Genomic DNA, 57,671 nt, shown 5'->3' with positions numbered 1-57,671 from the left:
CTCCAAGGATCACTCTCCAATTTTGCAGGCGGCATGTTGATTATTCTCTTTAAACCCTTTAAGGTTGGCCATACAATTGAAGCCCAAGGGGTCATTGGAACTGTTAACGAGATACAAATATTTGTAACCAAATTAATCACCGCTAACAATCAAACTATTTTTATACCCAATGGATCTTTATCAAATGGAAATATCATAAATTATTCTTTACAAAGGATCAGAAGAGCTGATTTGACAATTGCTATTTCTTATGATACGGATATTAAAAAAGCACGCGAAATGATCACGGCAGTTCTAAAGAACAATCCAAAAGTGCTTGAAACACCTGCTGCTGAAGTATCCGTAAAAAACCTCACCGACAGCGCCATCCAAATAGCGGTAAGACCTTGGGCTACAAATGAAGATTTTTGGGGTGTTTATGCCGATACATTGGAAAACTGCAAACAAGCGTTTGATACTGCTGGAATTATTATTCAGCCTTATGTTAAGGAGTCGTCAAAAAAGAATAACACGGAGAGTAATGAAATATAATAATAAAGGCAGAAGTTACGACACTATTATTTTAAAACCCAGATTCCACAAAAGCAATAACTATTTTTTTGAAGTCGTAATCAAAAAATCTTTCAAATAATAAGGCTCAAAGTACGCAACATCAACGGTGTCACTTACTTTGAATTTCTCATAACTCAAAGCGCTCATTTCTTTGGCAGAAGGATATTTAATCTCCTCTAAAAATATATGGTTTTTTTTAGTTAAAACTAACTTGCATTTCTCGGCACAATCTCCAACAAAATAGATGGATTCCTGCAAATCTTCAAATGAATTCTCCGTAATTATTTCGGCAAGAACTTCTCGTTTTTTTACTAAATTCGGGTTAAAAACAGCACTATATACTTCCATTCTTCGCGCATCAATCATGGGAATAATCAATCCGCTGGAAACTGTAACCTGCGATGCCAACGCTTGCAAAGTATCAATAGCAATCAATGGGATGTTCAGTGCATAGCAAAGCCCTTTTGCTGCCGAAACCCCAATTCGCAATCCAGTATAAGAACCCGGTCCTTGACTTACGGCAACAGCGGATAAATCCTGAAGCGTAATTCCGGCTTCTTTGATAATTTCCTCAATAAAAACATGCAATCGTTCCGCGTGGGAATATCCTTCTTCTGCTATTTCTTTGCAGAGAATCGTTTTTCCTCCTTTTGCAAGAGCTACCGAGCAATTTTTAGTGGCGGTTTCAATATTTAATAAGTAAGACAAGCCGTTTAAAGTTTAAAGTTTAAAGTTCCTCTCGAAACCTTTAATTTGTTTTATTTTTGAATTACAAAATTCGCATTATTTATCCTGTTTTTCGCTTTTATTTTTTCATAATTTCCTTATCTTTTTTCAGCATCACTTTATCTCCTGAATTCAGTTCCTTAGCGACTGTAGAGTATGGCCCGGTAATGACCACATCGCCTTTTTTAAGACCTGTCAAAACTTCAATATTAGTATCATCCTGAATTCCGGTTTTAATAACTCTAATTTTTGCTTTATCCCCTACTTTTACGAACACACATTCGTATTTTTTATCACTTTTAGGCGATGCTTCTTTTTGTTCTTCAGCTGGATCTGCCACTTTAATCTCTTTGACTGAAGCCGTATCTGACTTTATAACAACAGCACTTATAGGCACTGTCAGTATATTTGTTTTTGTATCGGTAATAATATCAACCGTTGCGGTCATTCCAGGTCTAAAAGGGGAATATGTTTCTGGTCTTCCTTTAAGTAAATCTTGATAAGATTCCTTCAAAATTCTAACTTTTACTTTAAAATTAGTGACCTGATCAGCTGTCAAGGCGGAACTGGCTGAATTAGAAATACTAGTTACCGTCCCTTTAAATTGTTTTTTTAAATAGGCATCTACCTCCACATTTGCTTCATCTCCTACTTTAATTTTTACAATATCATTTTCATTGACATCCACTTCCACTTCCATATTATTTAAATTGGCCACTCTTAAAATCTCCGTTCCGGTCATTTGTTGCGTACCCAAAACGCGCTCGCCCAGCTCTACATTCAGTACTGAAATGGTTCCGTCAGCGGGTGCATAAATGGTGGTACGCCCTAGATTATCTTTAGCCTCATTTACGGTTGCCGCAGCACTTTGAACATTAAAGTAAGCCGTTTGTTTTGATGCTTTAGCAACTTCATAAGAAGCAACTGCTTTATCCCAATCTGATTTTGAGATAATGCCTTTTTCAAATAATATTTTGTTTCTCTCGTAATTTGATTTGGATTCTTTAAAAGAGGCCTCCGCCTGACTCAAAGCAGCTCGTGTGCCTGATAAATTAGAAACGGAACGATTGTATCCTGAAGTATACAAATCCGGATTTATCTTGACCAATAAATCGCCTTTTTTAACGGCTTGTCCTTCTTTTACATTCAAAGAAATAATTTCGCCTGAAACCTCCGATGAAATTTTAACTTCAATTTCTGGTTGAATTTTCCCGGTAGCCGATACGGTTTCAATAATAGTTGAGGGATTGACCTGGGCGATTTCAATTTCTGTTCCCTCATCTTTATTTCCTATAACACCTGCTTTTGAAAGCGTTACTAACAATACAATAGCTGCTACTGAAACACCTAATACAATATAAATTGTTTTTTTTGACATGATAAATTAGTATTTGATAATTGGAATTCCAAAATAGAATTCTAGTATTTTGATTTTAAAAATATAATCGTATTTGGTTCTAATAATTTCTGATTGTGCATTCGTCAGTAAGGTTTGTGATTGATTAAAATCAAATGAATTCATCAAACCTACATCATATTTTTCTTTGGCATAATCGTAAGCGCCTTGTCTCGCCTCAAGTGCCACAACTGAGGATTCATAGGTATTTAGTGCGCCTTTAGCATCTGTAAAGGCAGTAAAAACATTACGCTGCAAATCTAAATCCTGCTGTTCCACTGCAATTTTTGACCGTTCTAAACTTACTTTTGAACGTTCTACATTGTTCCTCACCGAAAACCCATTGAATATCGGAATCGACAATTGTGCTCCAAAAGACTGTCCTTTATTACTATTAAACTGTTCGAAAAACGGAGCTGAATTTTTAGTGCCAATTAGATTCCTCATACTATCAAAGAAAGGGACATCAGCATAAGAAACTCTGCTATTAAAGCTGTAAAAACCTTGTAAAGTAGGTTGAAAAGCTCCTTTGGCAATCTCCAGATCTTTCTGTGCAATCTCCAGATTTGTTCTGGCAATTTTCAGTTCAGTTCTGTTTTCCAATGCTTTGTCATAAATAGCAGCTGGAGTTTGTACCATTATATTATTTTTATCTCTAATGTCAGTATCATCTACTACATCAAAATCTTCAAACTCTTTTAATTGCAACAACTGCGCTAAACTTAATTTAGAAATTAATAAAGCATTATCTGCAGCAATAACATTTTGATTGTTCAATGCTACTGTAGCTTTGATATCTAATAAATCCCCACGAGGAATTGAACCTGCTTTAACTAATTCTTCAGAGCGTACATATTGTTTTTCATTAATTTCCAACTGTTCTTTTTGTACTTTTAGATTTTCTTTATTAAAAAGAATCTGTAAGAAAGCGTTGGCAACATTCAGGGCAATATCCTCCTGCATTTTGAGTAATTGGTATTTAGCCGCCACAATTGAAAGATTAGCTCTTCGAAGTGTATTTTGATTTTGCAGTCCTTTATAAATATCCACTCCAACATTGGCTCCAGCCGAAGTAAACTGCGTCGTTTGGTTCTGCAAAAGCCCTGTTGTAATATCCTGATTCAAACCAATGTTCCAGGAATGTGATGCATTTGCATTTAAAGACGGCAGAAAATTTCCGATGGCTCCTTTTTTATCAATAAGAGCTGTTTTACTATCTAATTCAGATTGCTTGATGGAAATATTGTTTTGAATGGCATATTTCACGCATTCCTCGAGGGTCCATTTTTTGGATTGCGCCTGAATAGACAAACTGAACAGCGTGATAAAAACGAAACTGATATAACTATTTTTTTTCATATATTTTAGATGAAAGTGTAACAAAGGTACTACACATATTTAACATTTTTTAAAAAACTGAATTTCTTTTTTAAGTACAGATTTAGGGTTTCACTTCTTCGCTTTTTAAGCCTTGATTCCAAACTTTAATCGTATCGGAAGCTTTAATTCCACTTTTGATTTCGACATAAATACCATCGCTGATACCCAAGATTAACTCCTTTCTTATAAATTCCTGCGTCCCCGTTTGAATCTCTACGTATGGTTTTTGTGTCTTCTTATCAAATTGAATCAGCGCCACTTTCAGCGCCAATACCTTATCCACTTTTTCAAGTATAATTGACACATTTACTCTCAAACCAGCGCGAATAAAAGTGTTCTCACTATTGGCTAATGATGCTTTGATTTCAAATTGGATGGCACCATTTTCAGTTTTACCTTTTGGAGCAATGTATTGCAATACGGCGCCAAATTTTTTGTTCTCGATAGCGCCAATGGTAATTTCGATGGGTAATTTTTCTTTTATTTCGCCCACTTCTGACTCATCAATTTTTCCCACAAATATCATTCGGCCTACATCTGCAACACTTGCAATTGTTGTCCCTTCATTGAAGTTATTACTTTCAACAACCTGATTCCCTACTTTTACAGGAACAGTATCTAAATTGTAATTCCCGGAATCTGCCTCATCCAGAATTCCAAGTATGTTTAATAGTGTTAATTTCCCTGAACCAGGGGAACCCATAATGGCCACTAGCTCGCCTTCCTTGATATTGAAATTAATCCCTTTTAAAACATGTAGATCAGAACTTCATATTTTATACGATTTGTACAGGTCTTTAATTTCAATCATAATCTGGCAATTTTAAAACACTATTTAATTAGTTTCAACAGTAAATTATACGGAAATAAAAAGAATGACTTCAAGGATTTTAACCATAAGACTTCGTTGCAGATAAAATGTTACACTTTAATCTTAAAAAAGAATAGTTTTATTAATTTTACCGCTTTAAACCCGAATTAAATGCCAAAAACGCTATCAACCCTGCTTACACTCTGTTCTATAATTTTATTTTTTAGCTGTTCGTCAACAAATCAAATTGAAGCTTTGAAACCTGAGCCTGACGACGCAACACCATTAGTCTATGAAAATACTCCGTCCTTTATCAACTTGCCCATCAGTATCAAACTGAAAGAAATTCAAAACCAAACCAACACTCTAATGAACGGCTTGATTTACGAAGACAACAACATTAACGATGATGGCATTGAAATGAAAGTTTGGAAATTGGCACCAATAAGTATCGTGAATGACCCGGAGAACTCAGGAGAAAAAATAAAAACTATTTTACCCTTAAAAGCGGTTGTGAAATACCGAATTGGCACTAAAAAAATGGGTATTGAATTGTATGATACGCGGGAATTCAACCTGAATGGCGTGATCACTTTAGTAAGCGAAATTAGCTTAACCAATTGGAAACTGAATACCACAACACAACTGCAATCATTAGACTGGAATGAAAGCCCAACGATGCGTGTTTTTGGAAAAAATGTTCCAGTTACCTATTTAATCAATCCTGCCATCCAATTATTTAAATCGAAAATCGAAAATAAAATTGATGCCGCTATTGCGAAATCAATGGATTTCAAGCCGAATGTCTTGGCCGCTTTAGAAAAAATTTGCACCCCTTTTCAAATGAGTACTACTTATAACAGTTGGCTTCGTATTGTTCCTATTGAAATTTATTCTACAAATGCCCAACTAAAAAAAGACACTTTTGTGTTGCAAATGGGGATGAAATGCAACATGGAAACCATAATAGGACAAGAACCTGATTCTAAATTTGATGCCTCAAAGATCATTTTAAAACCAGTTACTAAAATTCCAGAAGCCATCACTGCAAATATCATTGCTGTTTCGACCTATCAGGAGGCTTCAAAAATAATGACCAAGAATTTTGCAGGCCAGGAATTTAGCTCAGGATCAAAGAAAGTAAAAGTGCAAAATGTAGCAATTTGGCACAAAACCGGAAAAATGATTATTGCGCTAGAAATAACAGGATCTGTAAACGGAACACTCTATTTGTCCGGATTACCCAAATATAATGAACAAACAAAAGAGATCTATTTTGATCAATTGACCTATGCTTTGGATACCAAAAATAAATTGATGCGCACTGCTAGTTGGCTTGCACAAGGATTTGTATTGCGAAAAATGGAACAATCTTGCCGATATTCCTTGATACCAAATCTTGAAGAGGGTCAAAAAAATATACTGCCTTATCTAAAAAATTATTCTCCAATGCAAGGCGTGTTCATCAATGGAAAAATGGAAAACATTCAATTTCAAAGAATCCAATTGACAAATCAAGCCATCTTAGCCTTTATAAAAGTAAAAGGAACCATCAATGTCGCTATAAACAGCCTGAAATAATTTTTCCATTTTAAAAAAAATAAAAAGTGCTGTTTAACTGGATTTGTTTTTTTTCATTCGATAAATAGCGTAACCAATCCCTGCAACCAGAAGATAAGGAATTACCATTAAATATACAATTCCGTCATTAACCGCCGCTGCTGTAGTGGTATTTCCTTCACTCGTCAATGCTGCGCGACACATCGCACATTGGGCCTTTACAGAGGACGAAAAAAGAAAACAAATTAGTACAAATATAGATACGGACCACTTTCTGATGATACTCTTGGTTTTTGAAATCTGGCTTTTACTTTTAATATACATAATAAGGGGAAATCATTAAATAAACAATTACTCCGGTAACGGCGACATACAACCAGATTGGGAAAGTAATTTTGGAGATCTTTTTATGACTTTCAAAATTTTGTGCTAATGCTCTAACGTACGTAATTAAAACCATTGGAATAATCGCAATCGATAAAATAATATGCGTGATTAAAATCAATAAATAAACGATTCGTAATGATCCTATAGTTACTCTTTCAGAATCCTCTAATATAAGATTATGGTTAGAATCTCCAAAAATAGCAGAAACGGACGTCATGTGATAGGCAACATACATTACCAAGAAGGCAATAGACAATGCAATAGCGCCTGTCATCAACCTTTCGTGTAATTTTCTTTTTCCGTTTTTAATTGCTACTACGGCTGCTACTAACAAAATCGCAGTAACCCCATTAGTGGCAGCATAAATGGGTGGCAAAAAAGAAAGAGGCGCTACATTATATCCCAAATCTTTTAATTTGACCCCAAAGAGTATAGCCACAACCACTGGTATTAGTACCGATACCGCTATAATTAGCGTATTGTATTTTTTTTCTAAAGAACTGTTTTCCATTTACTCTTTTAATAAAATATTAATATCCTGTTGGATGTTCCTTACTCCTTTTTTATCTAAACCATCGTAATATAAAATTGGATTCCCAAAATCATCTTTTCTACAACGAATATTTCCATTCTTATCAATCAAGGCAAACAATCCTGAATGCTCGAATCCACCTGCTGCTTTATTATTTTCCCCAGCATAAAGATTAAATCCCTTATTGGCCAAATTAAAAATATAGGCTTTATCCCCGGTCAAAAAATTCCAATTCGTAGATTTTACTCCTAAAAAGTCTGCATGCTCTTTTAATACTTCTGCAGTATCGTGCTCTGGATCTATAGTAATAGAAACGATCCCAAAATTAGGATTTCCGAAAAAACTTTTTTCAATAAGAAGCATACTTTCATTCATCTTTGGACAAATAGTAGGACAAGTTGAAAAGAAAAACTCTAAAACATAGACCTTTCCTTTGTAGGTTTCATTCGTTATTTTTTTATTGTCTTGATTTGTCAATTCGAATTGTGGGGCTGGACCAATTTTAGTTAGCTTCTCACCTTCTATAACTGCAGGCCTCACACTGTCAAGACGGTCGCCCTGAACCACTTTGTCATTTTTAATTCTATCTACAATTTTTGGAATCGCATAGATGCCAAAAATCAAAATAATAAACGAAATACCGATATATGATTTATTCTTAAACATAAACTATAAATTTAAATTTTTCTACTGGCATTCTTATTTTTCTTCAGAGCAGCGCGATATTCATACAAAATGACTTTAAAATCATCCAGCATTTCATTGCTTAACTCAGCGGGGTGAAACGTATTATACCCCTCTTTGGTATCTTTTACTAATTTCCTCCCTCGAAGATTGCGTTCTTTATCGATGATATACACTTTGGGAGTCCCTAACTTTTGGTCAAGGTTCTCGATCAGTTTTAATTGCTTGTGATACGCTTGAATTTCTTCAGCTGAGGCAAACACAAAACGCCATTGTGCCATATCTGTAAAAGCAGACAAGGCATCAACTACTTTCTTCGCATCTTTCTCAGTCCCTATAGGGCAAATTACTACGAACTGGACATCTTTAAACTTATGATACGTTTGATAAATTTTCTGATTTAGGTTAAAAAGGTTGCCTCGGTTTATCAAAAGATCTGTCCCTGAAAACCCCAGAACGGTAACCTTATCATTTAAACTGATTTTTCCTCCGTCTAAAGTAGACCAATCTCCAAAATCAGCTGTTTTAGGGGTTACAATAGGAAGTTTTGTAAAACTGTTTACACCAGAAGCAAAAAAGAGGTACGCAACGATGGGTAAAATAAAAAGAACAAAAAGAACACTATTTTTTTTCATTGTGACAATGCTATTTATTAAAGTACAAAAATAAAAAAAGGCACGCAATGCGCACCCTTTTTTGAATTAATATCGTGTTAAAAATTCCATTTAATCGTGGAATTTTTAAAAACCTCATGAATATAATCTCCTTCTGTCAAAAGAATGAAAAGCAGGTAAATGATCAAGAAAATTAAAGGCAAAACAACTGCACTTCTTAAACTACTTTTTTCACCCTCCATGTGCATGAAGGCCCAAACTATATAGTACGCCTTATAAATTGTAAGGCCATAAAATATCCAGTTAAGCAAATTCATACCCATAAAATTATTCATGTGAAGAACTTCAGGTTTCAAAATCCCAAGAATAACTTCTATTATGGTAACGGCAGATAATATTCCGAAAACTTTCCAGATTCTGCCTATGTTAGATACGTGTACGTGTGACATGATAATTACTTTTTTTGAAAATTAAACAAGATAGAAAACGGTGAATACAAACACCCAAACTAAATCGACAAAATGCCAATAGAGCCCCACTTTTTCTACCATTTCGTAGCTACCTCTTTTTTCATAGGTTCCAATTAATACATTAAAAAATATAATAATATTAATTATTATTCCTGAAATAACGTGAAAACCGTGAAAACCGGTAATAAAGAAAAAGAAATCAGCAAATAATTTACTTCCATATTCATTTCTGACCAGATTTGCGCCTTCCACAACATAATGTGCCTGACCCAATCTAGATACGGATTCTTCTCTAGAAAGAATTGTTTTCTGTTTGGTTGCGGTCATCACTTCTGTTCGAATCAAAAGTTCAGGATGTGCTTTGAAACCGGCTTGAACCTCGACTACAGAATAGGAAGGTAATGATGGCTCACTCATAAACCATTTGGCTTTATTTGGAGTCAATTGCTCTCTTTCTTCGTGCAGATTGGCAGCAAAATCAGCCAAAGCTACACGATTTCCGTCTTTATCAACAAACTGAAGCAAACTACCTCCTTTTGTTTCAATAGCGCCGTATTCGCCTTTGATGAAATTTTTCCATTCCCAAGCTTGAGACCCTACGAAAATCAAACCTCCAATAATAGTCAAAAACATATAAAGGATTACTTTATTTTTTTTCATTTGATGCCCTGCGTCAACGGCCAAAACCATAGTCACAGATGAAAAGATCAAAATAAAAGTCATTAATGCTACATAATACATCGGAGCAGATACCCCGTGCATAAATGGAAAGTGTGTAAACACTTCATCAGCCAACGGCCATGTCTCAATAAATTTAAATCTAGAAAAACCATACGCGGCTAAAAATCCAGAGAACGTTAAAGCATCCGATACGATAAAAAACCACATCATCAATTTGCCATAACTTGCCCTCATTGGCTCATTGCCGCCTCCCCAAGTTTTCTCTTCACTATTTGCAGTAGTAACTGTCGCTTCCATAAAAATTATTCGTTAAAAAGTTCCCAAATTTACGTTTTTTTCTTATTTAAAGAAATATAAAAACAAAAACAAATAAACCCATAATAGATCCAAAAAGTGCCAGTACATTGCACCTAGTTCTATACCAAGGGTTTGAGATGAATTGTATTTTTGTTTAAAATGATTATAAATTATAATTAGTAGTGAAATCACACCACCAGCAAGGTGAATCAGGTGCACAACCGTTACAACATATAAAAAAGTAGTCGTTATTGAGCTTCCACTTCCCGTGAAATAATACCCGCTTTCGACTATTTCTCCAAAACCTGCAAACTGCAAAAAAACAAACAATATTCCTAATGCTAAAGTAGCTAAAAGAAACATTGTAGTTTGTGTTTGATTGTCTTTTTGAATCGCTTTTTTGGCTAGGTAAAAAGTCACACTACACCCTATAATTGCCGCAGTGCTATAGTAAAAAGCAATTGGCAATTGAAAATTCTTCAACCAGTCGGCTCTTGATTTACTCACTACAAAAGCACTCGTTAGTCCTGCAAACATCATAGTCATACTCACCATAGCAAACAACAAAATCAATTTATAGGATCTTGCCGTTCTTGATTTTTGCTCGGCTGCTGTCATTATCATTTCCATAATTTATCTTAAAAATTTATCAAATATATAGACTAATTGTAACAAAGTAATATAGGCTACACTAACTAACATCAAAGTTTTAGCCGCTTTTGCGGTTCGTAATTTATACAATCGAACGGCATAAAAAAGCATCCAAATACCCAGTAAAAATACAACAATTGCTGCAATTGGCGTGATAAAAAAACGTCCCGTATACCCTAAAACCGGCAATAAGGAAGCCAAAATAAGCCACACTGTATACAGAATAACCTGCAAAGCGGTTCCTTTGTCTTTCTTTCCCGTTGGTAACATAAAGAACCCTGCTTTTTCATAATCTTCGTATAGAAACCAACCAATAGCCCAAAAATGTGGAAATTGCCAAAAAAACTGAATCAAAAACAAGGTTCCTGCCTCTATTCCAAATTCTCCCGTTGCCGCTACCCACCCCAACATAAAAGGAATTGCACCCGGAAATGCCCCCACAAAAACGGACAATGAAGTCATTGTTTTTAATGGCGTATAAACACTTGTGTATAAAAATATGGAAATAGCACCAAACATGGCCGTCTTCGGGTTGATCGTATAAAGCATCGCAATTCCTATAACGGTAAGCAAACTTGCTACCAGCAATGCAGTGCGTTGAGACATTCTTCCCGTTGGAACCGGGCGATTTTTGGTCCTGTCCATCAAAGCATCTAAATCTTTTTCAATTACCTGATTAAAGACATTCGAAGCGCCCACCATACAATACCCGCCTACAGCTAATTTGAACAACACCGCCCAATCTAAAGAGTGCAAATCATAAATCCCAAGCATAAATCCTGCAATAGATGAAAATACGACACTAACGGCTAAACGAGCCTTAGTGATTTCGCGGAAATCGATATAAATAGATTTTAATGAAAGGGTACTTTGTGTTGTGCTCAATGCTAAAGATGATTTGCTTTGTAAAAACTTTTGCAAAAGTAGGGTATCAAAAGGGATTTGACAAAAAACAATTCATAAAAAACTTTTTTAAAATGAAAATGAAAACTAATAGTCAAAATACCAGTTAAAAATATCAGCTCTTAATCCTAAAGTTAGCCAATTAGTGCTCTGATTGAAAGTTGTTTCCGTATTTTTTGAAGGGTCGAAACTCCTGTAAATATAGCTTCCAAAAAACTTTAGGTTGGTTGCCGGATTGACTAAATATCCCCCTTGAAAGTCCGCAATAAAAACAGCTGTTTTATTTCCTTGACCCACTTTTACACCACTGTCAAACGGCCTGTTTTCATCATAATCCTTGTAAATATTTCCTCCATAATTAAAAACATCTTCTGTTGTACCAAAATCTAGGCCTCGAGTTCCCATAGTAACTTTTGCGTCAGCAAAATACCTTCCTTTGTGGTATCGGGCAATTGCAATAAATTCCTTAAAATTTCCGCCCCACTGATGTCCTATACTTTGATTATTATGTCCATAATTTGTGATTGGAGCACTATGAGAATATACATACGGACGAACATGATTGTACTCTAACTTCAATAGTAAATTATCTACTTTGAAAGCATCAAAATATTTAATTCCAAGTTGGTATCCGTATTTATTTTTCCAGCTGTTATCCCGTTTTTTTACATCACCAAGCGAAAATTCATCGAGAACAAACTGTCCGTATAAGTTAATCTGGTTGCTCCATTTGTATTTATAAGTCAATCCTAAAAGCGCATTTCCGGTTCTTGCTGACGAAGCAAATTCGACCGCACGATAAAAAATTATGGGATTCACAAAACTCATGTCAAATCCTCTCTCATTGGTATTTGTCCAAATCACAGATTCGAAGAAACCTAGATTCAGCCTGTTCGAAACATTCCAACTCAAATAATGGTTGGCCATAAACTTCGTAGCGTAGGTTCTTTCCAGCGTAGCGTCCGGGCGAACGTCTTTAAGCCACATATAAGTATTGGTATATTTTATTTTCCAAAAATTAGTATTCAATTTAAAATAAGGATAGGGACTGGCGCCATCACTTTCTAACAAAGAGCGATAACCATCCCCAATAAAATTTCTTCCGTAACCCAATTGCATATCAATATGTTTGCTGGGCGCAAAAGTCAAATTGGCTTCGGCCAAAGGAAAATCATACGAATCCGTTTTGAAATCTTTTGCAATTCCGATTCCCGGAATAATCGCAGGATTGCCTCCATCCGGTTTGATTGACTCAGCATACCGATTGTAATAATCCGCAAAACGACCCTGACTTTCAAAAATGGTTGTGGTAAAATTGAGTTGTTTTCCTATACCACCACGAAAATTTATCCCCCGTGTATTTACATAAGTATAAGAAGCCTCCGTTTGGGTAGCCTTCCCAAGCTGCAGGTCAAAAATAGGGTTAACTGTAAACCAATAGTCTTCCCCTTGAATTGCAACTGTACTCTCATTCCATAGTTTTCTGGCCCACCAGCCGGAAACATTCTTTTTCAGCTTTTCATTGGCTCCTTTTAAGTCATAATATTTTGACACCTCCGTGTATGTATATGGTTTTGATGCCGTATGATTATTGCTCCCCACTTGATTTAACGAAGCATCAAATTGCGCATAATAACTGTGTGAAAAGGGCACATTCAAATGGCTATCAAATTCAGGGTTATTAAATTTTTTATACACGATGCTATCCAGTTCTGTTACCTTTTTATTGCTACTAGGCAGGAATTCGGCTTTCGCCAAAGCTTCAGCAACAACTTCTTCCCTGTTTTTTAAAGGAATTGCAATCGTCATTGTAAACTTATTATAGGTGGGGTTGCCGTTGTAGGTTGAGGGTTGAATTTTAGGCAATTTTGCAAAAACTCTTTTGGTTTCCTTTATCAGGTCTTGCGCTATGGCATCTACATAAATCACTTTAAATACCCCCGTATTATCTACTTCAAAGAGCACTTTTACCGCTCCTTGAAAATCATTTTGGACTAGGTGCTCTGGAATTTCAAAGTTTTGAAAAACAAAATCCTGAACCTGATTATAGAAACACGTTTCTAATGTTTTGGATTGCAAGTTTACACAATCTGGAAAAACAGGAAATCGTTCGGCTGAATTTCCTGACTCTTGCAGTAAACTATTAATCTGCTGAGCGTTTGTATAGAAAGAAGACAGGAACAAAAGCATTACAAACACTGTTTTTTTTACCTCAATTTCCTTTATAAATCTAATATTCATTGTGTGAATTTTGACCGTTAGCAATCATTTTAGCTCCCGAAGTTCCTATTCGTCTTACGCCTAATCGGATCATTTCAACAGCTTCCTCATACGTCCGCACTCCTCCGGCAGCTTTTACCGGTAAAGGCGACGCATTTTCGAGCATCATTTTTATAGCAGGAATCGTAGCGCCATTGGGCAGATTATTTTCCGTTTTATAAAATCCGGTTGAAGACTTCACAAAAATCGTAGCGAACAACTCTTGCTGAAAATTAGAAACAATAACATTTTTAATCAAACTTGATAATTGGATGATTTCTTTATCATTGAGCGCTGCAACTTCAATAATCCACTTTACAACTTTCTTTTTGGCCAATCCCAATTGCGTGCACTTTAGAATTTCATCTTTGACCAAGTCAATTTCACCATTTTTGAAGGCTTCATAATTACAAACAAAATCCAGATCATCAGCCCCATTATCTATAGCCTGTCCGGCCTCAATCAACTTCTGTTCAATTGAAGATTTGCCCTGCGGAAAATCAATTACAGTTCCTATTTCCAGATTTGAATGTGCCGAAAGAATCATTTTTCTAGCTAAAGGAACCATCTCGGGACGTATCATAATGAGTTTAAAGCGTTCCTCAATGGCTTCCTGAATAAATCCCTGAGCCACAAGCGTATTTTCTTCATGACTGAGACCCGCTTGTACCGCAGTTTTCAAATAGGTTGAGTCTAAATATTGCTTGATATCCATAGCGATTTTGATTTCATAATTATAGTGAACTCTGACTGACAAAAATACATTTTATATGCACATGAGCTTAGTGCTAGATCGTACAATTTAATTATTTTTGATACTACAACTGATACTTTCACTACATTAAAAATAGTATAAATCCTGTTCCGTAAAACCGCAACTCTTCTAGTGCCTAAAACATAAAATCCCACAAGAAGTGGGACTTTATCTTTGTGTTTTTATTTCTTAAACAGCACCGCGATTGCTACTGCCAGCACCGCTCCGGATGTATTTGCTGAAACATCATATATGTCTGCATGTCTGGAAAGGGTAAACAACTCTTGTGAAATCTCGATTACTATTCCAAAAAAAAAGGAAAACAAAAAAGAAAACACTAACGGTTTTAAACTATTCGAACTGCTTATCTGTTTTTTTAAAAACAAATAACAAAATGACGTTAGTACAAAATGAAAAAAAGCATGGACATATTTATCTATATTGGACACATTCCCAAGAGGGACATTGTTCAATTGTATTAAACAAAAAAAGGCAATAATTCCAGCCCATACAATAGCTGCCCACAAAAATAGTTGCTTATGCACCAATAATTTCTTTATACGAATCACTCGAAAGAAGCGAATCAAATTCAGCAACATTAGTTACTTTAATTTTTACCATCCATCCGGCGCCATAAGGATCTGAGTTGACACTTTCCGGAGTGTTCTCTAGTGCGTCATTAAAAGCGATAATTTCTCCTGAGAGAGGAAGAAACAAATCAGAAACCGTTTTAACCGCTTCCACAGTCCCAAAAACCTCATCTTTCTCTAAAGTCTGATCTAAAGTTTCCACCTCAACATACACGATATCACCTAATTCTTTTTGCGCAAAATCAGTGATTCCTACTGTTGCAATATCCCCTTCAAGGCTTACCCATTCGTGATCTTTTGTGTACTTTAAATTTGCTGGTATGTTCATATTATTGTAATTGATAATTATTAAATGATAATTTGAATTTTATGTGACAAATGTAGCAATCTCAATTCAAATCTGGTTTAGATTTAAAGAAAATTAATTCCCAAAATTATACCGAAGTGTAAACCCGGAACGAACATTTGTCAGTGGAAAAGAAGTCGAGATTACTGCTTTAGAAAAAGAATGATCGTAATAGAAAATAGCCGTAAGGTTTTTACTAAAGGAATAATCAGCTTTTACGGTAAGTGACCACAAATTTTGACCGCCTGCCAGCTGATTGTTGTTATAATCCAAGTACCTTACAATGGTTTGATTGTTCCGATAGGACAAATCTGCTTTCAAATTAATATCGCTTTTTATTATTCCTGTGGGATTATCTGCGAGTCTGGAAGAAAAAATAACATCTTTGAAACGGTAGCCTAGCCCAACCACATATTCAATTCCTTTGACTTCGGTCAATAAATTATTATCAAAACTCATGGATAACGCTCTGTCTTTTTTGATTTCGGCCAATACTTTCAAGGAACTTTTCAGTTCAAAATCCATTCGCAACAACGGATTAAATTGCTCTACTAAATTGATATTAGACATGATGGTTTGATTAAAAAAATTACCACTTGCATCAGTTCCGTCGGGTGTTTTATCGTATTCAAAATTTGATCTGAATGCATTTATCGTATATGAAGCCCTGTAATTATGCTGCAGGGAGAATCGTTTGAAATTCTTTTTAAAAACTTCATAACGCATCAGTCCATTATATTTCACAGCCCAGTTTGGGATTGGAAAATTTCTAAAAATTCCCAGCGAAACAGCGGAAGCATCTCCCCCGGAATAAGCAGCTAAAAACGCTGGTAACAATACGGCCTGATTATTTTTTCCATAACCCAAAGGGAATCCTTCCGGATCCAGGTTACTCGGATTATTAATGTCGATGCCGCGCTGTGTTGCCAGTCGATTTGCCACAGTAAGCCTGTTTGATCTAAAGTCATCAAATGCAGCTGATATATTTTCATCACTACCCGAAAAGGAAGTTTTTATCAGAACGGTCGATATCGAGAAAATCCCGGCAGTGTAGGGAGATCTTGCGTTATAAACGCCATCGGTAACGTCATATTGTTCCGAAAAATTTTCAGAGTAGGCCCGGTCTAAAGTCAAATCAATTTTTAAATCCGGCAGTAAATCTACATTTGCTGTAGCTTTAAATAATTTATTTGTCACTCGGGAAAAATTTTGGTTGAAATCCGGATAATTGGTCAGCCATCCATTTTTTGCTGCTTCAAAGCGAACATCATCCTGACTTCCAAAAATAAATCCTAACGATGGTCTTGAAGAACCCAGAAACCCCACGCTTGGTGTGTATCCCGGCAAAACGGTACCGCTATTGTGTGTATAGGTCATCTGAATGTTTTTGACACTAGTCAACATCCCAATCAAACCATCTACAAATGGATTGTTTTTTGGAGCTTGGTTTGCATTCCTATTTACTATTTTTTCTCCCGGTTTTGGAGCAGTCATTCTAGGTTTAGGTACTGTCTTAGTACTGTTTTTGGCAAGTCCTAAATATTTATACAACAAATCCATATTGAATGTTGCATTCAAATTATTGGAATTTGCATTTTGAACGGTATTTCCCAGATTATAATTAGCGCCTTCAATTTGTATTTCTGACAAAGCATTAGAAGTACGCTGCCAGCTGTAATCACCGGTATAAGAATACGTTGCTTTTACAAAACTGAACAACGGAATTTTATTAATTGGAATTTCATAATTCAAAACCAGTTGTTGCATGTGTTGATTTGGATCTCCCATGTCCCAATAACTATCCCAAATTGTAAACGTATCAATAGGCTCATTATTCTCGTTCAAATAGCTTTTTACAATATTGCTGGATGAAGCGGTATAGTTTAATTTCAGTGATTTTGTCAAATTATAATTAAATCCATATTGGTAATTAAAAGCAAAATTTCTGCGATACAACGGATCAAGTCCTATGCCTTCTACCTCAACCTGTCTGAATTGCTGACGGTTGTATTGTCTAATAATATTGCTGTTAAACGAAATATTTGAAGGCAAATAATTAAAATTAAAATCACTCAGTAACTTCCAATAATTACTGTTTTTCATGAACTTAGTTTTCTTGAACGGCTCCACTGATTTAGGCTGAAATGTGTACGCATAATCTACAGAAGAGTTTACCTGTTGATCCACATAATCTTCGATTTCAAAATCATGTCTTTCTACTTCATTAAAAGATTGCGAAAAAGTAAAGTTTTCCGGGTCGTAAACATGCTGTTTTTGTTCCGGACCACGTTCTTTTCTAACCCCGATAAAGTTTATGCTTTTGCGTTTTGTATAATCAATAGCTCTACTGGCAATATTATCTCTTTGATTTTGATCCGTGGTTTTATCCAGTAACTGTTTTAGTTTTATATCTTGATTAAAAGGATCGTATTCCGGCGTTATCGTTTCTTCGCCTATAGCGTAATTAAAAGGCAGGTTAATCTGCCATTTTGGAGGCAGTAATTTTCCTAAATTCACATTAGCAACAATAGTATACTGTTGCGTATCTTCTCTGCTTCTTTCATTTGGGCCTTGCTCCAATGCTCCAAAACCAATAGTGCTTTTTCTACCGGAAGCTGAAACAGTGGCGAAATCAGCTAAATTTGAATCAATATTCAACACTGCGGCCATTCCGCCTTTGTTATCCATATCGGCCAGGCGAAGTTCATTAAACCAAACTTCTCCTTTAATATCGTTGCGGGCATCATTGTTTTTTACCCCAACCATTAAGGTTCGCACTAACCCAAAATTAGGATTCCCCTTAACTCCTATTCTTAATTTATTTATTTTATTGCCCAGGGAGGAATCCAATTCATCTTCATTTTGATAATAAATCCCATCTACTGGCAGTGTGGCAGGATCGATACTCATAGCCAGAATCTTCAATTGCGTTAATAAAGCAAGTGACAAATCAATTTCATTCTCTGCGGGCCAAACTGTTTCGGCACTCAAAGGCGAGCAATCAGAATTAGATGCTGATGATGGCGTGGTGACTTTTAAAGGAATTTCAATTTGGTAAAAATTCTGGGTAAAATCATTTCCAAAACGAATGAAACCTACCATTTGATTTTCTTGAAGTGCAATTTCGTTTGGTAATGATTCTGCATGCAAAAACATTTTTAATTTCTTGAATTGGCGCATATCAATACTAACATTTTTAAAAACGGCTCTGGAGTCTAATGGTTCCAGTCCGTTTCCGGATACCCGCAAGGCTAATGATTGTTCGTTTTGATTAATTACCGTGTTGTTATTAAACAGCTGTTCACGCGTTACGCCCGGTGGAGTAATGTAATTAACAGGACATCTTTGGTTGTTTTCCTGAACATTTACGGCTAAAACATCTAAATTAGTATTGTCATCGTCTATGTTAGTATCATTAAAATCAAGGGTATTGGTATAGCGTCTCCATTCTCCTCGAACTAAATCTAAGGCTCCAAAACGAACCGTTACTTGATCTTCAAAACCGGTCATAAACATTCTCATGAACCGTATGGATCTAAAGTCGGAAATATTTCCTATTGTGTTTTCAGGTTGCGAAACCGGAATTTTAAACTGCAGCCATCGGGCCTCTGTATTTGAACCATCGGGCAAGGTCACTTGCGTATTTCTAATATCCGTAATGTAATTTTGTCCCACGGCCATATTGGGCTGGACAGTAATGCTGTATTCATAATACGCATTAATGGTATTCATCGTATTATCCTTATTGATATCCTCGACATCAGGAAGAGTGGTAGACCCTCTGTTAGGATCATTGATATCTACTGTTGAGTTGCCATCAGTACCGTTGTACATTTTGTATCGATCAATAATGCCGCCTGATGCATTCAAGTAAAAAGTATAGTCATCTGCCGCTGGATCCAGCTCAGAAGCAAAATTAGTATATACTGATCCTTCATTAGCATTAGACAAACCATCTAAACCAATGTCTTGATTTTTTCTATTATCAACATTTGTGTCAAAAGCATAAATCAATGATTGAGAAGCCGGGACATCGCCCCATATTGGCTGTGGATTTGCCACTATCTGATCCGGTCCTAATCCGTTTTCATATTGTTTTCTTCCATCTTTCAGGACATCCTCTGATATCTCTCCTAAGTTGAAGTATATTTTACCCGTATTTGTTTGTGCTGCCTGACCATTTCCTACATACGGATCTAAAATCCAAAACTGGATGTATTCCACATTTCCTTGTTCGAAATTAGTCGAATTTAATGCTCGCATGATTCCACCAAAATTGTCTTTGGCATTTGCACCAACATTTAGGCTGTTGTTATATGGCCCCCGTTCTAAAGGATAATAACTTAAATCTAATGTGTTTATCACTTGTGATTGCCCTTGGGCGATATCTGTCAGGGGATACAATTCCTGACTAAAGATTCTTCGGGTAGAATTAAATGAAAGGTCTTCATTAGAAACACCGGATGGTTTTTGTGTATAAAATATCGGATCTATAGAATACCATGATAATTTAGCCCTTTTAAACCCGTAACTTAAGTCATTGGCACTGGCATTAAAATCATACGTACTAGTTGTGTTTTTTTCTGGGGTTGATGCAAGACTCCAAGAATATGGGCTTCGCATATCAATAGTAGATTGAGTTCCTTCAAAATCATCTACATAAATCGTAGATTCACCCTGAAATTGATCTGCTTTAGGCGAATCCGGTTTCAAGAAAGCAACTTCGCCTCGTATAGAAAGATTAGAAGGCACATCCGTATCCAGATTGGGTAATTTATTTACCAATCGAGTCAAGAATGGCACTTCGGTTGAAAAATTAGTATTAAATCCAAAAATAGTATTGTTGACCGATTCCTGTCCAAAACTCGATTTTTGAGTAAATGGCCTTTCGCTCATTTTCAAAAAAGTGGCTCCAACCACAAAATTATCAGCAATTTTATGCTCTACATTTACACCCATAAACCGCCTGGTTTGCTGGCCAAAAACAGAGTTGTTTTCCAATGACACCTCAATAGGCGTATTAGAGGCTTGAAGTGAAGCATCTAAAATCTGTACGCGACCCAATTGATAATTGACACTGTAGTCAATTCCTTCTACCAGAACCCTTCCTGCTGCGGTCACTACAACAGAACCTCTAGGAACATTAAAAGCGCCAATTGGTATTCCATCACCACCTGTAGATTTGTATTTCCCTCTTAATAAGAACTTATTTTTCTCACTATCCTGCAAAGCCCCTGATTGGGTGTTGCGGTACATATTGCGGAACACATATTTTTTCTGATTCTCATTATAAGAACTTACATTGTTATAATTTTCTATTAAAGCGGGGTTTGCTAATTTAGAAAACAACAATTCTCCAAACGGTTCTTTTGTGGTAAAAATAATTCTTCCGTTTTGAGCATCTATAGTCAGCCCTGGCATAAAGTCAAAAAAACCATCACCTCCGGCTTGCGGATCATTATTGAAATTTAATTTGTCTAAATTAAAGACTTTCAACAATGGTGTGCTGGTAACGGTATAGTCTTTTGGGGGAATTTCATTTTTATTGTTAGCATCCGGAAAAGGACTTCCGGATACTTCCGTAATATAGTTTAGAGGCGAAGGATCCGTGTAGAGAATATTAAATCTGAAATCTTCTTGTTTCAATTGATAGCCCCCTTGAATCTGATAGATATTTTTCATCATCAGGTTCCAAATAGGGTTTCTAACGTTAGTCAAATTACTTTTCAGCATTTTCAATATCAAACTTTGCGAGATAACCGCTTGATTTGAGGAACCATTCCCCGTAACCACCGTTGCATCTACTCCATCATTACCAAATTCCCCCACTTGATAGACCTGATCGCCTATGGTATATTGATACGCCACTGCCAGAACCTCATCATTTGCGAGTCGTTGTTGCAATGAAATATATCCTAATTGTGAATTAAAAGTATATTCATTTGGATTCAGTTTTCGAGCATTTTCTAGTTTAGAATAATCCTGTGCTTCACTTACTGTCACATTAAAACCGGAGTTTGCCGTTACAATTTCACGTATATTGGGATTCAGCAAACCTCCTCCTGTAGTAATTTGTGCCGGATCATAATCATTATTTGAATTGTCAGCAGGAGAATCTAAGGGATTATTAAAAATACCTGTTGATGGATCTAAAACAACTACTTCGTTGTCTGCCAAACCCGATAATTGTCCTTCCCCTAAATCCTGAAGTGCAATAATATTTCTAAGGTTATTATTCGTGGTCGTGACACGGTTTTGCTTATTGGTTACCCAAATTTCGATTCGGGAGATCTGAACTCTACTGTCAATAAAAGGATAATTTGCCAGGGATTTATCATACCTGTTTCTAAAATATTGGGATAAGAAAAAATGCCTGTCACTATCATAATCTAAGGCAAACATCTCAAAATCTTCAATTGTGCCTCCACCTTGAGCGATTAAACTTTTAGTCTGCGATTTTTGTTCCGAAAAAACACCAGTGACTGTTGTTTTCCCAAACTGTAATTGTGTTTTTACACCAAATAGACTTTGTGCTCCCCGGATCAAGGAACTATTCAATGGCATGCTGACATTACCCACTTCTATTTTTTGAATAATATCGTCCTCTGATGGTGCATATTCCAGCTTGATCAGGTTTTGAAAAGCAAATGTTGACTGCGTATCATAATTTACATTTACATTGAGCCGAGTCCCTACCTTTCCCATCAAACTCATGCTAATTCTTTGATCAAAATCAAATGAAGTAGTAGTCCTGTTTCTCGGGGAAAATGAGGGATTGTCTTGTTTGGTATACCGCATTCCTAAATCCATTTCAACAGATCCGGTAGGTTTTACATCAATGGTATTGCTACCAAAAACAGATTCAAAAAGCCCTGATTTTACATAATATCGAGGTAATAAATCTCTTTTAGCAATTTCACTTCCTTCCTTTTTTCCGTCAATAGCGTCTACTTTTTTCTTGAAATAATCCCGCATGGATTCCTTCAAAACAAGATTTTCATACTCTTTTGGTGTTAAAATAATAGGGTAATTAATAGAAAAACCATCCACGGAATTTGTATAGATGTACCTGTCAGTTACAGGATCATAGGTATATGCCGAAAGGACACTTTGAGGATTTTTTAACTGTACCTTCCCTATAGAAAATCCGGTTTTTACGGTATCCTGAACTGCCTGAGTTACTTGTGCATTTGACATAAAACCACAAAATAAAACAAGTGAAAAAATACAAATTTTATGCATACAACTCGTGTTTCTTGAATCCCTTTTTATAGATTTTTCAATGCTTTTTTGATGATTGTTTCCACTGTGGCGTCCGGATCTTCTTTAACAATTTTTTCTATAATTTTTTCCGAAGTTTTTCGTACAAAACCTAAAACTTCCAAAGCTGATAACGCTTCATCTCGATTTGTATTGTTCTGTGACATAGAAACTTCATCTAAGTCGTATAATTTTAATACTTTCTCTTTTAGATCCAGTATGACTCTTTGTGCTGTTTTACTTCCAATTCCTTTTATAGACTGAACAGTAATTACATCCGCAGTCGCAATTGCTTGTATGATTTGTTTAGGATCTAGCGAGGAAAGCATTGTTCTTGCTATGCTCGCTCCTATTCCTGAAACGGACAATAACATTTTGAATATTTCTCTTTCTGACTTTTCCATAAAACCAAAAAGTGTATGCGCATCTTCTTTTATCTGAAGATACGTATACACTTTTATAAAATCTGTACTAGGAAGTAACGAATAAGTATGTAAGGAAATATTTACGTGGTAACCTACGCCACCACAATCAATAATTATGTGAGTGGGTGATTTCTCAACTAGTTTCCCTTGTAAGTGTGCTATCATGAATTAACAATATGTTAACAAATATAACAAAATTAGCATACTATTTTAGTAAATTCATTAATTTAACTTTGTTAGCTTCTTGACGCTTTTCTGAATTTAATTTATTTTTTCTTTTGTTTTTCCTGAGCATCAATCACAGCAATAGCTGCCATGTTTACCATTTCCTCAACACTGGCTCCCAATTGAAATATGTGAACAGGTTTTCCCATCCCTAACATGATTGGCCCAATAGAATCTACTTTATTTAGTTCTTTCAACAGTTTATAGGTGATATTAGCCGATTCCAAATTGGGGAAAATAAGGGTGTTTACTTTTTTGCCTGCCAATTTAGAAAACGGAAATTTCTCTTTCAGCATTTCTGGATTAAGGGCAAAATCAGCCTGAAGTTCTCCATCAATAATCATTTCCGGATGATTTTCATGCAAATAAGCAACCGCTTGTCTTACTTTAGTGGCACTTTCATTTGAGGAAGATCCAAAATTAGAATAGGAAATCATGGCAATGACTGGCTCTACTCCAAACATTCTGGCGGTTTTAGCTGTCATAACTGCAATTTTTGCCAAATCATCTGCTGATGGATTAATATTTATAGCCGTATCAGATAAAAACATTGGTCCACGAGCCGTCATCATCATATTAGTTGTAGCCACCAGCGAAGCCCCAGGTGCTTTCTCGATAAGCTGTAAAATAGGTTTTACCACCGTAGGATAGCTTCTGGAATATCCTGTTACCAATGCATCAGCTTCGCCTTCATTGACCATCATAGCCGCAAAATAATTTCTTTCGCGCATCAGCTTCTGAGCATCTAATAATGAGATTCCTCGTCTTTGTCTGGAGGTCCAGTATGTCGTGGCAAACTTATTTCTTCGACCTTCTTCTTCAGTGATTTTCGGATCAATAATTTCAACATCGGCATCAAAGCCAATTTCTGCTTTCAATTCTAAAATAATTTCTTTATTCCCCAATAAAACTGGAAAACCTATTCCTTCTTCCAATACTATCTGGGCTGCTTTCAAAACATCTAAGTGATCTGCTTCGGCAAAAACGATTTTTTTAGGATCCATTTTAGCTCTATTGGTAATCAATCGAACCATTTTATTATCATTCCCTAAACGCTCTAAAAGTTCCTCTTCATACTTGACCCAATCCGTTATAGGATTCAATGCAACCCCAGAATCCATTGCTGCTTTAGCTACCGCCGGAGCAACAACTATAATCAATCTTGGGTCAAAAGGAGAAGGTATAATATAATCCCGTCCAAATGTTAACTTTTTAGCCCCGTAAGCGATATTCACTTGTTCAGGAACGGACTCTTTCGCTAAAGCTGCCAGCGCTTTGACTGCAGCCATTTTCATGGCTTCATTTATTTTGGTCGCACGCACGTCTAAGGCACCCCTAAAAATATAAGGAAATCCAAGAACATTATTCACTTGATTAGGATAATCAGACCTTCCAGTAGCCATAATCACATCTTTTCGAGTTGCAATGGCTAAATTATAATCAATCTCCGGATCTGGATTTGCCATAGCGAAAACGATAGGATTTACAGCCATTCCCTGTAACATTTTAGGGGTCATAATATCTCCTGATGACAACCCTAAAAAGACATCAGCACCAACTAAAGCTTCTTCAAGACTGATAGGTAAAATGTCTTTGGCATATTTTAATTGTAAATCAGACAATTTCGGATTGTCTTTGGTCAACAATCCTTTGCTGTTATACATTAGGATATTTTCTAGTTTTACACCCAGTAAAATATATAAATTTGCACAAGCAAGAGCGGCTGAACCTGCTCCTGAAACTACCAATTTTACATCTTCTACATTTTTGCCGGCCAGCTCAAGGGCATTTAGCAATGCTGCCGAAGAAATGATGGCTGTACCATGCTGATCATCGTGCATCACGGGTATATTAAGCTCTTCTACAAGCCGTCTTTCTATTTCGAAAGATTCCGGTGCTTTGATATCTTCCAGATTAATGCCCCCAAAAGTTGGCGCTATGTTCTTTACCGTCTGGATGAATTCTTCTATATCTTTTGTCCCAATTTCAATATCAAATACGTCGATATTGGCGAAAATTTTAAACAACAACCCTTTTCCTTCCATTACTGGTTTTGACGCTTCCGGACCAATGTCTCCCAATCCTAAAACTGCAGTTCCATTAGTAATCACTGCAACTAAATTTCCTTTTGCAGTATATTTATAAACATTGTTTACGTCTTTAGCAATTTCTAAACACGGCTCAGCTACACCAGGAGAATAGGCCAAAGATAAATCTCTTTGTGTTGCATATTTCTTGGTGGGAACTACTTGAATTTTACCAGGAGTCGGCTTTGCGTGGTATAATAATGCTTCTCTTCTTTTGCTATTCTTTTCCATTGTTTTTAGATTTTATTCTAGCGCGTAAAGATAGGGGTCTAGATTTAAAAAGAGAGGACTTTTCTCCCATTCTTTTGCATAAAAAGGTCTGATTTGATTCCAAAAAAAAAGCTACACGTAATGCAGCTTTAAATAATTATTATTTTTTTGAATCTTTTTTATTGGGTAATGTAGGAGTTTAAATGTTGAATAGTCTCTTTTTGGATCTCGATTATAGCCTTTACCACATCACTTATTGAGATAATTCCAATTACAATTTCATTTTCCAAAACGGGCAGGTGACGCACTCTTTTGGCACTCATCAACTCCATGCAGTACTCCAAATTATCCGATGGACTTACTGTAACCACATCCGTCTCCATGATTTCATAAACAAAGGCTTTCTTTGAAGATTTTGCTTTCAGAACAATTTTCCGAGCATAATCTCTTTCAGACAGCACACCTTTCAAAATCGTATCTTCAATAATAAGAATTGCTCCGATGTTTTTTTCACTCATCACTGACAATGCTTCGTAAACAGTGTTAGTGGAAAGTATGGAATACACTTCCTTCCCTTTAGTACTTAAAATTTGATTAACTGTCATAATTGATTCATTTAGTGAATCATAAAGTTAAAAAAAATATGCATTCAAACAACAAAAACTTTTTTTTAAGCTCTAAAATATAGCATCAGGAGAAACCAACGCTCCTAATTTAGCTTTTAATTCTTCATTCAAAATTTGTAATCCATATTGATAGGACGCATTCACCCAGCCAAAACCTTCCTTTGCGATGTAATCAAATTCAGTCCCTACATTACCATATTCGGCAAAAACTTTATGGGAACTGATTTCCAAATCAAATTTTTCCGGGATTGTTCCATTATAATCCACTGCATTTCTAGTAATCAACCACAACCATCGGTACACCATTTCTTGTGCTTTATCTAGATAATTATAGTTAATCAATCCTTCCCACAGCAACATTTGGTGCGGCGCCCAACCAAAAGGATAATCCCATTGTCGTTGCGGCACCTCTTTTGAAGCATTAGCAATACTAGCCTTAGTGCTTCCTGTAATTCCACCTGTTTTCACAAATTGCGGCAAAGCAATTTCCACTAATTTTTTGGCCTGATTTTCATCACATAACCCAGCCCACAAAGGAAAAAATGTTGTCGCCGCTTCAAACGGGAACTGCTTATGGCTCACAAAATCATAATCAAAATACATACCTGCGTCCTCGTTCCAGCACAATTCATTCATTTTATCTTTACGGGAAAGTGCTTTTTGCTCCCATTCTTCTGAAGTGTAAAGGATCTCGCCACTTTGAAAAGCATTACTAAAATATTCTTTTATCAAGTAAGCGACATCTTTTTCATATTTGTAAAGAAAACTATTGACATCTACTGAATTCAAATTAGTACACGTATTTATCAGGCGGTTTGTTGTATCATGCCCGCTTTCTCTCATGCTTCGATCATGAACAAAATAAATGTCCAGTTCGTCATCAACAAGCGTTCGCTGTAAATATTGTTTTTCAAATTCTCGAATAGGTAAATTGTATTTTTTAGCATACGGCTCTAAAACATCATCAAAATGCCCCGGTTCTACTTCAAATGGCATTCCAATTCCATCGGCTTTATACCTGTTTAAACCTGTTGGGGTCAAGCGATTTCCTTGCACCATCCAAACTGTATTGTATTCCAAAATGACCGTTTCCAAATGACTTCTTAACCAGTCTACACTTGGTGTTTTCTTTTTTGCAATTTCAATTAGCAACGAAGAATACAAAGGCGGTTGTGTTCTGGTCAAATAATAACTTCTATTCGCATTCAGAATTTTACCATACTGTATAATTTGGTATTTAAAATTTTCAGCAATTGCGATTGCTTTGTCTAATTGACCATCTATTAACAAGCCAACACCAATAAAATAGCTGTCCCAACCATACATTTCGTTGAATCTTCCACCAGGAACAACAAAAGGCACACCTTGCAGACTGTATATTTTTTGTTCCAAAGCCAAAGCCAGAATTCCTGGTTTTTCATTTAAAGTTTCCACATATTCCACCGAATAATTCTCAGGCAGAATTTCAACTTTAAAATTTGGCAATTCTTTTTCTAATTCTTGAAAATAAGCAACTCCCGTTTTGTCTTTGGCAGCAACATAAAGTGTTGCCACATCACTGGACGTTTTTTCATCTTCAATAATTTGTTTCAACCCTTTTTTATCAATGGTACGAGTCAGTTCCTCCCAATAATCATCCTTGATTTTTCTTGAAATTCGGTGAACTGGATTCTCTTGAATGCGACTCAAATCGACTTCACCCAATACTGAATTCGCTTCCTTAAGCTGCGCTAATTCCTGTAATAAATTGGACAAATGATATGTACCTATAATAGCCACTTCCTGTTTGGTGTTTTCGTCAACCAAAACAAATTTTTTAGGCCCATTGTCGTCTTTCGTGATTTTTTTATCCTGATCTGTATCCTCTTGAAGCAATAGTTCCTGGAATACTTTGTCTATGTTAAGTATGAATTTCATTGTTTAGCGGTAAGTTTTTTTAAAATAAAGAAAGAAACAAGCAGTAATGACATTGGAATTAAAGTGTAATAAAAGGCATTTTCCGGCCCTTCATTTTTAAACAAATAACCTATAACTCTTGATCCCAAAGTGCCACCAAGTGCCGAGAAAACCACAATTAAACCGGTCATAGAACTGTGTAATTTTTTTGGCAAGGCACTTAAAACTACTGAATTTAAAAGCGGATAAATCGGTGCAATAAAAAGTCCTACTAACGGAAATGCAAATCCTATCAAAGGAATATCGCTTAATGAATTGATTTCTTTGACATTCAATCCAACTGTTTTAGGGAGTACAAAAATCACAATGAGCATAGCTGCTACAATACAAAAACTGAGTACCCAAATCCAATTGACCCTTTTAGTAATTACCCCAGCAACAAGTCGGCCTACAGCCAATGAAATAGCCAAAATACTCGCCATCATGATACTGATATTCTCTGGAAGATGCAACACCTTATTATTGAAAGTAGGCAACCAAGACATAATTCCCTGCTCAATCATTACAAATAGGAATGCGCTGATTACAAAAACGATGGTTAACAGTTTTGCAAATAATTTGAACATTTGTTTGAAGTCATCAGCTAGATCAACGCCCGGAATTTCAATTTTATTTTCGAATTTAGTAAAAAATAAAAAACCAAAAGATAATAACGAAATACCGGCCAATAACCAATACACGTTCAACCAAGCATCTGGATTCGCATCTGAATTAAAAGCCGGAAACAAGAAATATGCTAATGCAATCCCTATCATAAACACGCCTTCAATGCTACTCATTAAACTATTGTGTTCGTGTTGATTGGTTGTTATGGTTCCAATAAGTGAATACACCGATACTTTTATCAATGCAAAAGAAACGCCCACGGTAGCAAAAAGCAATTTGGCCGTTCCAAAAGAATTTCCATAATACATACTGACGCAAGCTGCTGAAACCAAAGCCAAACCAATAAGCATAGCTTTCTTATATCCAATTCTGGGTAAAAACGAAGCGATTAAAAACGAAACTATAGCAATGGGCAAATCCTTGTATGCTTCCAGAACACTGGCTTGAAATTCATCTACACCATAATTTTTTTGCGCCTTTAATATCACAATTCCCACGCTGTTCAGCAGAATTGCAAATACAAAGTAGTTGAGATACATGGCTAATTTTATAGTGCTTTTTTTCATGTTTTACCTATTATAACAATTAATTTTTATTCAAAGACATTACAAATCGGAATTTAAATATTCCTGAATATCTATTCCTTCTGGCAATCTGCCTACATTCTGAAGTTTCAATACTGCCAGTTTCTGTGCAATAGTTATTGTTTCTTCAAAGTTTTTATTCAACAATTGTGCGTATAAAAAACCCGTCCAGAAAGCGTCTCCTGCTCCTGTGGTGTCTTTAATATCTTCTACCGGCAATGCTTTTTGATGAAACCTTCCATAGTCAATATTAGACAATACTACGCCATCTTTCCCTTTTGTCAAACAAATCGTTGAAGCACCCAAGCTATGAAAATAATCAAAAATAAAATTTTCGGTTTTTTCTTCCGCAAAAAGACGGTAACAGTCATCTTCGCTTAATTTTACCAAAGGATTTGTTGACAAATAATCCTTTAAAACCTCACTTGCCTCTTCCCGATCAGGCCAAATTCTCTCCGAAAAATTAATATCAATACTCGTTTGTAATCCTAATGCTTTCGCTCGTTTGGCACTTTCCACAATAGTGGTCCGAGCTGGATTTTTGCTTAAAGCAAAACAAGTCGTATGGAAAATTTTAGCACTTTCCAGTAAATCATTCGGTATTTGACTTTGCTCAATCTGACAATCTGCTTCTCTGTACGGAATAAAATCCGGCGTACTTGTCGATTTTGAAACAAATATTACAGACGTCGGATGACTTTCTGATATTCTAATTTGTGACGTAATGACATGATTTGCTTTTAACTTTCGAACAATATATTCGCCTAAACCATCTTCTCCACAGGTGGCCACTAATACTGATTTCAGACCCAAACGCGCAGCATTTACGGCCAAATTTGTTGGCGAACCGCCCAGAAAACGATGGTAATCTTTGGTTCTATTTATAGACGTATTCATTTCATGACCAATAAAATCAATCAAAACTTCGCCTGCACATAATATGTCTATTGACTTTTTCACTTAAACTAAAAATTTAAAATTTGTATGTACACTTTGGTGCAACAGCACCGTTGCTGCGCCACTCCAAGCGCAAAAAGGAACGCCGTTTGGCTCTTTGGTTTCGCTATTAAAATTTTCGTAGAAACTAAAATTTTCAATAGCGTTGGCTTCATTTATAGCCGTTAAAAGCGCCTCTGCTTCCTTATTATTTCCTTTCGAAAGCAAAGCCAGACCATAAAAGCCATTGACCATGGACCAACTTCCACCGTTATGAAACTCATTAGGGTAATTTCTGAACTCGTATTTGCAATTGTTTTTAAGCAAATTCCAGTCTAAATCAGTTTCTTGTATTGGTGGCCAAAAAGCAGGTAACAACTGCAATTTCATTTCGTTTTTGAGTGCAATTGAATATTCTAAAATTGAATTTTGAAAATCTTCGGAACCAATGTTTAAGTACAAAGCCAACGAATTTGCAAAAGCATCAAACTGTGTTTTGTAACCAGCCGGTGAAAAAGAACACGGCATGTATTTTTGGAAGTTCAATTCATTATATGCACGTTCGTGGTATTTTTCACCAACTGAATTTGGAGTGAAATTAATTTCTAGTTGCGCTGTTATTGTTTCAATTTTTACGGTAATATCCTCGTCATGTGCAAAATGATTGTAACTTTTTAAGGCCCAAATTCGGAGTAATTGATCGTACAAAACATAGCCGTCCGTAATATATTCATCCGCCCAATTTCCTGATAATGGCACATACAAAAGGCCTTTATTGTTAAATTCCCAGGATTCCAGGAGCGCAAAACACTTTTCAATTTCAGTATCGTATTTTGCTACAAAAGTAATGTCCTTTGTATAATACGCATATTGGCAGATCCCAATTACAAACCAAGTCACGGCGTCGACTCTTCCTGCCAATCCGCCATAACTAACCTCAACTTGCTCGCCAATTGTCATCACGTTAGACGGAATAGTGCCATTTTGATGTTGATTACTAGCTAATGTTTCTAATGTGTTACGGAATGTTTCGATCAATTTTTTATCTCCCGAGGCCAAAGCCGCCAATCCACAAATCACTCCATCTCGGGCCCAGACCCTTTTATAGTTGGAAATATTTTGAGCACTGGCTAGAAATCCTTCAGAAGAAGACACTTTCTCAAGCAACTCCATTGCTTTTGTATAATTCAAATCACTGTTCATATTATTGTCTTGAAACATTTTTACTTTTAATCAAAAGAGTGCAAAAAGCACCGATTAGCATCAGAACACCAGCAAAAGTAATGGCTTGGCGAGCATCATTGTCTAAGAAATTCTTTAAAATATAACCAAAAGAGAGATTTTGGATAATCATTGGAATAACAATCATCATATTAATAATACCCATGTACACTCCATAGCGCTCTTTTGGAATAACAGCAACGACCATCAAATATGGTATTCCCATCATACTGGCCCAAGCAATTCCGTAACCAATAATTACTGCAAAAAATATGTATTGATTTTGCACCATTGGAAACCATAAAAAAGAAACGGCTCCAAATAAAAGACAGACAAAATGAATCATTTTTGCACCGTATTTTTTAGCTAATATTGCCAAATAAAAGGCAATTGAAAAAGTAACTATAAATCCAAAAGCACCAATTAATCCGTTCCATTCTACCGCTTTTTCATAGCCCATTGCATTCCTCGGTGTTACATTCCATACGGACAAAGCAATACTTTTCGAATTATTTTGCCAATAGCACATCATGGCATACCATTGAAACAAATACACCAGAAACAGTTGCCACATGACCGTTGGCATTTCTAAAACTGCTTTATAAATATCGATAAAAGGCGAAAAAATATTTAGAGGTTCTGCTTTTAAGATAGCTAATTCTTCTGCTGTTGGCGGGATTTCTGTAGTTTTACCCATACTCCACCAAATGGAAGTTACTGAAAGAATTGCTCCTAAAAAAAAGGAGGCATAAATCCACGTTGGTAGCGATCCTGTATATCCTACAAAAATAATTGGAAACAGAAAAAGTGAAATATAAGCCAGAAACTGTCCGAAACCAGTAAAAAAACTTTGCGCCTGGAAACCTGTTGGTTGTTGTTCTTCATCCAGCGTATCCGCAATAAAAGCCCGATACGGTTCCATAGCAGTATTGTTACCAACATCCAGAATCCAAAGCAAACCTGCAGCCATCCATAAGGAACTGCTAAATGGGAATAGAAATAAGGCGATACTACAAATTATGGCTCCGATAAAAAAGTACGGTTTGCGCCTTCCCCACCTTGGATGCCACGTTTTATCACTCATTGCGCCAATAATGGGTTGAATCAATAAGCCCGTTAAGGGTCCGGCAAGATTTAAAATAGGAATTTGATCCGGACTTGCATGTAAAAAATCATAAATAGGATTTACGGCACTTTGTTGCAAGCCGAAACTGTATTGTATGCCGAAAAAACCAACATTCATATTGATTATCTGCCAAAATTTTAATTTTACTTTAAAGCTCATTTTGGTTGGTTGATTTATTAATTTTATCTAAAAATAATTTTAATATTGCCAATTAAAAACAGATTAAAAACAAAAACGTTTTCGGAAGACCCGAAAACGTTTTCGATTATTTTAAATCAACGACAATCAACCTTTATTTTGAAGCAAAAGGAATGATGATTTTTGTTTCCCATTCTGATTCTACACCCCCATTAAAAGGATTTGAAAGAAAATGCTCTAATGGTTTATTCTCTAATTTATAGCCATGTAGTTTCGCATAATCCAACAACGTAAACCAAGATCTGTCTGAAGTTCTGAAATTACCAAAATATGTTACCTGAAGACCCTTTAACGCCGGTATAATTTTAAATTTGACATCACTATCCGGAACATATTTTGTATTTTTGGAAATCGGAAAACAATAATTAAAACTAATAATTTCTTTATCTTGATTCCAATCAGTAACTTCCAAATAAGGACGATAACCGATTATTTTGATTTTATTTTTATCTAAATAACCTACAATTTTAGCATCAAATTCAATCATAGTCTGTGCTTTTTCTTGCAAAATACTTTTTAAAGAAATGTAAGCTACATATATTTCTTCAGATGATCTTTTACCGTCTATTCTTATTTTAAAATCGTCAATATGATCTTCAAGTCCCATTTTAAAAGATTTTATTTTCTCTATTTGTTCCGTCCTAAACTTGGTTGAAACAAAGGGAGCTGTTAATCTATTGTAAAAGGAATGATTTAAATCTTTTATTCCAACAGTAATACTGGTCATAGAATCGCTTACTGATTTCATATTCCAAGTGTATTCCATTTCTTTATTTCCTTTTTTCATCTGATGTTTGATGAAATCAAAATTTCTTTTTTCTAAAACAGTATAAAATTCATTTTGATTTTTAGTCTGTGTTGTTGTCCACTCTATAATTCCTTGAGAAATAGTTCCTGTTGCAGCATTAACTTTAAAAGTAATAGTATAATCCGATTGCTTTAATAAAAAATACCATCCTAAAAAAGAAAATAAAACGACAGCCGATAACCACTTTAACTTATTATTCATTGTATGAATTTGATTTATTTAGATTTGAAAAATTTGATTTTACTATTAATATATGTCCCTAGGTTTGTACCTTGAACTACCCCATTTTCAATTGCGGCTCTATAATGAATGCCTCCATACAACCTACTAATAGAAGCTTCTGCTGCAGCTTGCTTAAACGATTTAAAAGGTCTTTTAGGCAACCCAAAAGAAACTTCTGAGTCATCGATATAACTAAAATTATCTCCAAAAATAGAGGTTAGAATAATTGCCGAACACGACGAAACTACAGAGTGTCCACTTACATATTCCGGAAAAGGAGGTGTTTGTAATTGTGGTCTCCAGTTTTCATCAATGTTTTGATTGATATACGTTTCAGGACGCACAACATTACTCCTATACTTTTCATCCCAACAACTAATGAAGCTCTCAAAAATTCCGATAGATGTTATAGTGTAAGCAAAAACAGTAGTTTCAAAATCTGATTTCGATTTTTTTAAGGCTATTTTAGTGATATTAATCCAATGTGCATCCGGTGTATTTTTCTTCTTTGCAAACATCATGTGTCCCTGTATGACTGTAGCATAGGGATTACAATCCCAAAAGGAAGCTATAGCCGATTCCTCAGGAATTGGTTTGCTTGGATTTTTTTCGACTTCAATTAATTTTTCAGAAATTAAATTTCCGACATCATAGGTTTCTTTTGCCTCTTTATAAAAAGCAGAATTTTTATCCGTAGAATAAGGATGAGGTGGGATGGCTTTAAATTGAGAGGCTGAATCCATAACCAAAGTTCTTATTTCGCCCCAATGAGGCTCCACACCATCCATATAAGAGGGCGGCGTTGGTTGCCATCGGCCGGGTTGATCTGCATACACTGAAAACTTAGGAAAAGTACGCGTTTGTTTATAATTATCTTTCCCCATCCACATTTTTATTCTGTCTACCACTCTTAAAGCGTACGCTTTGGAAACATCAAATTCTTTTTGATTTTCAGCGCTCCATTTTTCATACAAACTGTCTCTATATTTTTCTATAGCTTCCTCAGAAAAAATCAATTCTTTACTCACTTCAATATGGGCAATAAGCGCTGCCAAATTTTTATTCACTCCACTTTTCGGATCTAGTTTAGGAATAGAATCCAGTCCTTTTAACTGCCCTTGTAAACTTTCGTATTTCGTGCTATTTTGTGCCATAATCTCGTAAGCTGCAACATTGGGATAAACATAAATTCTACTCGCTACTGGAGGAGAAAATATGTCATGAACCATAATTCCTGTTACTGTATCTACTGCAGCACAAAAATCAGCTGATGACACTTTAATTGGCATCTCTTTGCCACAAGAAGTCAAAAAGAGCATTATAAGTCCTAGAAGATAAATTTTAGAGTTCATTTTATAGGGTTTAAGTGAGTTGTTTTCATTAAATTAGTTCTTAGCTGAAGTCATTTCGTACAGCTCTGCCTTTTTATTATTGATGGTAATTAGTAGGTATTTTTTGCCTTTAAAATTGATAATCCCCAGATGCTTAACTGCTTTTTGAGTCAGATCAATTCCAATTTGATGCCCTAACAAGATGGTTTTTTCATTCTTGATTAAAGCACCGGAAAACCCATCAAATCTACTGTGATATGGAGTCACTCCAAAGTAATTTCCCGCAGCAAAAACTTCTTCCCTAGCATCTGAATCAAAATTAGATTTCACAAAACTGGTGATAGGCGCTACTTGCATTTTATTGGAAAATGGAACAAAAATAAATTTACCCTTGTCATTTCTTAAATACCCCGATTTTAAATTATGAACTTCATACAATTTTGCTTTGTCTAACATTTTGGGATCAAAAACTTCCTCTAGTGTTTTTCCAGCAAAGGATTTATAGCTATTGAATTTCTTTTTCAACATTCCACTGAATTCTTCAGCTAATTCATCTAAACCTATTGTAGTATAGTATTTTCCGTTTTTTTCGATCGCAACAATTGTTTCAAAAGTGTCATTCGTATCAAAATCATCGTAATACATTTTCATAGGGAATTCCGGAGAGGCTTTGAATTTTGAATTCATTCCCCAGTTTCCAACCAAATAGTCTTGATCACCATCATGGTCAATATCAAATGCACAAATAGACTGCCATAACCCATTCTGATTTCCTGGTAAAAGACTTTCTGTAACCTCTTTAAAGCTTCCTTTTATATTGGCAAAAAATTTAGGTTTCATCCATTCCCCTACTACAATCAAATCTAAGTTTCCATCATTATTAAAATCAGTAACCAACGCATCAGTAACCATTCCAATTCCTGCGAAAATTTTACTTTGAACTATCGAAAACACACCTTTATTATTATTTAACAAGTAACAATCTGGCATTCGCCCGAAACTATTATATTTAGAATTATTTCCGACAAACAAATCTAAATCGCCATCTTTATCATAATCAATTGTTTTAATAACAGAAGCATTCATTGCCTTTGTATCTGGAAAAGCACTTTTAATTAGCGTATTTCCCAAATACAATCTATGAATTAGATCAGCAGCATATTGTCCACTTCCAGAAGCAACTATTAAATCATTTTGCTTATCCCCATTGAAATCAGCAATCACCGCCGAGGCATCTTCATAAATGGAATCTAAGTAAATTGAATTGAATACTTTTTTTGAAAATCCTTTTCCATTTTGAAGGTAAATTTCGGCTAACTTCCCTTGTGATCCTCCAAAGAAAACATCTTCTTTACCATCATTATTCAAATCTCCAACAACAGTTGCCGGTCCACGATCAGAACGTTGATATGGTATTAATTTTTGAGCTGTAAAATCAACAAAGTCATTTTCTAGATGTGTAAAATCGATTCCTAAATTGATTTCTGATTTTTTAAAAATAGGCAAAATAGCTGGATGTAATTTTGCATAATTAAATACTTTACGCCCCGAATTAGCTTGGATTGTAAGCGTCTGATTCGTTTTTACATTTTTCAGGGTTTGGATCGTTTTATCCGGCCAAATTACCTGAATAGAATCTACTTGCTTTATTTTTCCGTAACCAAAATGAATTATGGGTTCTGAACTCGATTGAAAACCACGTGTAGTCTGAATTTCTTTAAATTGTTTTTTGCCTTTTACAAACGAAATCACTTTACTTCCTATTCCGAAAGTATTCTTTCCTCCAAAACGCAATTTTAATTTTAAATAATTGGCTTTATTATTAGTCCTGTTAATATAAATGGAAGCCACACTATTCAAATTATTGGTTACAACATCCAAATCACCATCATTATCTAAATCGGCATAAGCACCACCATTTGAAATAATGGAATCGTTTTCTATCCATTCATTAGATTTGTTTTTAAATTGCAAATCTTTAGCTCCTTGAAACACATAATTGGTTACATTGCCTTTAGGCATTTTCTTTAGCGCTTGTTTATCCAATAACTTAGTTGTATTAAGTTTGGTTTTTACATGATCATTTGAAAAATACTTTATGTAATCCAAATCATTTGGCCGTTTCGGAATTCCATTACAAATAAAAATATCTTGTTCACCATCTTGATCATAATCAGCAAATAAGGAGCTCCAACTCCAATCTGTTGCCGCTACCCCACTCAACAAAGCTGTTTCTGTAAAATGTTTCCCTCCCTGATTAATTTGCAACATATTTCTGGTATATTGATAATGATACCCTAATTTTTCTGTTCTAACCTTCAACATTTGAGGATTATCGTCACCCGATGAAGATTTTAAGACTTTTTCATCCTCAGGCAACATATCCAATGTAATTATGTCCGGAAAACCATCGTGATTGATATCAGCGACATCTATTCCCATCGAAAATCGACTAATATGACCAAAATAATTCTTCATACTTTCTGTAAATGTCCCATCTCCATTATTTAAGTAATAATAATCATCTTCATGAAAATCGTTACAAACATAAATGTCTGGATTGCCATCCAAATTAAAATCAGAAATCGCTATTCCTAAACCATAGCCATTAGCACCTCCAAAAATACCCGCTTGTGCGCTTACATCAACAAATTCGCCATCATCATTTCTAAATAGTTTATCTCCACTTTCATAATTTCTTTTATTTCGAATATCAGCTTTGCCATAAGAAGCTTCCGAATGAATCGCATGATTTAACAAATACATGTCTAAATCACCATCGCCGTCGTAATCAAAAAACGCTGCCGAAGAACTGTAATTATCAAGATCTAATCCGTATTCTGAAGCACTTTCAGTGAAGGTATTATTTTTATTATTAATAAATAATTCATTATGACCTTCAAATCCATTGATTCCTACCACTGCACAAACATAGATATCTAAATACCCATCGCCATTGACATCGGCCATAATAGAACCCGTTTTCCAATCACTTTCCCCCTCTATGCCAGCTTTCACAGAAATATCCTCGAATTTATTGTCGCCCTTATTGAGATACAACTTGTTTTTCCCTTGATTGGACGTAAAATAAATATCTACTAAACCATCATTATTAATATCACCCAGAGCGACCCCGCCTCCATTATAATAATAGAGATAATCTAAAATCGAAATATTTTTTGATTGATCTAATTGATTATTAAACTTTACATTACTTTCTTCGGGCGATAGTTTTTCAAATAATAGATTTTCATTCTTTGAACAACTAATAAATAGCAATGACGCTAGACCTATTTTAAAAAAATTATTCATTACTTATAAATAGTTTTGGAGTATTATTATTGAGTACTGCTAAAATAGCTATCGTATTATTTTTGTTTTTAACTATTTTAATCTTTTGCACTTCTCCAGTTAAAAAGAAACCAGAATTAGCATAAGGAAGCCAAGTAAAATCACCTTTTTTACTCCCTAACAAAACACTTCCATGATTGGCATCTAATCGCCCAAATTGCGGTTTAAATTCATATTGATTTCCCCCAAGTATGATATCTAAAATTCCGTCCTTATTAACATCCACGACACAAGTAGTATTTACAGATGAAAATTGCACTTCTTTTGGTAATATTTTTATTTCAAACTGACCATTACCCTTATTAATAGCAACAACACTTTCCTGAATCACAGCCGTTTTTTGTAAAGAATTGCCGACTACATCTTGAGCAAATATTTCTTGAACTGATTTGTTCGCATAATCAGCATAACTTAAATTTTTCTTTTTAATAGATGGAATCTGTTTTGCCAATTCTTGTTTTAAATGAATTGGCATATCTTTTCCTTCAATAGTACGAGTAGTAATTTGTTCAATAGTTCCATTATTGTCAAAATCATTGACAAATAATTTCATAGGATTTTTAGCAGAAGCTTTATAAGTTGTATTAGTTCCTTTATTCCCAAAAATAAAATCTTTTTTACCGTCATTATTCAAATCCACACAATTTATTGAATTCCAAAAACCTGAATAACCAGTCAAATTTGATTTAAAAATAGCCAAACGTCTTCCTGTATTTTTAAAGATTTGTGGAGCCATCCAATCGCCTACTACAATCAAATCTTTCTTAGAATCATTATCAATGTCTTCCCAAACCGCATCAGTAATCATTCCAGTCGAGTTGAGTTTGAAGGCTTTTTTATCGATAATATTTGTAAAATTTCCTTTGCCATCATTTTCTAATAATAAATGTTTTGGGTCAATACCATAGACTCCTGGAACACTTCTACTCCCCACAAAAACATCTACATCCCCATCACTATCAAAATCACAAGGTGCAATAACTGATACATTATTAGTTGTTGGAATGGTAGTTTTACTTTTTATGAAAATCCCTTTGCCATTATTCAAATACAAACGGTTTTTATAATTGGCTTGATCCGATTTCTCATTTCCGCCTGACCCTACAAATAAATCTAGGTCTCCATCATTATCAGCATCAAAGAAGCTAGCCGCTGTATCTTCAAAATCAGCATCTACATCCAAATCTTTTTGAACTGTGACGCCAAAACTATTGTCTCCTTTGTTCAAATAAATTTTTCCTGATTGTCCTTTAGCACCTCCAATAAACACATCATCATTCCCATCACCATTAATATCTCCTACGGCAAGTGAAGGTCCCTCTTGTGATAGCATTCTAGAGATTAATCCTTCATAATCAAAATCGATGTAATCATTTTCCTTATGAGTAATAAAGTTTGACTTCACCTCTTTAAACAAGGCTTTTGACTGTGTTTTTTTAAAGATATACTCTTTTTTAGCATTACCAATTGATAAATTGATAGTTGAATTGAGAATTACTTTTTTTATCGTTTGCGATTTTCCATTTGGCCAAATTACCTGTAATGAATCTATTTTTTTAGTTCCAATACCAAACGTCATTACATAATCAATAGAAGATTGAAATCCTCTTGAAGGAATTAACTCTTGTCTTATAATTTCCTTACCTGAATATAATTCAACTACACTACCGATAGCAAATTTATTTTGATTATCTCCTTTCAATTTTACCTTAACAAAATGATTTGCTTTGTTTTTCTCTGAATTATTTCTGTAAACAAAGGATTCCATATTTACATTATTCACTACTAAATCTAAGTCACCATCATTATCTAAATCACCATAAGCCGCACCATTAGAGAAACTTGGCGTATCCAAACCCCAATTTATCGCATTATTTGTAAACGTCAGATTATGATTGTTTTTATAAGCGTAATTTGAGATAGGCGTGCTTGGCATCTTGGCTATAATGGTTTCAATATCTTCTTTTTTACCTGTAACTACCATTTTCTGCAAAAATTCATTTGCAAAAAAGTCCATAAAATCTTGATTTGTCAAGTCATGATAAATCCCATTACAAACATAAATATCTTTATACCCATCATTATCCATGTCAAACAACAAGGCTCCCCAACTCCAATCCGTTTTAGCCACGCCTGCATAATTAGCTATTTCAATAAATTTATTATTGTCATCATTAATCTGTAAAGTATTGGACATATATTGATTAAAAAAATCTAAATTCAATTTTCTAGTCAATAAATCATAGTTATCAAAACTAGTTGTTGTTTTTAAACGGGCATCCCCTTCTGGCAACATATCAGTTGTAAAAACATCAGATTTACCATCATTATTAACATCCGCTAAATCCGCCCCCATAGAAGATTGACTTATATGGGTTGCCCAACCTTGAATTTGTTCGGTAAACGTTCCGTTTTTATTATTGATGTATAAATAATCTCTTTCATAAAAATCATTTGAGATATAAATGTCTGGATATAAATCGCCGTTAACATCCCCCACAGTCACTCCTAAACCAAAACCAATCAAACTACTAAAAATACCCGCTGATTCACTAACATCAACAAATTTCCCATTGTCATTACGCATCAATTTATCACCACCTCCTTTAAGGATTTCAGCAACATCCCAGTCTTTATCTCGTAATTCTCTTTTATTAGAATAATTTAAGGTCCCAACCGGAATAAAGCTGTTATTCAAAATATAACAATCTAAATCCCCATCCTTGTCATAGTCAAAAAAGGCCGCGTGGGTTGTAATTCCAGTATCCGCAAGATTGTATTCTGCCGCTTTTTCTGTGAAAGTAGTATTCCCGTTATTTATATACAACTGACTTTTTCTTATAGCATCAATATTACTTCCTGCATCACAAACATAAATATCTAGCAAACCATCACCATTGACATCCACCATTACTACACCCGTTGACCACGCTTTTTCACCTTCAATCCCTGATTTTGTTGAAATGTCTTCAAATTTAAAATTGCCTTTATTCAAATACAACTTATTTGTGCCTTGATTAGAAGTAAAAAAGACATCCGCCAAACCATCATTATTGATATCCCCAATTGCTACACCGCCACCGTTATAGAAATTACGATATTTAAAGATATTCATATTCTTACCATTTTTTACCTCATTCTGAAAACTAATACCCGTTTCAGAAGCGTCTAATTTAGTAAACAAGGAATCCGAATTTCCTTTAGAACAACTTATAAAAATTATAAATAGAAAAAAACTCGCAATACACTTCAACATCTTAAAAATGAATTAATTTAAATAAATATAAGCACGCAATTTATGTTTTTTTCAGTTTATAAAAAAATTAAAAAGAGCCAAAAAAAGTGTGAAATAAAACAAAAAAAGAGCTTCATAAGAAGCTCTCAATTATAAAAAAATTAAGAGGGCAATAAATCGCCCTCTTAATAACTAACTCCAAATATAATTAACAGTAAACAATACTTTTAATATCCAGGATTTTGTTTAATATTAGGATTCAACAAAGCTGTTGTTGGTACGGGTAACAATACTCTATACGCATCAGTATTCTTCATTGTAGCTCTAGCAGTAGTATAAGTTCCAAAACGAATCATATCATTTCTTCTCCAACCTTCTTCCCACAATTCTGTAGCTCTAGCTTTATCAATGTTAGCCAAAGTCGACAAATTAATTACAGTGGTAATTCCTTGACGAGCTTGTAATTGAGCAGCAATAGAAACAACAGTACTTGTGCTTGAACCACCTCTTGTTATAGCCTCCGCTTTCATCAATAAAGCATCCGCGTAACGGAATAACACATAGTCATTTTCCGGTTTATCCATATTAGACACATCTGGAATGTATTTTTGTGGACGAATACCCCATCTTTCTAACCAGCTTTGAGAAATGATTCTACCATCTGCTGGCAAATTTGCCAAATCACTTTGAAAATTTAAAGGTAATGAACCATTTTGAGCTCTTGTTGTTAGAGGAGTAACTCCTCCTTTATCATATTGCAGTCCTTTACGCAGTCCTAGAGGGCTCCCGAAAGCGGCAATAATAGCCGGATCATTATTATTAATACGTCTATCTGACGGATCAAATTTATCGTAATACTCCTGCAATACAGAAAATCCGTTCCAACCACTTGGAACTTGATTGTAATGGTTTCCCATATACCACCTTGTTCTAATAGCGCCCATATCAACACCATTAATATTTTTGGCTGTAAAAATTAACTCCGGACTAGTATGATTTGCTGGTTTAAAGTTATCCCAGTAATCCGAAGCTAAAGTAGTAGCGCTAGAAATAGCATCAACGTATTGAATTACTTTATTCATATTAGCCACATTGTTCGCATTAAATCCTGTATGACTTGGCGAATCAAATACCGCTTTATTCAAATAAATTTTAGCTAACAAAAAGTTTGCTGCATCTTTACTTGCAATTGAAGGATCAGAAGTGTTTTTTGCAGGAAGATTAGGCAACGCTTCTACAAGCAATGCAATAATTTTAGCTGTCGCTTCAGGAGAAGTCCAAACCTTAGGAAAATCATCTGGAGAACTACCTGCTTCTCTGTATGGAACTTGACCAAACATATCAATAGCATTGTAATAATAATAAGCTTTCAAAAATTGAGCTTGCGCTTTCTTGTCAGCCGGAATTCCCTGTATAGCTAATGCTAAGTCACAATTATAAACACTTGATAGCATCTGTCTCCAAGAAGTATTTATTTCTCTACTATTTGCGTCCCATGTATGAAAATGATCTTGCAACCACGCTCCACCGTCACCCCAGTCACCTGCACGTGTTGGCACAATAACAAAATCTGTAGAAACCTCTTGTATTGCAAATACTCCGTCTTGTCCCTCAAATTGTCGCAATCCATTATAAGCTGAAGTCAAAACTGCATCAGGATCCGCTTTTGAAATTTCAGTTGCATCAGGGATTTGTTCATCTAAATTAGTACAACTAACGCCAAGAACTAATGCTCCAGCAAAAATACCGTACTTTATAAAATTATTTTTTTTCATTTTTATTCTAATTAAAATGTTACGTTAAGACCTACTGACAAAGTTCTAGCTCTCGGATAAGATAAATAATCTATACCTGCAGAAGGGACACCATTTAAAGATTTGTTAGTATCAACTTCCGGATCAAAACCTGAATATTTAGTAATTATAAATAAGTTAGAACCGTTTACATAAAAACGAGCAGACTTCACTTTAAAACGCTCTAAAACATCTCCTTTAACAGTATAACCTAGTGTTAAATTACCCATTCTAATAAAGTCCCCTTTTTCAAGGTATTTAGTAGATGGTGTATTAGCATCAGATCTTGATTGAACTGAATTTGCAACTTCTGGAGTTACGTTTTTACCTCCCAATTGATTTTGATAGAAAAGGGCTACATTAGTGTTGTTGAATAAATAATTACCGAAATTTCCATATAATGATGTTGAGAAATCAAAACCTTTGTAGGCCAAACTTGTTGAAAAGCCTGCAGTCATTTTAGGTAAAGGCTGCTTATCTAACAATTTTACAGCGCCTCCATCTGCATATTGAGAAATTCCATTTGCATCATATCCTGTGAATGTTGGAAGATAATAGGTATACAATGGATGTCCATCTTGAATTCTTTGAACATATGCATCACTCAGACCTTGCCCGTGAATGGCTCCAACGTTGTACACGTTTGCAGCACCCAGATTTTCAATAGTATTTGACAAGAATGCCACGTTACCAGAAATATCCCAAGTTAAATCATCTGTATCAATTACCTTGTATGACAACGAAACCTCGACTCCTTTGTTTATTAAGTTAGCTGGTAAATTAGTATATTTGATACCTTGAGGTGAAGGCTGCCCTGAAGTTGAAGGGATACCAACAATTAAATCAGTAGTATTTTTGTTGAAATAATCAACAGATCCTGTTAACTTATTATTAAGCAAAGCAAAGTCTGTCCCTACTCCGTAAGAAGTTGTAGTCTCCCAAGTTAATTGAGAATTCGCATTGTTTACAACATTAAATTGATTTGGACCATTGTATTCAATTATACCTACAGAAGAGTTTCTTGGAAATTCAGTATTACCTGTTTTACCAATATTTCCTCTTAATTTAAAATCATTAACTAACCCGTCTTTTCCATCAACTAGTTTGTAAGCCAAACCTAAAGAAGGGAAATTTCCGTATTTTTTACCCGCTGCTGTTTTAGAAGAACCATCACGTCTTACCGTTAAATCTAAATTCAATTTATTATAGAATGCTAATGATGCTCTGGCAAAAACAGATTGCATATCAACTAATCCTTTATAAGAACCAACTCTTGTTTCTGTTGGGATTCCACCTTCCATATTTTCTAATAAATTAGTTTGTGTAGCAGCAAAACCTTTTGCAGATACATAAGTACCATTAGATGCATAGTTATAGTACGAATATCCAACAATTGCATTCAAGTTAATATTTTTTGTAATATCTTTTGTGAATGTTAAATTGTGTTCAATAGTTTTGTTTACTCTTTGATCATTAGAAACTGTCGCTTGTCCTCTGTACGTTTTCAAATCCGCAGGATTAGTAGCCGTTGCAAAATCTTGAATATTTAAATCCGGAGTAGCTTGTTGCTTTACAGAAGAATTAGATGTCTCAATACCAACAACCATGTTGTATTTCAAACTATTAGTTAATTTCACAGTAGTGGTTAGACTACCTAATAATTTAGACAAATCACCATTATTAGAGAACGAATTCATCAAATGAACAGGATTAAGATAATCACCACTCACTCTTGTGTAACCGCCTGGCTGTGCTGGGTCATAAACTGAACGCGTTGGGTTCCAATACAATGCAGCACTTAATAAGTTACCAATATATCCTGTATCGTTAGTAATCAAACCTCTACGATCTTTGATATTAGAATAAGCGATACGAGTTTCTAATATCACTTTACCATCAAAGAAATCATTTGAGTTGTAAAAACTTGCAGAAATTTTATCTAAACCAGTATTTCTTACGATACCGTCAGTATTAGCCATACCTAGAGAAACTCTAGTACTAGAATTGTCTGTTCCACTTGAGAAAGACAGGTCATGATTTACAGTATTACCTGTTTGCAATACTTGTTTTTTCCAATCGAATGCTCCGCCAAAATGATTTGCTGTCTGACCTGGAGTTGCCGCAATAAATTCATCAGTAGATAAAACATCGAATTTTGAAGCATAAGAAGAAGTAGTGTAAGAAGTAGAATAAGTTAATTCTGGCACTTTAGACTTTCCTTTCTTAGTTGTAATAATAATTACCCCATTAGCCCCTCTAGCTCCATAAATCGCTGTTGAAGAGGCATCTTTCAAAATTGACATACTTTCGATATCATTTTGATTAATGAAACTCAATGGATCTTTGGCGCTCATAGAGCCTAAATTCATATTAGCACCACCTGCTGATACGTCACCTCCGGCTAAAGGCACCCCATCTACAACAATAAGCGGTCCGTTACCCCCGCGTAAAGTACCATTACCACGAATTCTTATTGAATTTGCAGCACCTGGCTCTCCACTTGAAGAAGTAATTTGAACACCTGCAACTTTACCTCTCAAAAGTTCAGCTGGATTGATAGCAGCAACATTATCAAATTTTTTAGAGCTAATTTGATCTACAGCACCCGTTGCATCTTTCTTTTTAACCGTACCGTAGCCAATAACTACTACTTCTTTCAGTTCTGCAGAATCTTCTTTTAAGACTACACTAATAGTGCTCTTACCTGCTACATTTACCTCTTGAGATTTAAGACCAATGTAACTAAAAACTAAAACTGCATTTGAGCCTACATTTTTGATCGTAAATTTTCCATCGAAATCAGTTTGTGCTCCATTTGTTGTTCCTTTAACTAAGACAGAAGCCCCTGGAAGCGGACCGCTGCCATCAGATACTGTACCAGACACATCTTGCGAATATGTCAAGCTTGTACACAGCATCGTTAGAAACACCATCAAGCCTTTAATTAGACTATTTTTCATACGTAATAAATAAGTTGGTTAATAATTTTTTTTAATGGTTTGTTTAAATATTAACACCAAACATAATTATAAATTTATGATAATATTAAGATATTACTAAACTATAACGTTTTCGTTATGCCGAAAACGTTTTCGATTTTAAAATTAATACTTTAAAAAATTAATACTAAAATTATACTAAACACAAAAAAAAGATACTAAAAAACATATTATTATAATTTAGTGGCTTTTTCACTTCAAATCAATTGTATATCACTCAATAGAAAAGCTTTTTACAAACTAAGATTACGAATTACTCATCATAATGAAGTTTTTTATACCAAATCGATAATCCAAAATAAGCCGCGTCAAATGTCTAAAAATAGTACGCCATACCTATCAATACTTCGTTTTTTACTCCCTGTTTCAACGGCTAAAAAAATCACATTTACTAAACGTATGATTATGAAAATGTAATTGCCTTTAAAATATAAATTTGGAATAAATTACATAATTAAACCATTTATCACTTCATCCTATTTATTTTATCTAAATAATCAGTCCTAAAATAGTAAAAGCAATCATGCAGCTTTTTCTGTCGAAAATTTAAATTGAATAAAACCCAATGGCTTCTAAAAACAAAAAAACCACGAATACTATAACAATCTTCAAAATAGATTGCTTGTATATTCGCGGCAAAAATCATTTAAAGTAACCCGTTGGGTGTAATTACACCCAACGGGTTACTGTATTATTTGATAACAATTGTTTTATTATCCACTCCCACTCCAATAATCTTAAGTGATTTCCATTGTTTTGGCAGCAGTCCCTTGTTGTATTTCAATCCCATATCCGTTTGTTCCACTCCGCCAAAACCATAAATAACGGCTTGAAGCATTGCTCCGGCTCCAGTAGCAAAATAAGGGTTATTACTATTGGCTGATTCCGAAAATACGCCAAAAGGAGGCCGACTGTTAGGTAAATACGATTTCACAAAATAACTATAGGCTTTATCTCTATCTCCCAATCGAGCATATAGAACCGATAAAACTCCGGAAGCCATAGCTGGACCATCTTTTTTGTCAATTTTTTCGGCGTAATATTCCAAATCTCTTTTTATTTGTTCTTTGTCAGTGATTGTATGCAAAGGATATGCTAATAAGTTGACATCTGCCTGTTTGATCATTTGTCCTTGATATCCTTTATAATTTTGAGTAATCCCATCCTTTTTATGAATCACTAATTTCTCTGATACTGCTATCCATTCTGGATTGATCGGCTCATTTAAAAGTGTCGCTGCTTTAATCGTATTTTTCAAAGACTCGATCGCTGATGCATTGGTAAAAGCATTGTCATCTACATGTTGCGCATACTCATCGGCACCAACTACATTCAAAATAGAAAAACTTCCGTCTTGATTTTTAACTACTCTGCTAACCCAGAAATCGGCTGTTTCTTTAAGAACCTCCCATTCTTTTTTCAACCAAGAAGTGTCTTGTGTATAGGCGTAATAATTCCAAAAAGCTATCGAAACATCTGCTGTGATGTGCTGTTCAAAAATACCTGTCAAGGCCCAAGTTGGTGTTGCTTCTTCTCCTGTATCATCAGATTCCCAAGGATACATTGCTCCTTTGTACCCATAAATAAAGGCTTTTTGTTTTGCTTTTTGCAAACGATCTGAGCGATAATCCAAACATGATTTTGCCATATCAGGTTGCAGTGCCAAGAGCGTTGGATACATCCAAAGTTCCGTATCCCAAAAAATATGTCCGTTATAGCCTTGAGACGACAACCCCATAGGCGCAATACTTTGTCTGGTTCCTGGACGTATATAAGAATACAAGTTATACAACGCGAAACGCACCCGTTGTTGCGCATCCAGGTCGCCTTCAATTTGTATGTCACCCGTTTTCCATAATTCAGCCCAAGCTTGTTTGTGACGGTTCAATAATTTATCAATTCCTTCCTGAAGGGCATAAATAGGTTGTCTTTCGGATTCGTTCAAAGGATCCGTAACATCCTTGGAAGTGCAAATTCCTCCTGCAACCGCAAAACGGTATTTTTTGCCTTTGATCAATTTTTTAGTAAACCCAACTTCATTTCCGGTTTGTTTTAAGGTTTCCCTTTCATCATCAAAAAGAAAAGTTGTTGAAGCGGCCACTGTATATTTACCGGTTAGCGTTTTAGCTGTAGTACCAAAAACCGGCATTAAATACTGATTATCCTTTAAGACCCGAAACTGACTTTTTGCCTCTTTCAGTTCATCAGGAACAACCATGTAATTGTTAGCGGTAATTTCTATATCCTTAATAGGAGTAATTTCGACAATTGCCATCGCTGAAAAAGGAACAGCTCTATTAGCCAAAATCGTGTAATTAATTGTGGCCAAATCTTTAAACGAAAAGGAAGTGGTACTCATTCCTTCTTTCATTGAAACCACTTGACTCCAATTATCGATATTGTCTGATTTGATTTCTTGCCTATTGATATTCAAATGCAGATTCAAAAACTCTATTCCGCGTACTATTCTGCTGATCCCATTTTCAGGACTTCCGTCATACACGCCATTCAGGATAATTTCTTTTGTTTTGAGAGGTGTGTCGTCAGTAACGATTCCTATTTGACCATTGGCCATGGCAACTCCAAAATAATTCTCTCTGGAATTAGCATATAAGTGCCACTCGTCTGATTGGGCTTGACCACAAACCACAGTACTAACTAAGAGCATGAACACCAATGTTTTAACTGTTAAATTCATCATATAATTTTTTAATAATATCTTCAAACATATATAAATTATTCGTTAAAAATGTACATCGATCCAGATAGTAGGTGAAATACAAATCGAAAACGTTTTCGACTCATCAAAAACGTTTTTGGTCGATTCCAAATCAACAATTACAAATTATAATTCTATTTTTATGAAGATAAGTAATAACCATGGTATAATATCGTATTTTAAAATCAGGATAAAATTATGTAACAATATGATTTAAAGCTGTTTTACTTAAAGTTAATTCTTTTGACTTTACGACTTTTAAACTTTCGACTTACTTACTATACTAATTAATCCTTTTTTTAATGAAGTTCACAAATAAAATCACCTATTTTTTTATACTATTGGGAGTCTCTTTATCCTTGTTTTCCTGTAAAAAAGAAACTAAAAATGATGTTATCACCATTGATGCTTCTGGAAAATTAGCAGTAGATTCCTCTAAAAAATACAAAGAACCATTTAGACCACAATTTCATTTTTCTCCGGAAAAAAAATGGATGAATGATCCTAACGGAATGGTTTTCTATAAAGGGATTTATCATTTATTTTACCAATATTACCCAGATGATATCGTTTGGGGACCAATGCATTGGGGACACGCCACAAGTACAGATTTAATCCATTGGACACACCAAAAAATCGCTTTGTTTCCTGACAAATTAGGAATGATATTTTCAGGAAGTGCCGTTGTAGATTTAAAAAATACTTCTGGTTTGGGAACAAAAGAAAATCCACCAATGATTGCCATTTTTACCTATCACGACATGGCAGGCGAAAAAGCGGGCAAAAGAAATTATCAAACGCAAGGATTGGCATATAGCTTAGACGAAGGCGAAACTTGGCTCAAATACAATGGAAATCCAATCATAGGAAATGTTGATCAGAAAGATTTTAGAGATCCTAAAATGTTCTGGAATACAGAAACTAATCTTTGGAATATGGTATTAGTCGCCGGAGATAAAGCACAATTTTATACTTCCAAGAATTTAATTGATTGGAAATTCGAAAGTGAATTCGGTAAAAACATAGGAGCTCATGGCGGTGTTTGGGAATGTCCTGATCTTTTCAAATTAAAAGTTGCCGGTTCCAATGAAGAAAAATGGGTTCTACTCATCAGCATCAATCCCGGCGCACCGCTTGGTGGTTCAGGAACACAATATTTCATTGGTGATTTTGATGGAAAAAGTTTTAAAACAACTCAAAAATCCATCAAATGGATTGACAACGGAGCTGATAACTATGCCGGAGTCACGTACAATAATGCGCCAGAAAACAAACGGATATTCATAGGCTGGATGAGCAATTGGTCTTATGCGCGAAACACGCCTACCAAAAACTGGAGAAGCGCCATGACATTACCAAAAGAACTTTCGCTTGCAAAAATCAAGGGCAATTATGTCCTAAAAAACGTTCCTGTGGAACAATTCAAAAAACAAGAGACCATAGCCTTTTCTAAAGATGAAATTATCCTAAAAGCGAATCAAAAAACTACATTTAATTACCAATATTTGAATCAGTCAGCAGTACAATTTAATGCCAAAAATGAAAATTTAAAATTGGTTTTTTCCAATGATGTAAAGGATTCTTTGGTCATGAATTACGATGCGAAACGAAAGACTTTTTCTGTTGACAGAAGACATTCCGGCATAGTCAATTTTGAAAAAAGTTTTGGAGAAGAAATACACAACACCAAAATTTCAAATATAATTTCTGAGGCTATTGATTATCAAATCATAGTAGATTGGTCCTCAATAGAAATTTTCCTCAACGGTGGCGTTTACAGTTTCACAGAACAAATTTTTCCTAACAAACCATATACCAAACTAACCATTCAATCCGATGAAAATCAAGAAATTAAAAATTTTAGTATTGCTGAAATAAAAGGAATCTGGTAATAAAATTCATTTATAATAACCAAAACCACTAACTAAAAAAAACAGAATAATGAATAACAAAAAAATACTCTATTGGTCCATTATCGTTGCCTTTGCTGGATTTCTATTTGGATTTGACACCGTCGTAATTTCAGGAGCAGATAAACAATTGCAACAACTATGGGGTTCTTCTGATTTGTTTCATGGATTAGTAGTCATGTCATCCGCATTATGGGGAACGGTTATTGGCGCTATTTTTGGTGCGTTTCCAACGAATATTTTAGGTCGGAAAAAGACTCTAATAATTATAGGATTACTGTTTTTGGTTTCTTCCATTGGAACTGCATTCGCAAATGATCCCATTTTCTTTTCCGTTTTTAGATTTCTTGGCGGAATTGGTATTGGCGCTTCAACCATTGCTGCTCCAACCTATGTTTCTGAAATTGCTCCTGCAAAAGACCGTGGAAAACTGGTTGCTTTGTACCAATTCAATATTGTTTTTGGAATTTTAATCGCCTTTACATCCAACTACTATTTGCAAGATATAGGAGAAAATGCCTGGCGATGGATGTTAGGAATACAAGCGTTTCCATCTTTCATTTACACACTTCTGGTATTTGGAATCCCGGAAAGTCCGCGTTGGATTTTAGAATACAAAAAAGACAGACAAAAAGCAGTCGCTATTTTGAAACAAATCAATAGTGACGCAGCAGTAGAAGCGGAAATTGCTGCTATAGAAAAAGAAACTGTTCAGGAGGGGAAAAACGAATCTATTTTCATGGCTAAATATAGAAAACCATTGCTCTTAGCGTTTTTTATTGCCTTTTTCAATCAGCTCTCCGGAATTAATGCTTTTTTATATTATGCCCCTCGAATTTTTGAATTGGCAGGATTAGAAAAATCTGCCTCTTTTTTGAGTAGTATCGGAATTGGGATAATCAATTTAATATTTACCATGATTGGAATCTCGCTAATAGATAAATATGGCCGAAAAACGCTCATGTATTTGGGTTCGGTAGGATACATTATTTCTCTAGGATTAGTGACAACCGCCTTTTATTTTGAATGGAAAGGAATGGCTGTTCCGTTATTTTTCTTTTTGTTTATAGCCTCACACGCCATAGGTCAAGGAGCTGTCATTTGGGTATTTATCTCTGAATTGTTCCCTAATAAACTTCGAGCTGCCGGAACCTCTTTTGGCACTTCTGTACATTGGATTTTAGCAGCATTAATCCCATCATTCATTCCGTTTTTGTTTAAAGAGATTGGAACAACAACCGTTTTTGCCGTCTTCTGCATAATGATGGTTTTCCAATTGCTTTGGGTATTTACAAAAATGCCGGAAACCAAAGGGAGAACATTAGAAGAACTATCTGAAAGTTTGTCAAAAAAAGAATAATTATGACCAAAAAAATAATCTGTTTCGGGGAAGTTTTATTTGACGTTTTCCCAACGCACCAAAAAATCGGAGGAGCGCCATTGAACGTGGCGCTTCGTTTAGCATCACTTGGTATTGATGCTCAAATAATAAGCCGAGTAGGAAATGATGAAATTGGAAAAGAACTCCTTGCCTTTGTTAAAAAAAATGGAGTTGTTACCGATACGATTCAAGTTGATAAAAACGCGGCTACCGGACAAGTTATTGTTCAATTAAATGAGAAAGGAGCTGCTTCATACACAATCAATTATCCGGTTGCTTGGGACAAAATTATATGTATTGCAGAAGACGAAATAATGGTCAAGAAAGCAGATGCACTAGTTTTTGGGAGTCTTGCATGTAGAGATTCTGTTTCACACGATTCCCTATTAGAAATAATTAACTATGCAAAATATGCTGTTTTCGATGTTAATTTACGTGCTCCTTTTTACACTAAGGAACTACTGATTAATTTGATGATGCAGTCAGATTTTATAAAATTTAATGATGAGGAATTGTATGAAATAAGTGCTTTTATGAATTCACCATACCATTCATTAGAGCAAAATATTCTTTTTATTGCCACACAAACGAATACAAAACACATTTGCGTTACAAAAGGAAATCATGGTGCGGTGCTGTATTACAATGAAAAAATGTACTACAATAGTGGCTATAAAATAAATGTTGTAGATACCGTGGGTTCCGGAGATTCTTTTTTAGCTGGATTGCTTTCTAAACTATTAAAGGATGCCAATCCTCAAGAAGCAATTGATTTCGCTTGCGCAATAGGAGCCATTGTAGCCAAAAATGAAGGAGCCAATCCCAAAATTTCAAATAAAGAAATTAGTGCCTTTATGAATCCATGCTAGTTTAGCGAAACTGATCTTTAACAATTACAACGACCCAAAAAAAACCTATGTATTAGTAAATCAATCATGAAAAGATTGATTTACCGAAACTTTTTGGGATAACAACAAAGTTATTGAACTTTTTTTAGGGTTTTAAACAAAAGTATTGAACTTTGAAAAATCCCATTATCAACGAAATAGCCACTCAATTACGGATTTCTAAAACCCACGTTTCAGAGTCATTGAAGGAATGCCGAAATCTATTAAAGAAAACAATTCCCTTCTGGTTTTAAGTACATTAAGATCGGAACACGTATAAATGAAAGAACGTCAACCTAGGATGTTCCCGCCTTTACTAAAAATGGCAGATCCAATTAGTTTATGTAACGAATGTGTAATAATTTGTTTTATTATTAAAAAATTACAGAAATAAGATAAAAATCAATACCTTGGTAAGGAATATTTGAACTTATAGTCTTTTTTATACCTATGTCAAAGACTGAAAAAGGACGCACAGCAAAGTTACTATAAACACCTTTTCTTAAAATTAAATACGTAGAAATTCGATTCATGAAAGACATTACTCTTAAGGAAATTGCAACAAAACTGGGAATTTCAATAACGACTGTTTCAAAAGCGCTTAAAAATTACCCTGATGTTAGTGAAAAAACTAAAAAAGCGGTAATTGAACTTGCCCAGCAATTACACTATACTCCTAATAGTTTTGCTGTAAATTTAAGAACAAAAGAATCAAAAACTATTGGTCTAATTATTCCTGAAGTAGTGCATCATTTTTTTTCGAATGTGGTCAATGCCATCATCAACGAAGCTGAAAAAAATGGCTATTTAGTAATCATTTTACAATCAAATGAGACGCTGGCTTTAGAAAAAAAACAAGTAGAACTGCTTATAAACAAAAGAGTTGACGGAATCATCATGTCCTTATCAAATGAGTCCAATAATGATGATCATATAAAAGAAATAATGAATAGAAATATTCCTTTTGTTATGTTTGACAAAATAGCAAAGCTTTCTAAATGCTCGAAAGTAATAATTGATGACCAAAAAGCAGCCTTTAATGCAGTACAACACTTAATCGATACTGGTTGTAGGAAAATAGCACACATTAGAGGGCCGTTGAATCCACAAAATTCAATAGATCGGTATATTGGATATAAAAAAGCATTAGAGAAAAATAACATTCCTTTTGACACAAAATTAGTTTTTGCATGTGAAAATGTGACTTTTGAAGAAGGAAGATATTTTGCTAAACAGATTATTCAGGAGCATGCTGATATAGACGGCATATTTGCTATAACAGATCTGGTAGCAGTGGGAGTATTAGACTATTTTAATGAAAACAAAATCAATGTCCCGGAACAAGTAGCGGTAATTGGTTTTAGCAATTGGTTTATATCGCAAGTACTGACTCCAAAACTTAGTACTGTAGATCAGCCAAGCCATGAAATGGGAATTGAATCTTTTAACTTATTGTTAGAAGAAATGAATTGTCATAAAGAAGGAATTCCTTTTACTCCAAGAACTGTTGAATTAGAAACAAACATTATTGTTAGAGAATCTTCTACAAAATTCAAATAAATTAAGTTTCAAAATTTCGTTACTGTAAAAAATCAATATTCCTTTTTAATCCTTGAAACTTGGCTCTTTTAAGTGGTGAGTTTTTAAAAACAGCTTTAAATGTTTCTTCAGTAATTTCTATCCAATCTTTTTTGGACAAGGACAGTAATTCTGGATTTGGGTTAAATAAAGGTTCCTTATGTGCTTTTGAAAACTTGTTCCAAGGACAAACATCCTGACACACATCGCATCCAAAAGCCCATTCATCAAATTTACCTTTCATCTCCTGAGGGATATTTTCTTTTAATTCAATTGTAAAATAGGAAATGCATTTGCTGCCATCTACTACATAAGGCGCAACTATTGCCGCTGTAGGGCACGCATCTATACAAGCTGTACACGTACCACAATGATCGGTTGTAGGATTGTCATAGTCTAAATCTAAATCGATAATGAGTTCCGCGATAAAGTAAAAAGACCCTACTTTTTGTGTCAACAAATTACTGTTTTTGCCTATCCAACCCAAACCACTTTTGGCAGCCCAAGCTTTGTCAAGGACTGGAGCAGAATCTACAAAGGCCCGACCAGAAACATCTCCGATTGTAGATTGAATAGAAAATAAAAATTCTTTGAGTTTTTCCTTGATCACAAAATGATAATCCTGACCGTACGCATATTTTGAAATCTTATAAGAATCTGTATTTTGCAGGTCTTCTGGATAATAATTTAACAATAGTGAAACTACACTTTTAGCATCCTCAACGAGTAAAGTTGGATTTAAACGCTTGTCAAAATGGTTTTCCATATAGTACATTTGGCCATTTCTATTGTTCTCCAACCAGTTTTCTAACCGCGGTGCTTCTTGTTCCAAGAAACCAGCTTTAGCTATTCCACAGGATAAAAATCCGAGACGTTTCGCTTCAGATTTGATAAATTGCGTGTATGTCGCTTTTGTATTAATAGTTAAAAAATAGAAGTTAATAAACGGGATTCCAAGACCTGATAGCATCGGCGTCTCCCGATTAACAAAAAATACGGCTGAAAAAGCCTTGTTTTTCTATATCGGAAATACAGCGGAAAGCGGGAAACAGCTCCTAAAAATCAGAATAAACCGCCTTGATTGTTTGTTTTTAATTTCCCTAAATGTTGATATGCTTTATCGGTAACTTCTCTACCTCTTGGCGTACGCATAATAAAACCTTCCTGAATCAAAAATGGTTCATAGACTTCCTCGATTGTTTCACTGCTTTCAGATACGGCTGTCGCCAAAGTAGATAAACCTACAGGTCCGCCTTTGAATTTATCGATGATTGTATTTAGTATTTTATTATCCATCTCGTCCAGGCCATGAGCATCTACATTAAGTGCTTTTAAGGCGTAACGGGCAATTTCTATATCGATAGTGCCATTCCCTTTTATCTGGGCAAAATCACGCACACGCCGTAACAATGCGTTCGCGATGCGAGGAGTTCCACGACTACGACCAGCTATTTCTATAGCTGCCTCCATGGATATAGGCATTTTAAATATAGTAGCACTTCTTTCTACGATTGTGGTGAGTAACTCAGTGGTATAATATTGTAAGCGGGAAGAAATTCCAAAACGCGCTCTCATAGGAGCGGTTAATAAACCGGAACGCGTGGTGGCTCCAATTAAGGTAAATGGGTTTAGATTGATTTGGACGGTTCTTGCATTAGGTCCTGATTCAATCATGATATCAATCTTAAAATCCTCCATAGCAGAATACAAATATTCTTCTACTATTGGACTCAAACGATGAATTTCATCAATAAATAAAACGTCTCTTTCTTCTAGATTAGTCAGTAAACCGGCTAAATCTCCAGGTTTGTCTAAAACCGGACCGGAAGTAATTTTGATTCCCACTTGCAATTCATTGGCAAGAATATTGGCTAATGTTGTTTTTCCTAAGCCAGGTGGACCATGAAACAGCGTGTGATCAAGTGCTTCATTTCGTTGATTTGCAGCCTGAACAAAAACTTTCAGATTTTCTAATATTTGGTCTTGTCCTGCAAAATCATCAAAAGAAAGTGGTCTCAATTTTTTTTCAAGATCTAGCTCTTCTGAATTGTAACCATTTGCTGTTGGGTCTAAATTTTCATTCATATAACAAAGATAGCAAAGCAATATTGAATTATAAATTTAAATTTAAAATGCTATAAATAAAAAAGCAATACTATCAAGCAATCTATTTCAGTATGTTATTTTTTTATTCATTCAAACAAAATCCAGACACCACAATGGTTGTAGAATGCACTGCATTAACAATTGAACCCTTCTATAAATACAGTGATTACACACTTACAAAAGGGATGAAAATTGAGTAATGTCCTAAAAAAAGCCTCTACTAGACTGCACCCAAAAGTTTAGACAAATTTATAATTAATTTTGATAATAATGAGCTCGATATTTTATCGGGCTCATT

General features: G+C 35.0%; 40 protein-coding genes (1 of these 40 running past the window's edge). 6 read left to right on the top strand and 34 right to left on the bottom strand.

Annotated elements, in window-relative coordinates:
• On the top strand, window positions 1-531 hold the 3' portion of the coding sequence (locus EKM05_RS09385) for a mechanosensitive ion channel family protein (protein ID WP_126554794.1). The gene continues 315 nt to the left of window position 1, outside the view; the window shows 531 of its 846 coding nt (coding positions 316-846); its start codon lies off the left edge, out of view; it ends in the stop codon at window positions 529-531.
• Between the two features lie 60 nt (window positions 532-591).
• Here the strand turns inward: EKM05_RS09385 and tsaB are convergent, their stop codons facing one another.
• The 4 genes from tsaB to EKM05_RS09365 form a co-directional block, all read right to left on the bottom strand.
• Window positions 592-1,260 carry a tRNA (adenosine(37)-N6)-threonylcarbamoyltransferase complex dimerization subunit type 1 TsaB gene (tsaB, locus tag EKM05_RS09380; RefSeq protein ID WP_126554792.1) on the bottom strand — a complete coding sequence of 223 codons (669 nt, stop codon included), beginning with the start codon at window positions 1,258-1,260 and terminating at the stop codon, window positions 592-594.
• 97 nt (window positions 1,261-1,357) lie between these two features.
• Window positions 1,358-2,656: an efflux RND transporter periplasmic adaptor subunit gene (locus EKM05_RS09375; protein WP_126554790.1), complete on the bottom strand. Its 1,299-nt coding sequence runs from the start codon at window positions 2,654-2,656 to the stop codon at window positions 1,358-1,360.
• 6 nt (window positions 2,657-2,662) lie between these two features.
• On the bottom strand, window positions 2,663-4,033 hold the full coding sequence (locus EKM05_RS09370; RefSeq protein WP_126554788.1) for a TolC family protein: 1,371 nt from the start codon (window positions 4,031-4,033) through the stop codon (window positions 2,663-2,665).
• 82 nt (window positions 4,034-4,115) lie between these two features.
• Window positions 4,116-4,796, bottom strand: coding sequence for an efflux RND transporter periplasmic adaptor subunit (locus EKM05_RS09365; RefSeq protein WP_199745211.1), 681 nt, complete (start codon window positions 4,794-4,796; stop codon window positions 4,116-4,118).
• Window positions 4,797-5,036: 240 nt separating this feature from the next.
• On the opposite strand from EKM05_RS09365, the gene EKM05_RS09360 reads away from it, so the two are divergent.
• Complete coding sequence (locus EKM05_RS09360) at window positions 5,037-6,446, top strand: DUF4403 family protein (RefSeq protein ID WP_126554784.1); 1,410 nt, start codon at window positions 5,037-5,039, stop codon at window positions 6,444-6,446.
• A gap of 33 nt (window positions 6,447-6,479) precedes the next feature.
• Here EKM05_RS09360 and EKM05_RS14840 read toward each other — a convergent pair whose 3' ends face one another.
• From EKM05_RS14840 to EKM05_RS09220, 28 genes are all read right to left on the bottom strand, one after another.
• Window positions 6,480-6,629 carry a hypothetical protein gene (locus tag EKM05_RS14840; RefSeq protein WP_317125129.1) on the bottom strand — a complete coding sequence of 50 codons (150 nt, stop codon included), beginning with the start codon at window positions 6,627-6,629 and terminating at the stop codon, window positions 6,480-6,482.
• Window positions 6,630-6,738: 109 nt separating this feature from the next.
• Window positions 6,739-7,323: a DUF420 domain-containing protein gene (locus EKM05_RS09350; RefSeq protein WP_126554782.1), complete on the bottom strand. Its 585-nt coding sequence runs from the start codon at window positions 7,321-7,323 to the stop codon at window positions 6,739-6,741.
• Window positions 7,324-8,010 carry an SCO family protein gene (locus tag EKM05_RS09345; protein WP_126554780.1) on the bottom strand — a complete coding sequence of 229 codons (687 nt, stop codon included), beginning with the start codon at window positions 8,008-8,010 and terminating at the stop codon, window positions 7,324-7,326.
• 11 nt (window positions 8,011-8,021) lie between these two features.
• A complete protein-coding gene (locus tag EKM05_RS09340) occupies window positions 8,022-8,663 on the bottom strand; it encodes a hypothetical protein (RefSeq protein ID WP_126458498.1) in 642 nt (213 codons plus the stop codon).
• 77 nt (window positions 8,664-8,740) lie between these two features.
• Window positions 8,741-9,091 carry a cytochrome C oxidase subunit IV family protein gene (locus EKM05_RS09335; RefSeq protein ID WP_126454166.1) on the bottom strand — a complete coding sequence of 117 codons (351 nt, stop codon included), beginning with the start codon at window positions 9,089-9,091 and terminating at the stop codon, window positions 8,741-8,743.
• Between the two features lie 21 nt (window positions 9,092-9,112).
• A complete protein-coding gene (locus EKM05_RS09330) occupies window positions 9,113-10,090 on the bottom strand; it encodes a cytochrome c oxidase subunit 3 (protein ID WP_126554778.1) in 978 nt (325 codons plus the stop codon).
• 42 nt (window positions 10,091-10,132) lie between these two features.
• Window positions 10,133-10,720: a cytochrome c oxidase subunit 3 gene (locus EKM05_RS09325; RefSeq protein ID WP_126458492.1), complete on the bottom strand. Its 588-nt coding sequence runs from the start codon at window positions 10,718-10,720 to the stop codon at window positions 10,133-10,135.
• A 3-nt stretch (window positions 10,721-10,723) separates the two neighbouring features.
• On the bottom strand, window positions 10,724-11,626 hold the full coding sequence (gene cyoE / locus EKM05_RS09320; protein ID WP_126554776.1) for a heme o synthase: 903 nt from the start codon (window positions 11,624-11,626) through the stop codon (window positions 10,724-10,726).
• A gap of 105 nt (window positions 11,627-11,731) precedes the next feature.
• Entirely contained in the window at window positions 11,732-13,885 is a 2,154-nt protein-coding gene (locus EKM05_RS09315) for a gliding motility protein RemB (RefSeq protein WP_126554774.1), read from the bottom strand.
• Window positions 13,875-14,618 carry a deoxyribose-phosphate aldolase gene (gene deoC / locus EKM05_RS09310; RefSeq protein ID WP_126554899.1) on the bottom strand — a complete coding sequence of 248 codons (744 nt, stop codon included), beginning with the start codon at window positions 14,616-14,618 and terminating at the stop codon, window positions 13,875-13,877. The genes EKM05_RS09315 and deoC overlap by 11 nt, the downstream gene beginning before the upstream one ends.
• Window positions 14,619-14,839: 221 nt before the next feature.
• Entirely contained in the window at window positions 14,840-15,256 is a 417-nt protein-coding gene (locus EKM05_RS14835; protein ID WP_126454173.1) for a VanZ family protein, read from the bottom strand.
• The gene (gene gcvH, locus EKM05_RS09300; protein WP_126454175.1) at window positions 15,195-15,575 is read right to left on the bottom strand and encodes a glycine cleavage system protein GcvH; all 381 of its coding nucleotides are present in this window, start codon (window positions 15,573-15,575) and stop codon (window positions 15,195-15,197) included. The genes EKM05_RS14835 and gcvH overlap by 62 nt, the downstream gene beginning before the upstream one ends.
• 93 nt (window positions 15,576-15,668) lie before the next feature.
• Window positions 15,669-22,835 (bottom strand): cell surface protein SprA, encoded by a 7,167-nt coding sequence (gene sprA / locus EKM05_RS09295; protein WP_126554771.1) that lies wholly within the window; start codon window positions 22,833-22,835, stop codon window positions 15,669-15,671.
• Window positions 22,836-22,861: 26 nt separating this feature from the next.
• Window positions 22,862-23,443 carry a Holliday junction branch migration protein RuvA gene (gene ruvA / locus EKM05_RS09290; protein ID WP_126458479.1) on the bottom strand — a complete coding sequence of 194 codons (582 nt, stop codon included), beginning with the start codon at window positions 23,441-23,443 and terminating at the stop codon, window positions 22,862-22,864.
• A 101-nt stretch (window positions 23,444-23,544) separates the two neighbouring features.
• A complete protein-coding gene (locus EKM05_RS09285; protein ID WP_126554769.1) occupies window positions 23,545-25,821 on the bottom strand; it encodes an NADP-dependent malic enzyme in 2,277 nt (758 codons plus the stop codon).
• Between the two features lie 158 nt (window positions 25,822-25,979).
• On the bottom strand, window positions 25,980-26,405 hold the full coding sequence (locus EKM05_RS09280; RefSeq protein ID WP_126458474.1) for a CBS domain-containing protein: 426 nt from the start codon (window positions 26,403-26,405) through the stop codon (window positions 25,980-25,982).
• A 72-nt stretch (window positions 26,406-26,477) separates the two neighbouring features.
• Window positions 26,478-28,343, bottom strand: a complete 1,866-nt coding sequence (locus EKM05_RS09275; RefSeq protein ID WP_126554767.1) for a trehalase family glycosidase — start codon at window positions 28,341-28,343, stop codon at window positions 26,478-26,480.
• A complete protein-coding gene (locus tag EKM05_RS09270; RefSeq protein ID WP_126454187.1) occupies window positions 28,340-29,554 on the bottom strand; it encodes a sugar MFS transporter in 1,215 nt (404 codons plus the stop codon). The genes EKM05_RS09275 and EKM05_RS09270 overlap by 4 nt, the downstream gene beginning before the upstream one ends.
• A 39-nt stretch (window positions 29,555-29,593) precedes the next feature.
• The gene (locus tag EKM05_RS09265) at window positions 29,594-30,532 is read right to left on the bottom strand and encodes a carbohydrate kinase family protein (RefSeq protein WP_126554764.1); all 939 of its coding nucleotides are present in this window, start codon (window positions 30,530-30,532) and stop codon (window positions 29,594-29,596) included.
• Window positions 30,533-31,729, bottom strand: coding sequence for a glycoside hydrolase 100 family protein (locus EKM05_RS09260; protein ID WP_231507383.1), 1,197 nt, complete (start codon window positions 31,727-31,729; stop codon window positions 30,533-30,535). It lies immediately after the preceding gene.
• Entirely contained in the window at window positions 31,713-33,014 is a 1,302-nt protein-coding gene (locus EKM05_RS09255; protein WP_126458464.1) for an MFS transporter, read from the bottom strand. The genes EKM05_RS09260 and EKM05_RS09255 overlap by 17 nt, the downstream gene beginning before the upstream one ends.
• A 133-nt stretch (window positions 33,015-33,147) precedes the next feature.
• Window positions 33,148-34,062, bottom strand: coding sequence for a hypothetical protein (locus EKM05_RS09250; RefSeq protein ID WP_126554762.1), 915 nt, complete (start codon window positions 34,060-34,062; stop codon window positions 33,148-33,150).
• Between the two features lie 14 nt (window positions 34,063-34,076).
• Window positions 34,077-35,435 (bottom strand): vanadium-dependent haloperoxidase, encoded by a 1,359-nt coding sequence (locus EKM05_RS09245; protein ID WP_126458457.1) that lies wholly within the window; start codon window positions 35,433-35,435, stop codon window positions 34,077-34,079.
• A 33-nt stretch (window positions 35,436-35,468) separates the two neighbouring features.
• Window positions 35,469-38,726, bottom strand: a complete 3,258-nt coding sequence (locus EKM05_RS09240; protein ID WP_126554760.1) for a VCBS repeat-containing protein — start codon at window positions 38,724-38,726, stop codon at window positions 35,469-35,471.
• Window positions 38,719-42,021, bottom strand: coding sequence for a VCBS repeat-containing protein (locus EKM05_RS09235; RefSeq protein ID WP_126554758.1), 3,303 nt, complete (start codon window positions 42,019-42,021; stop codon window positions 38,719-38,721). The genes EKM05_RS09240 and EKM05_RS09235 overlap by 8 nt, the downstream gene beginning before the upstream one ends.
• 206 nt (window positions 42,022-42,227) lie before the next feature.
• Window positions 42,228-43,775 carry a RagB/SusD family nutrient uptake outer membrane protein gene (locus EKM05_RS09230; RefSeq protein WP_126458449.1) on the bottom strand — a complete coding sequence of 516 codons (1,548 nt, stop codon included), beginning with the start codon at window positions 43,773-43,775 and terminating at the stop codon, window positions 42,228-42,230.
• An 11-nt stretch (window positions 43,776-43,786) separates the two neighbouring features.
• The gene (locus EKM05_RS09225; protein WP_126458446.1) at window positions 43,787-46,753 is read right to left on the bottom strand and encodes a SusC/RagA family TonB-linked outer membrane protein; all 2,967 of its coding nucleotides are present in this window, start codon (window positions 46,751-46,753) and stop codon (window positions 43,787-43,789) included.
• Between the two features lie 730 nt (window positions 46,754-47,483).
• The gene (locus EKM05_RS09220) at window positions 47,484-49,490 is read right to left on the bottom strand and encodes a glycoside hydrolase family 65 protein (protein WP_126554756.1); all 2,007 of its coding nucleotides are present in this window, start codon (window positions 49,488-49,490) and stop codon (window positions 47,484-47,486) included.
• A gap of 323 nt (window positions 49,491-49,813) precedes the next feature.
• On the opposite strand from EKM05_RS09220, the gene EKM05_RS09215 reads away from it, so the two are divergent.
• From EKM05_RS09215 to EKM05_RS09200, 4 genes are all read left to right on the top strand, one after another.
• Complete coding sequence (locus EKM05_RS09215) at window positions 49,814-51,403, top strand: glycoside hydrolase family 32 protein (protein WP_126554754.1); 1,590 nt, start codon at window positions 49,814-49,816, stop codon at window positions 51,401-51,403.
• 49 nt (window positions 51,404-51,452) lie between these two features.
• The gene (locus tag EKM05_RS09210) at window positions 51,453-52,781 is read left to right on the top strand and encodes a sugar porter family MFS transporter (protein WP_126454209.1); all 1,329 of its coding nucleotides are present in this window, start codon (window positions 51,453-51,455) and stop codon (window positions 52,779-52,781) included.
• A gap of 2 nt (window positions 52,782-52,783) precedes the next feature.
• Window positions 52,784-53,671, top strand: a complete 888-nt coding sequence (locus tag EKM05_RS09205; RefSeq protein ID WP_126516483.1) for a carbohydrate kinase — start codon at window positions 52,784-52,786, stop codon at window positions 53,669-53,671.
• Between the two features lie 549 nt (window positions 53,672-54,220).
• Window positions 54,221-55,249: a LacI family DNA-binding transcriptional regulator gene (locus tag EKM05_RS09200; RefSeq protein ID WP_126554752.1), complete on the top strand. Its 1,029-nt coding sequence runs from the start codon at window positions 54,221-54,223 to the stop codon at window positions 55,247-55,249.
• A gap of 19 nt (window positions 55,250-55,268) precedes the next feature.
• Here the strand turns inward: EKM05_RS09200 and queG are convergent, their stop codons facing one another.
• Together queG and ruvB are read right to left on the bottom strand one after the other, a co-directional pair.
• Window positions 55,269-56,237, bottom strand: coding sequence for a tRNA epoxyqueuosine(34) reductase QueG (gene queG, locus EKM05_RS09195; protein WP_126554750.1), 969 nt, complete (start codon window positions 56,235-56,237; stop codon window positions 55,269-55,271).
• Window positions 56,238-56,329: 92 nt separating this feature from the next.
• Window positions 56,330-57,352 carry a Holliday junction branch migration DNA helicase RuvB gene (gene ruvB / locus EKM05_RS09190; RefSeq protein WP_126454217.1) on the bottom strand — a complete coding sequence of 341 codons (1,023 nt, stop codon included), beginning with the start codon at window positions 57,350-57,352 and terminating at the stop codon, window positions 56,330-56,332.
• Between the last annotated feature and the right edge of the window lie 319 nt (window positions 57,353-57,671).

This window comes from Flavobacterium sp. GSP27, assembly GCF_003970395.1.
Classification (GTDB): domain Bacteria; phylum Bacteroidota; class Bacteroidia; order Flavobacteriales; family Flavobacteriaceae; genus Flavobacterium.
Note: the sequence above shows the minus strand (reverse complement) of the source record. Positions and strands in the feature narration are given on the sequence as shown.

What these genes read in the sequence shown, in the direction of transcription:
- EKM05_RS09205 (WP_126516483.1), top strand. Translation starts at nt 52,784, where the DNA reads ATGACCAAAAAAATAATCTGTTTCGGGGAAGTTTTATTTGACGTTTTC.
- EKM05_RS09360 (WP_126554784.1), top strand. Translation starts at nt 5,037, where the DNA reads ATGCCAAAAACGCTATCAACCCTGCTTACACTCTGTTCTATAATTTTA.
- EKM05_RS09345 (WP_126554780.1), bottom strand. Translation starts at nt 8,010, where the DNA reads ATGTTTAAGAATAAATCATATATCGGTATTTCGTTTATTATTTTGATT.
- sprA (WP_126554771.1), bottom strand. Translation starts at nt 22,835, where the DNA reads ATGCATAAAATTTGTATTTTTTCACTTGTTTTATTTTGTGGTTTTATG.
- EKM05_RS09350 (WP_126554782.1), bottom strand. Translation starts at nt 7,323, where the DNA reads ATGGAAAACAGTTCTTTAGAAAAAAAATACAATACGCTAATTATAGCG.
- gcvH (WP_126454175.1), bottom strand. Translation starts at nt 15,575, where the DNA reads ATGAACATACCAGCAAATTTAAAGTACACAAAAGATCACGAATGGGTA.
- EKM05_RS09230 (WP_126458449.1), bottom strand. Translation starts at nt 43,775, where the DNA reads ATGAAAAAAAATAATTTTATAAAGTACGGTATTTTTGCTGGAGCATTA.
- EKM05_RS09340 (WP_126458498.1), bottom strand. Translation starts at nt 8,663, where the DNA reads ATGAAAAAAAATAGTGTTCTTTTTGTTCTTTTTATTTTACCCATCGTT.
- EKM05_RS09210 (WP_126454209.1), top strand. Translation starts at nt 51,453, where the DNA reads ATGAATAACAAAAAAATACTCTATTGGTCCATTATCGTTGCCTTTGCT.
- EKM05_RS09215 (WP_126554754.1), top strand. Translation starts at nt 49,814, where the DNA reads ATGAAGTTCACAAATAAAATCACCTATTTTTTTATACTATTGGGAGTC.
- EKM05_RS09335 (WP_126454166.1), bottom strand. Translation starts at nt 9,091, where the DNA reads ATGTCACACGTACACGTATCTAACATAGGCAGAATCTGGAAAGTTTTC.
- EKM05_RS09250 (WP_126554762.1), bottom strand. Translation starts at nt 34,062, where the DNA reads ATGAATAATAAGTTAAAGTGGTTATCGGCTGTCGTTTTATTTTCTTTT.
- EKM05_RS09280 (WP_126458474.1), bottom strand. Translation starts at nt 26,405, where the DNA reads ATGACAGTTAATCAAATTTTAAGTACTAAAGGGAAGGAAGTGTATTCC.
- EKM05_RS09325 (WP_126458492.1), bottom strand. Translation starts at nt 10,720, where the DNA reads ATGGAAATGATAATGACAGCAGCCGAGCAAAAATCAAGAACGGCAAGA.
- EKM05_RS09315 (WP_126554774.1), bottom strand. Translation starts at nt 13,885, where the DNA reads ATGAATATTAGATTTATAAAGGAAATTGAGGTAAAAAAAACAGTGTTT.
- EKM05_RS09245 (WP_126458457.1), bottom strand. Translation starts at nt 35,435, where the DNA reads ATGAACTCTAAAATTTATCTTCTAGGACTTATAATGCTCTTTTTGACT.
- EKM05_RS09330 (WP_126554778.1), bottom strand. Translation starts at nt 10,090, where the DNA reads ATGGAAGCGACAGTTACTACTGCAAATAGTGAAGAGAAAACTTGGGGA.
- queG (WP_126554750.1), bottom strand. Translation starts at nt 56,237, where the DNA reads ATGCTATCAGGTCTTGGAATCCCGTTTATTAACTTCTATTTTTTAACT.
- ruvB (WP_126454217.1), bottom strand. Translation starts at nt 57,352, where the DNA reads ATGAATGAAAATTTAGACCCAACAGCAAATGGTTACAATTCAGAAGAG.
- EKM05_RS09260 (WP_231507383.1), bottom strand. Translation starts at nt 31,729, where the DNA reads ATGTTTCAAGACAATAATATGAACAGTGATTTGAATTATACAAAAGCA.
- EKM05_RS09240 (WP_126554760.1), bottom strand. Translation starts at nt 38,726, where the DNA reads ATGAATAATTTTTTTAAAATAGGTCTAGCGTCATTGCTATTTATTAGT.
- EKM05_RS14835 (WP_126454173.1), bottom strand. Translation starts at nt 15,256, where the DNA reads ATGTTGCTGAATTTGATTCGCTTCTTTCGAGTGATTCGTATAAAGAAA.
- EKM05_RS09255 (WP_126458464.1), bottom strand. Translation starts at nt 33,014, where the DNA reads ATGAGCTTTAAAGTAAAATTAAAATTTTGGCAGATAATCAATATGAAT.
- deoC (WP_126554899.1), bottom strand. Translation starts at nt 14,618, where the DNA reads ATGGATATCAAGCAATATTTAGACTCAACCTATTTGAAAACTGCGGTA.
- EKM05_RS09225 (WP_126458446.1), bottom strand. Translation starts at nt 46,753, where the DNA reads ATGAAAAATAGTCTAATTAAAGGCTTGATGGTGTTTCTAACGATGCTG.
- EKM05_RS09220 (WP_126554756.1), bottom strand. Translation starts at nt 49,490, where the DNA reads ATGAATTTAACAGTTAAAACATTGGTGTTCATGCTCTTAGTTAGTACT.
- EKM05_RS09285 (WP_126554769.1), bottom strand. Translation starts at nt 25,821, where the DNA reads ATGGAAAAGAATAGCAAAAGAAGAGAAGCATTATTATACCACGCAAAG.
- EKM05_RS14840 (WP_317125129.1), bottom strand. Translation starts at nt 6,629, where the DNA reads ATGTGTCGCGCAGCATTGACGAGTGAAGGAAATACCACTACAGCAGCG.
- EKM05_RS09370 (WP_126554788.1), bottom strand. Translation starts at nt 4,033, where the DNA reads ATGAAAAAAAATAGTTATATCAGTTTCGTTTTTATCACGCTGTTCAGT.
- EKM05_RS09375 (WP_126554790.1), bottom strand. Translation starts at nt 2,656, where the DNA reads ATGTCAAAAAAAACAATTTATATTGTATTAGGTGTTTCAGTAGCAGCT.
- EKM05_RS09270 (WP_126454187.1), bottom strand. Translation starts at nt 29,554, where the DNA reads ATGAAAAAAAGCACTATAAAATTAGCCATGTATCTCAACTACTTTGTA.
- EKM05_RS09275 (WP_126554767.1), bottom strand. Translation starts at nt 28,343, where the DNA reads ATGAAATTCATACTTAACATAGACAAAGTATTCCAGGAACTATTGCTT.
- EKM05_RS09200 (WP_126554752.1), top strand. Translation starts at nt 54,221, where the DNA reads ATGAAAGACATTACTCTTAAGGAAATTGCAACAAAACTGGGAATTTCA.
- EKM05_RS09235 (WP_126554758.1), bottom strand. Translation starts at nt 42,021, where the DNA reads ATGTTGAAGTGTATTGCGAGTTTTTTTCTATTTATAATTTTTATAAGT.
- ruvA (WP_126458479.1), bottom strand. Translation starts at nt 23,443, where the DNA reads ATGATAGCACACTTACAAGGGAAACTAGTTGAGAAATCACCCACTCAC.